Source organism: Gilliamella sp. B2923 (genome assembly GCF_026536565.1).
Lineage (GTDB): Bacteria > Pseudomonadota > Gammaproteobacteria > Enterobacterales > Orbaceae > Gilliamella.
In genome coordinates, this window is the sequence record NZ_JAFNNZ010000002.1 from 173,014 (window position 1) to 230,684 (window position 57,671).

General features: G+C 38.2%; 46 protein-coding genes and 1 other RNA gene (1 of these 47 running past the window's edge). 25 read left to right on the forward strand and 22 right to left on the reverse strand.

Annotation, left to right across the window (positions count from 1 at the left end):
• The 8 genes from J3U42_RS03500 to relA form a co-directional block, all read left to right on the forward strand.
• A protein-coding gene (locus tag J3U42_RS03500) for an MFS transporter (protein ID WP_267328649.1) crosses the window boundary here: on the forward strand, positions 1 to 997 show its 3' portion. 278 nt of this gene lie to the left of the window's left edge; 997 of the gene's 1,275 nt are visible here — the last part of the coding sequence; its start codon lies off the left edge, out of view; its stop codon occupies positions 995 to 997.
• 43 nt (positions 998 to 1,040) lie between these two features.
• Entirely contained in the window at positions 1,041 to 2,057 is a 1,017-nt protein-coding gene (gene galE, locus J3U42_RS03505) for a UDP-glucose 4-epimerase GalE (protein ID WP_267335541.1), read from the forward strand.
• Between the two features lie 49 nt (positions 2,058 to 2,106).
• Positions 2,107 to 3,156 carry a galactose-1-phosphate uridylyltransferase gene (gene galT / locus J3U42_RS03510; RefSeq protein WP_220218951.1) on the forward strand — a complete coding sequence of 350 codons (1,050 nt, stop codon included), beginning with the start codon at positions 2,107 to 2,109 and terminating at the stop codon, positions 3,154 to 3,156.
• Complete coding sequence (galK, locus tag J3U42_RS03515; protein WP_267335543.1) at positions 3,157 to 4,314, forward strand: galactokinase; 1,158 nt, start codon at positions 3,157 to 3,159, stop codon at positions 4,312 to 4,314.
• Complete coding sequence (galM, locus tag J3U42_RS03520; protein WP_267335545.1) at positions 4,305 to 5,303, forward strand: galactose-1-epimerase; 999 nt, start codon at positions 4,305 to 4,307, stop codon at positions 5,301 to 5,303. Before galK ends, galM begins: the two co-directional genes overlap by 10 nt.
• Positions 5,304 to 5,578: 275 nt before the next feature.
• Entirely contained in the window at positions 5,579 to 6,067 is a 489-nt protein-coding gene (gene coaD / locus J3U42_RS03525; RefSeq protein WP_220218948.1) for a pantetheine-phosphate adenylyltransferase, read from the forward strand.
• 11 nt (positions 6,068 to 6,078) lie between these two features.
• Positions 6,079 to 7,416 carry a 23S rRNA (uracil(1939)-C(5))-methyltransferase RlmD gene (rlmD, locus tag J3U42_RS03530; RefSeq protein ID WP_267335547.1) on the forward strand — a complete coding sequence of 446 codons (1,338 nt, stop codon included), beginning with the start codon at positions 6,079 to 6,081 and terminating at the stop codon, positions 7,414 to 7,416.
• Positions 7,417 to 7,418: 2 nt separating this feature from the next.
• Positions 7,419 to 9,674 (forward strand): GTP diphosphokinase, encoded by a 2,256-nt coding sequence (gene relA / locus J3U42_RS03535; protein ID WP_267328653.1) that lies wholly within the window; start codon positions 7,419 to 7,421, stop codon positions 9,672 to 9,674.
• A 47-nt stretch (positions 9,675 to 9,721) separates the two neighbouring features.
• On the opposite strand, the gene folA is transcribed toward relA, so the two are convergent.
• Positions 9,722 to 10,222, reverse strand: a complete 501-nt coding sequence (gene folA / locus J3U42_RS03540) for a type 3 dihydrofolate reductase (RefSeq protein ID WP_416380436.1) — start codon at positions 10,220 to 10,222, stop codon at positions 9,722 to 9,724.
• 10 nt (positions 10,223 to 10,232) lie between these two features.
• Positions 10,233 to 11,300 carry an MJ1255/VC2487 family glycosyltransferase gene (locus tag J3U42_RS03545; protein WP_267328654.1) on the reverse strand — a complete coding sequence of 356 codons (1,068 nt, stop codon included), beginning with the start codon at positions 11,298 to 11,300 and terminating at the stop codon, positions 10,233 to 10,235.
• A 256-nt stretch (positions 11,301 to 11,556) separates the two neighbouring features.
• On the opposite strand from J3U42_RS03545, the gene J3U42_RS03550 reads away from it, so the two are divergent.
• The 5 genes from J3U42_RS03550 (at position 11,557) to mutT (ending at position 17,802) form a co-directional block, all read left to right on the forward strand.
• Positions 11,557 to 11,931, forward strand: coding sequence for a hypothetical protein (locus J3U42_RS03550; RefSeq protein ID WP_267328655.1), 375 nt, complete (start codon positions 11,557 to 11,559; stop codon positions 11,929 to 11,931).
• A 140-nt stretch (positions 11,932 to 12,071) separates the two neighbouring features.
• Positions 12,072 to 13,625 (forward strand): multicopper oxidase family protein, encoded by a 1,554-nt coding sequence (locus J3U42_RS03555; protein WP_220218942.1) that lies wholly within the window; start codon positions 12,072 to 12,074, stop codon positions 13,623 to 13,625.
• 494 nt (positions 13,626 to 14,119) lie between these two features.
• Entirely contained in the window at positions 14,120 to 14,464 is a 345-nt protein-coding gene (locus J3U42_RS03560) for a hypothetical protein (RefSeq protein ID WP_220218941.1), read from the forward strand.
• An 84-nt stretch (positions 14,465 to 14,548) separates the two neighbouring features.
• Positions 14,549 to 17,278: a preprotein translocase subunit SecA gene (gene secA, locus J3U42_RS03565; RefSeq protein ID WP_267335552.1), complete on the forward strand. Its 2,730-nt coding sequence runs from the start codon at positions 14,549 to 14,551 to the stop codon at positions 17,276 to 17,278.
• A gap of 119 nt (positions 17,279 to 17,397) precedes the next feature.
• Positions 17,398 to 17,802 carry an 8-oxo-dGTP diphosphatase MutT gene (gene mutT, locus J3U42_RS03570; protein WP_220218940.1) on the forward strand — a complete coding sequence of 135 codons (405 nt, stop codon included), beginning with the start codon at positions 17,398 to 17,400 and terminating at the stop codon, positions 17,800 to 17,802.
• 389 nt (positions 17,803 to 18,191) lie between these two features.
• On the opposite strand, the gene J3U42_RS03575 is transcribed toward mutT, so the two are convergent.
• Genes J3U42_RS03575 through J3U42_RS03595 form a run of 5 tightly spaced genes read right to left on the reverse strand, consistent with a single transcriptional unit; the run spans position 18,192 to position 20,118 of the window.
• On the reverse strand, positions 18,192 to 18,575 hold the full coding sequence (locus J3U42_RS03575) for an EamA family transporter (protein WP_267335554.1): 384 nt from the start codon (positions 18,573 to 18,575) through the stop codon (positions 18,192 to 18,194).
• A complete protein-coding gene (locus J3U42_RS03580) occupies positions 18,575 to 18,931 on the reverse strand; it encodes an EamA family transporter (RefSeq protein ID WP_267328659.1) in 357 nt (118 codons plus the stop codon). Before J3U42_RS03580 ends, J3U42_RS03575 begins: the two co-directional genes overlap by 1 nt.
• Positions 18,919 to 19,353 (reverse strand): zinc uptake transcriptional repressor Zur, encoded by a 435-nt coding sequence (gene zur, locus J3U42_RS03585; protein ID WP_220218937.1) that lies wholly within the window; start codon positions 19,351 to 19,353, stop codon positions 18,919 to 18,921. Before zur ends, J3U42_RS03580 begins: the two co-directional genes overlap by 13 nt.
• Before the next feature lie 23 nt (positions 19,354 to 19,376).
• Positions 19,377 to 19,655 (reverse strand): RnfH family protein, encoded by a 279-nt coding sequence (locus J3U42_RS03590; protein ID WP_366518654.1) that lies wholly within the window; start codon positions 19,653 to 19,655, stop codon positions 19,377 to 19,379.
• The gene (locus J3U42_RS03595; RefSeq protein ID WP_267335556.1) at positions 19,651 to 20,118 is read right to left on the reverse strand and encodes a type II toxin-antitoxin system RatA family toxin; all 468 of its coding nucleotides are present in this window, start codon (positions 20,116 to 20,118) and stop codon (positions 19,651 to 19,653) included. The genes J3U42_RS03590 and J3U42_RS03595 overlap by 5 nt, the downstream gene beginning before the upstream one ends.
• 33 nt (positions 20,119 to 20,151) lie before the next feature.
• On the opposite strand from J3U42_RS03595, the gene smpB reads away from it, so the two are divergent.
• Positions 20,152 to 20,634: an SsrA-binding protein SmpB gene (gene smpB / locus J3U42_RS03600; protein ID WP_220218934.1), complete on the forward strand. Its 483-nt coding sequence runs from the start codon at positions 20,152 to 20,154 to the stop codon at positions 20,632 to 20,634.
• Between the two features lie 27 nt (positions 20,635 to 20,661).
• Here the strand turns inward: smpB and J3U42_RS03605 are convergent, their stop codons facing one another.
• The 9 genes from J3U42_RS03605 to J3U42_RS03645 form a co-directional block, all read right to left on the reverse strand.
• A complete protein-coding gene (locus tag J3U42_RS03605) occupies positions 20,662 to 21,666 on the reverse strand; it encodes a LacI family DNA-binding transcriptional regulator (protein ID WP_220218933.1) in 1,005 nt (334 codons plus the stop codon).
• A 14-nt stretch (positions 21,667 to 21,680) separates the two neighbouring features.
• Positions 21,681 to 22,799: a glycoside hydrolase family 172 protein gene (locus J3U42_RS03610; RefSeq protein WP_267335559.1), complete on the reverse strand. Its 1,119-nt coding sequence runs from the start codon at positions 22,797 to 22,799 to the stop codon at positions 21,681 to 21,683.
• A 56-nt stretch (positions 22,800 to 22,855) separates the two neighbouring features.
• Entirely contained in the window at positions 22,856 to 24,100 is a 1,245-nt protein-coding gene (locus J3U42_RS03615; RefSeq protein ID WP_220218931.1) for an oligosaccharide MFS transporter, read from the reverse strand.
• A 307-nt stretch (positions 24,101 to 24,407) separates the two neighbouring features.
• The gene (locus J3U42_RS03620) at positions 24,408 to 25,730 is read right to left on the reverse strand and encodes a glycoside hydrolase family 28 protein (protein WP_267335561.1); all 1,323 of its coding nucleotides are present in this window, start codon (positions 25,728 to 25,730) and stop codon (positions 24,408 to 24,410) included.
• A gap of 122 nt (positions 25,731 to 25,852) precedes the next feature.
• Positions 25,853 to 27,355 carry an MFS transporter gene (locus tag J3U42_RS03625; RefSeq protein ID WP_267335563.1) on the reverse strand — a complete coding sequence of 501 codons (1,503 nt, stop codon included), beginning with the start codon at positions 27,353 to 27,355 and terminating at the stop codon, positions 25,853 to 25,855.
• A 94-nt stretch (positions 27,356 to 27,449) separates the two neighbouring features.
• Entirely contained in the window at positions 27,450 to 28,949 is a 1,500-nt protein-coding gene (locus J3U42_RS03630) for a UxaA family hydrolase (protein WP_305054789.1), read from the reverse strand.
• A gap of 13 nt (positions 28,950 to 28,962) precedes the next feature.
• On the reverse strand, positions 28,963 to 30,426 hold the full coding sequence (locus tag J3U42_RS03635; RefSeq protein ID WP_267335565.1) for a tagaturonate reductase: 1,464 nt from the start codon (positions 30,424 to 30,426) through the stop codon (positions 28,963 to 28,965).
• A gap of 48 nt (positions 30,427 to 30,474) precedes the next feature.
• Positions 30,475 to 31,887 (reverse strand): glucuronate isomerase, encoded by a 1,413-nt coding sequence (gene uxaC / locus J3U42_RS03640; RefSeq protein ID WP_220218922.1) that lies wholly within the window; start codon positions 31,885 to 31,887, stop codon positions 30,475 to 30,477.
• A gap of 73 nt (positions 31,888 to 31,960) precedes the next feature.
• Entirely contained in the window at positions 31,961 to 33,223 is a 1,263-nt protein-coding gene (locus J3U42_RS03645) for an MFS transporter (protein ID WP_220218921.1), read from the reverse strand.
• A 239-nt stretch (positions 33,224 to 33,462) separates the two neighbouring features.
• On the opposite strand from J3U42_RS03645, the gene exuR reads away from it, so the two are divergent.
• Positions 33,463 to 34,239: a transcriptional regulator ExuR gene (gene exuR, locus J3U42_RS03650; RefSeq protein WP_267328671.1), complete on the forward strand. Its 777-nt coding sequence runs from the start codon at positions 33,463 to 33,465 to the stop codon at positions 34,237 to 34,239.
• A 135-nt stretch (positions 34,240 to 34,374) separates the two neighbouring features.
• On the opposite strand, the gene lolA is transcribed toward exuR, so the two are convergent.
• Positions 34,375 to 34,968, reverse strand: a complete 594-nt coding sequence (gene lolA / locus J3U42_RS03655; protein WP_267328672.1) for an outer membrane lipoprotein chaperone LolA — start codon at positions 34,966 to 34,968, stop codon at positions 34,375 to 34,377.
• A 178-nt stretch (positions 34,969 to 35,146) separates the two neighbouring features.
• On the opposite strand from lolA, the gene J3U42_RS03660 reads away from it, so the two are divergent.
• From J3U42_RS03660 to J3U42_RS03680, 5 genes are all read left to right on the forward strand, one after another.
• Positions 35,147 to 36,487 (forward strand): replication-associated recombination protein A, encoded by a 1,341-nt coding sequence (locus J3U42_RS03660; protein WP_267328673.1) that lies wholly within the window; start codon positions 35,147 to 35,149, stop codon positions 36,485 to 36,487.
• A 479-nt stretch (positions 36,488 to 36,966) separates the two neighbouring features.
• The gene (gene nrdA, locus J3U42_RS03665; RefSeq protein WP_220218917.1) at positions 36,967 to 39,252 is read left to right on the forward strand and encodes a class 1a ribonucleoside-diphosphate reductase subunit alpha; all 2,286 of its coding nucleotides are present in this window, start codon (positions 36,967 to 36,969) and stop codon (positions 39,250 to 39,252) included.
• A gap of 135 nt (positions 39,253 to 39,387) precedes the next feature.
• Positions 39,388 to 40,518 (forward strand): class Ia ribonucleoside-diphosphate reductase subunit beta, encoded by a 1,131-nt coding sequence (nrdB, locus tag J3U42_RS03670; protein ID WP_366518653.1) that lies wholly within the window; start codon positions 39,388 to 39,390, stop codon positions 40,516 to 40,518.
• A 178-nt stretch (positions 40,519 to 40,696) separates the two neighbouring features.
• On the forward strand, positions 40,697 to 43,351 hold the full coding sequence (gene glnD / locus J3U42_RS03675; RefSeq protein ID WP_267335568.1) for a bifunctional uridylyltransferase/uridylyl-removing protein GlnD: 2,655 nt from the start codon (positions 40,697 to 40,699) through the stop codon (positions 43,349 to 43,351).
• Between the two features lie 22 nt (positions 43,352 to 43,373).
• Positions 43,374 to 44,297: an AEC family transporter gene (locus J3U42_RS03680; RefSeq protein ID WP_267335569.1), complete on the forward strand. Its 924-nt coding sequence runs from the start codon at positions 43,374 to 43,376 to the stop codon at positions 44,295 to 44,297.
• A 46-nt stretch (positions 44,298 to 44,343) separates the two neighbouring features.
• Here the strand turns inward: J3U42_RS03680 and J3U42_RS03685 are convergent, their stop codons facing one another.
• Positions 44,344 to 45,186 (reverse strand): aldo/keto reductase, encoded by an 843-nt coding sequence (locus tag J3U42_RS03685; protein ID WP_220218913.1) that lies wholly within the window; start codon positions 45,184 to 45,186, stop codon positions 44,344 to 44,346.
• An 84-nt stretch (positions 45,187 to 45,270) separates the two neighbouring features.
• Positions 45,271 to 45,951 carry an HD domain-containing protein gene (locus J3U42_RS03690; protein WP_267335571.1) on the reverse strand — a complete coding sequence of 227 codons (681 nt, stop codon included), beginning with the start codon at positions 45,949 to 45,951 and terminating at the stop codon, positions 45,271 to 45,273.
• A 410-nt stretch (positions 45,952 to 46,361) separates the two neighbouring features.
• Between J3U42_RS03690 and mprF the strand changes: the two genes are divergently transcribed.
• The gene (mprF, locus tag J3U42_RS03695) at positions 46,362 to 48,965 is read left to right on the forward strand and encodes a bifunctional lysylphosphatidylglycerol flippase/synthetase MprF (protein ID WP_267335573.1); all 2,604 of its coding nucleotides are present in this window, start codon (positions 46,362 to 46,364) and stop codon (positions 48,963 to 48,965) included.
• 1 nt (position 48,966) lies between these two features.
• A complete protein-coding gene (locus tag J3U42_RS03700) occupies positions 48,967 to 50,250 on the forward strand; it encodes a virulence factor family protein (RefSeq protein ID WP_267335575.1) in 1,284 nt (427 codons plus the stop codon).
• 54 nt (positions 50,251 to 50,304) lie between these two features.
• Here J3U42_RS03700 and J3U42_RS03705 read toward each other — a convergent pair whose 3' ends face one another.
• Positions 50,305 to 51,201, reverse strand: coding sequence for a DMT family transporter (locus J3U42_RS03705; RefSeq protein ID WP_267335578.1), 897 nt, complete (start codon positions 51,199 to 51,201; stop codon positions 50,305 to 50,307).
• A gap of 1,489 nt (positions 51,202 to 52,690) precedes the next feature.
• On the opposite strand from J3U42_RS03705, the gene ssrA reads away from it, so the two are divergent.
• Positions 52,691 to 53,055: a transfer-messenger RNA gene (ssrA, locus tag J3U42_RS03710) on the forward strand.
• Positions 53,056 to 53,310: 255 nt separating this feature from the next.
• On the forward strand, positions 53,311 to 54,267 hold the full coding sequence (locus J3U42_RS03715) for a hypothetical protein (RefSeq protein WP_267335580.1): 957 nt from the start codon (positions 53,311 to 53,313) through the stop codon (positions 54,265 to 54,267).
• A gap of 479 nt (positions 54,268 to 54,746) precedes the next feature.
• On the opposite strand, the gene J3U42_RS03720 is transcribed toward J3U42_RS03715, so the two are convergent.
• Both J3U42_RS03720 and J3U42_RS03725 read right to left on the reverse strand, forming a co-directional pair.
• On the reverse strand, positions 54,747 to 55,484 hold the full coding sequence (locus tag J3U42_RS03720; RefSeq protein WP_220218903.1) for a carbonic anhydrase: 738 nt from the start codon (positions 55,482 to 55,484) through the stop codon (positions 54,747 to 54,749).
• A gap of 314 nt (positions 55,485 to 55,798) precedes the next feature.
• On the reverse strand, positions 55,799 to 56,527 hold the full coding sequence (locus tag J3U42_RS03725; RefSeq protein ID WP_220218902.1) for an outer membrane protein: 729 nt from the start codon (positions 56,525 to 56,527) through the stop codon (positions 55,799 to 55,801).
• A gap of 600 nt (positions 56,528 to 57,127) precedes the next feature.
• Here J3U42_RS03725 and J3U42_RS03730 point away from each other — a divergent pair.
• On the forward strand, positions 57,128 to 57,658 hold the full coding sequence (locus J3U42_RS03730; RefSeq protein ID WP_267335582.1) for a hypothetical protein: 531 nt from the start codon (positions 57,128 to 57,130) through the stop codon (positions 57,656 to 57,658).
• Positions 57,659 to 57,671 lie beyond the last annotated feature (13 nt).

Genomic DNA, 57,671 nt, shown 5'->3' on the forward strand with positions numbered 1-57,671 from the left:
TTTTTTTATTTTCGTACTTGGACCACTTTTAAGATTTAATGTGACACTAGGTGCCATAGCCGGCGGTTTTTATCTTGGTATGGTATTTAGTGGTGGAGCGCCCGCTATTGAAGCATTGGTTGAAAAAATCAGTCGACGCAGTGGATTTGAATTTGGCCGCTGCCGGATGTTTGGCTGTTTTGGTTGGGCTATCTGCGCTTCATTTGTCGGTATAATGATATCGAAAGATGTCAATGCGGTATATTGGTTGTGTTCCGGCTTCGCGCTGATTTTGTTATTTTTAGTCAAAATCGCCGATCCAGCAAAAACGTCAACTACCGATGTGGTTGAACAAATGGGACTAAATAAACCCGAGCCTTTTAACCTGAAATTAGCCGTTGACTTGCTTAGCATGCGAAAAACTTGGTTTTTTATGCTATATATTGTCGGTGTTGCTTGCACTTATGATGTATTTGATCAACAATTTGCTAACTTTTTCACCTCATTTTTTTCAAGTGAACAGATAGGGCGAGAAGCCTTTGGTTATGTCACCACCCTCGGTGAATTTTTAAATGCGACTGTCATGTTTTTTGCGCCGCTTATTGTGATGAAAATTGGTAGCAAAAATACGTTGTTAGTTGCTGGCGCTATTATGTCAATTCGCATAACTGGCTCAGCCTTTGCCAGTAATGCCGTTGAAGTTGTTATTTTAAAGACCTTACATATGTTTGAAGCCCCATTATTGTTAGTTGGTGCATTTAAATATATTACTAAACACTTTCCGATTCGCTTATCGGCAACGGTTTACTTAATTGCATTTTGTTTTGCAAAACAGTTATCGATTATGTTTATGTCCACCTTTGCAGGATTAATGTATGTTAAAATTGGTTTTGAAGGAGCATACTTAGTACTTGGCTTAATTGCTTTTAGCTTTACTATAATTTCATCCTTCACCTTATCTGGACGGGGTCCATGGGATCTTTTTAGAAAACAAAAAAGTGAAGATACACAAGATTAATTGACCTTCGCTTAACTTAACTTGCATAAATAAAGGTTTGAAAATGAAAATATTAGTTACAGGCGGTTGCGGATATATAGGAAGTCACACATGCGTACAATTGATTCAATCGGGCTATACGCCGATTGTGATTGATAATTTGTTTAACAGTAAAGCATCTGTATTAGACAGAATAGAACAAATAACCGGACAGCGTGTTGATTTTTATCAAGGTGATGTGTGTGATGCAGAGCTTTTAGCTAAAATTTTCAACGAGCATAAAATACAAGCGGTTATCCATTTTGCGGGTCTAAAAGCAGTGGGCGAGTCGGTGCATAAACCACTTGAGTATTATCAAAACAATGTTTACGGCAGTATCGTTTTGATGAAAGCAATGCGTGATGCGGGTGTTAAACAGTTAGTTTTTAGTTCATCAGCAACTGTATATGGTGAGCTGGCACCCGTTCCTTACGTTGAAACCTTACCGCAAGGTTTGCCAACCAGCCCTTATGGCAAAAGTAAATTAATGGTTGAACAATGCATCATGGATTTAGCGGTCGCTGAGCCTGATTGGTCATTGACAATCCTACGTTATTTTAACCCGGTTGGGGCGCACCCAAGCGGATTAATGGGCGAAGATCCGCTAGGTATCCCAAACAATCTTATGCCGTATATTACGCAAGTTGCCATAGGTAAACGACAATCGCTAGCCGTATTTGGCAATGACTACCCAACACAAGACGGTACTTGTGTGCGTGACTTTATTCATGTCGTTGATTTAGCTGACGGTCATATTGCCGCCCTTAAAGCAGACCACAATAAAGCCGGTGTACACATTTATAACTTAGGTTCCGGCGTTGGCTACAGTGTATTACAAGTTATTCAAGCTTTTGAAAAAGCATCCGGCAAGCCACTCAATTGGCATTTTGCGCCGAAACGAGCCGGCGATCTGCCTGCTTTTTGGGCTGATGCGAAGAAAGCCGAACAAATATTAGGTTGGAAAACCAAACTCACGCTTGATGACATGGTCAAAGATTCATGGCATTGGCAATCAAAAAACCCACAAGGTTACCCGGATTAATTGGGTGATCTTCAATAAAAAATTAGGCAAAATCAGATAAGAGGTACAAATGGACATTTTTAACCCGGTTGATCATCCTCATCGTCGGTATAACCCGTTGACCAATCAATGGGTACTTGTTTCGCCACATCGAGCAAAACGGCCTTGGCAAGGTCAGCAAGAGACATTAAATCAGGAGCAAAAACCAAGCTACGATCCAAATTGTTTTTTGTGTCCGGGCAATAAGCGTGTCACCGGCGATGTGAACCCTGACTATACCGGAACGTTTGTTTTTACCAATGATTTTGCTGCACTAATGGAAAATACGCCCGATTCGCCGGTAAATGACGATCCCCTCTTTCAAATGCAAAGTGCCAGGGGAACAAGTCGGGTTATCTGTTTTTCACCCGATCACAGTAAAACAATACCCGAACTTGATTTACCTGCGATTGAGGGCGTTATTAAGACATGGATTCGTCAACAACAAGAACTTAGCCAACATTACCCGTGGGTGCAAATATTTGAAAATAAAGGCGCAGCTATGGGTTGCTCAAACCCTCATCCACATGGGCAAATTTGGGCAAATAGCTTTATACCCAATGAAATTGCACGTGAAGATCAGAACATGCGCCATTATTTTCAGAAATACCACCGCAATTTATTGGTTGATTATGTCGAAAAAGAACTTATCGCTCGTGAGCGTATTGTCGTTGAAACAGACTATTGGTTGGCGGTAGTGCCATTTTGGGCGGTATGGCCTTTTGAAACATTACTATTACCGAAAACCCATATTCCACAACTGACTTTATTAACGAATGAACAACAAGTTGATTTAGCTATTGCACTAAAAAAATTAACCTGCCGCTATGATAACTTGTTTAACTGCTCTTTCCCTTATTCAATGGGCTGGCATGGTGCGCCATACGGAGAAAATAACGCGCAATATTGGCAATTACATGCACACTTTTATCCCCCATTGTTACGTTCAGCTACAGTTAAAAAATTCATGGTTGGTTATGAGATGCTCGCTGAAGTACAACGAGATTTAACGCCAGAACAGGCAGCCGAAAGACTGCGTAACGTTAGTGATGTGCACTATAAAGCTCAAAAGGATAAATAGATGAAAGCATTAATCGAAAAAACCACACAAGCTTTTGAAAGTCAATTTGGATACCAACCCGATACGGTTGTGCAAGCTCCCGGACGAGTCAATTTAATTGGTGAACATACCGACTACAACGACGGCTATGTGTTACCGTGTGCGATTAATTATCAAACTGTAATCAGTTGCCACAAACGTTCAGATAATATTATACGAGTCATCGCACTAGATTATCATCATCAACAAGATGAGTTTTCGTTAGACAAGCCAATCGAAAAGCACCCAAACTATCAATGGGCGAATTATGTACGGGGCGTAGTGAAACATTTAAAAAAATATGCCAACAATATTCATGGCGCAGACTTTGTTATCAGCGGTAATGTGCCACAAGGTGCTGGCTTAAGCTCCTCAGCATCACTTGAGGTGGCGGTGGGTAAAATGTTTCAAGTGCTTTATCAACTGCCGTTAGATGGCACTAAACTTGCCTTAATCGGGCAAGAAGCCGAAAATCAGTTTGTGGGTTGTAACTGTGGCATTATGGATCAACTGATATCGGCATTAGGAGAAGCACAACATGCATTATTGATTGATTGCCGCACATTAGGGACTCATCCGGTCAGTATTCCTGACGATCTCGCTGTAGTGATTATCAATTCCAACATCAAACGGGGCTTAGTCGATAGCCAATACAACACCCGCCGTGAACAATGCGAAGCTGCCGCCGAAGCATTAGGCGTCAGGGCATTGCGCGATGCATCACTTGCTGAGTTGGAAGTCATTGAGTCAACACTTGATCCGGTGGTATTTAAACGGGCTCGCCATGTGATTACTGAAAATGAGCGTACCTTATTAGCATCACATGCGCTGGAAGTGAGGGATTACAAACTTTTATCACTACTTATGGCACAAAGCCACAAATCGATGCGTGATGATTTTGAAATCACCGTTCCGGCAATTGATTACTTGGTTGAAATTGTCCACAAAGTCATCGGCGATGAAGGTGGCGTGCGTATGACCGGCGGCGGTTTTGGCGGTTGCGTGGTTGCTTTGGTACCTAAAGATAAAGTGGACGACGTCAAAGCGGTGGTGCATAACCATTATCAGCAAAAGTTTGGCATTAAAGAAACATGCTATGTTTGCCAGCCAAGTGAAGGAGCCAGTGCAATATGTCAGTAATGCAGATTATTACTCTTACAAATAAACAAGGTATGCAAGTTAAAGTCTCGAATTGGGGCGCAACTTGGCTATCTTGTTTAGTGCCAATTAATGCCGGAGAACACCGCGAAGTATTACTTGGCTGTAAAACCTTTGAACAATATCAACAGCAAGATGCCTATTTAGGGGCAACAATTGGGCGTTATGCAAACCGAATTGCAGGCGCTGCCATTGATATAGCTGGCACCCACTATCGACTTGTTGCCAATCAAGGGGAAAACCAACTTCATGGCGGCAAGCTAGGTTTTGATAAATTGTTATGGGATATCAAAAATCAATCGGCACAAAAAGTGACTTTTAGTTTAATATCACCTGACGGCGATCAAGGCTTTCCCGGTGAACTTAACGTCACAGTCAGTTATCATTTAACCGATGAAAATCAAGTTGTGATCGAGTTTCAAGCCACCACCAACAAAACAACACCGGTAAATTTAACCAACCATGCTTACTTTAATCTCGATGGCGAAAGCAGTAAAAATATTCTTTCCCACACATTAAAAGTCAATGCTAACTTATACTTACCGGTTGATAAACAGGGCATTCCTTGCGGTGATTTAACCGATGTCACTCAAGCAGATATGGATTTACGCCAACCAAGATTGTTATCGGATAGATTGCTTGAGAGTGAAGAAAGGCAAAAAACCGGCGGTTATGACCATGCATATCTATTAGATAAGACACAACCTATTGCTGCACAGCTCATATCCGGTGATAAAAAAATTGTGATGAATATGACCACAACTCAGCCGGCGCTACAGGTCTACACAGGCAATTTTTTGCAACATACTCCTAATCGTCACAATGGTGAGTATGACAATTTTGCTGGCGTCGCATTAGAAGCCGAATGCTTACCGGATAGTCCACATCATCCGGAGTGGGCGCAAGCTAGCTGTTTTTTGCAACCAGATCAGGCTTATCATCACCAAACAACTTTTCATTTTTTCACTTAGTAGTCGGTACCTTAATGTCACTGTGACACAAATTATGGTGGAAGTGACCGCTTCTTCCATAATTTGCTTTTTTTATTTTTTAACCTATCAATCGCCCATGCTCGCCTTATGATCTAATCGGTGTTATCACTTTCTTATGCGCCGTTTTGTCAAGAACTTTCAGAAAATATATACGTTTTAGTATAAAAATAAAAAGAAATTTACCTTACTTAACTAACAATCCTAAATAAAATTAGGTATGATATCCCCACATTTAATAATGGATAATATGACTGATGAAAAGTAAAACCTTGACCGCCGTTTTTCCCGGAACGTTCGATCCTATCACTAATGGACATATCGATCTGATAACACGAGCCTCAAAACTATTTCCTCGTCTTATTGTTGCCATTGCCCAAAGCCCCAACAAAAAAACCCTATTTACGCTAGATGAGCGGGTCAATTTAGCCTCTACAGCAAGTGAACATTTACTTAATGTTGAGGTAATTGGTTTTGAAACGTTAATGGCAAAGTTTGCTCACGAACATAATGCAACGGTCATTGTCCGAGGCGTCAGAACTACACACGATTTTGAATACGAAAGGCAACTGGCCGAAATGAACCGAGCACTTAAAGCTGATCTCGATACCCTATTTTTAATGCCGTCAATAGCGATGGGCTTTATTTCATCAACAATTGTTAAAGAAGTCGCCTACCATGGCGGGGATGTGACAAATTTAGTCCCTTTACATGTCAAAACGGCATTACTTGAACGGTTAACATAATTGTAGTTAAAATGGTCAAATTCTATACCCCAACGAAAAAAAAACTCACAGCGCAAAAACTGACAGTCACAGTTGAAAATTTAGATGCCTTCGGTCAAGGTGTAGCCAATGACAAAGGTAAAACTCTATTTGTAAAATCGGCTCTACCGGGCGAAACTGTTGATATTGTATTGACAGAAGATAAAAAAAATTACGCTAAAGCAAAAGTTATCAAATATCACAATCAAAGCAACGAGCGGGTCACACCTCAGTGTCAATATTATCAGCGCTGTGGCGGGTGCGAACTGCAACATATTTCGTCGCAATTACAGCAGCATGCTAAATATCAAGCTTTGATAAAACTATTACAAAAAGAGAGTCAGGCATCATTAACATCAGTGTTAGCGCAAGCACCGCTTATTATTGCCGATCAGCCATACGGATACCGTCGGCGGGCAAGGCTATCAATTAATTTGGTTAAAGGTGAGTTGTTGGTAGGCTTCAGGCAGGCAGAATCTAATCAGATTATTAATATTCAAAACTGCCCAATTTTAGTTCCTGAGTTAGATGCGCTCATTGCTCCATTACAGATCTGCTTAAAAAGTATTAAACAGCAAAAAGCACTGGGACATGTTGAATTAATTGCCCTCGACAGTGGAATTATCATGGTACTAAGACATACCATGCCAATGACTGAAAAAGAGACTAATATATTAAAACAATTTGCCGATACTAATAATATTTCACTCTATTTACATGGCAAACAATTAGTGCACATAACCGGTAACACCGAACATTATTACCTTGTTAATCATTTAAAATTAACGGTTAGTCCACTCGATTTTATCCAAGTAAATAGTAAAATTAATCAAAAAATGGTTAATCAAGCGCTACAGTGGCTGGCCTTAGAACCCTCAGATAATGTACTGGATCTGTTCTGTGGTATGGGTAATTTTTCGTTGCCAATGGCAAAGTTATGCAAATCTGTTACTGGTGTAGAAGGTGTTGAGGCGCTGGTTGAAAAAGCCAAATTCAACACCATATTAAATAAGAATGACATTTGTGCCCAAACACATTTTATAACAGGAAATTTAGAGGATACAGCACAATTTGCAATCTGGAGTGAATCACAATTTAGTAAAGTATTGCTCGATCCTGCCCGTGCAGGTGCTTTGAATGCTTCAGCTGAAATTGTGAAACTTGCACCATCTAAAATTGTTTATATTTCGTGTAATCCGGCGACGTTAGCAAGAGACACCAAACAATTTATTGATGCAGGATACCAAATTTCTCAAGTTGCGATATTAGATATGTTTCCTCAAACCAAGCACATTGAATCAATGTTATTGTTAACAAAGTTAGGACCGTAATTATGGTATCAATTAGAGGAGCGCACCAACAGCATGAAGAGCATTACTCTCTTGCTCAATTTGATGTTGAACTGTGGGCTAAACACGAGCTGTTATTGACCAATCAAGAATCCTATCAGAAGTTTAAAGATATTTGGGATTTCTGTTTTGAAAATAGTGCCGGATCGGCTGAGCAAACATATTGTTTTCAAAATGCGATTGAAATGGTCGAAATTTTGTCAACCTTAAATATGGATATCAATAGCCTGTGTGCCGCCCTACTGCTTCCTTTCCTTGATGCCAAAGTTATCCGCCGGGAAGATATCCCCGAAGATTTCGATCGTGAAATCATTCATATTCTTTCCAGCATTATCAAAATGAAAGATATTCGCCAATTGCGGGCGATTCGTAATGGTAATGCAACCAATGAACAAATCGATAGCATCAGACGTATGTTATTGGCAATGGTCAACGATTTCCGCAGTGTTGTTATCAAAATTGCCGAACGCATCACCTACTTACGTACGTTAATGCATGCGCCTCAAGAAGAGCAATTTCTTGCCGCTAAAGAGTGCTTTAATATTTATGCGCCACTTGCCAATCGGTTAGGTATTGGGCAACTAAAATGGGAATTAGAAGATTTTTGTTTCCGTTATTTATATCCCGATCAATATCGCTTTATCGCCTCACAATTACAAGAAAAACGCTTAGATCGTGAGCAATATATCAATCAGTTTGTTAAAAATCTTCAAGATATGATGAATCAAGACCATATTCGGGCAGAGGTTTACGGGCGACCAAAACACATCTACAGCATATGGCGAAAAATGGAACGCAAACATCTACAGTTCGACGAGCTTTACGATATCAGAGCGGTACGTATCATCTGCGATCGGATTGAAGACTGTTATAATGCATTAGGTATTGTGCATAGTCACTATAAACACATTGCCAAAGAGTTTGACGATTATGTCGCTAACCCCAAACCAAACGGGTACCAATCGATTCATACCGTAGTATATGGTCCTGAAGAAAAAACCATAGAAATTCAAATCCGAACGGAACAAATGCATAATGATGCCGAATTAGGCGTTGCGGCACATTGGAAGTACAAAGAAGGCAGTACCGATAAAATGACCGCTTACGATCAACGGATTTCTTGGTTACGTAAGCTACTCACATGGCAACAAGAGATGTCAGAAAGTGGCGAGATACAAGAAGCGGTCAGAAGCCAAATTTTTGATGATCGCGTTTACGTCTTCACCCCTAAAGGCGATGTGGTTGATTTGCCTGCTGGCTCAACCCCGCTTGATTTTGCTTACCATATTCATAGTGATGTTGGACATCGCTGTATTGGCGCCAAAGTTGGCGGACGCATTGTGCCATTTACCTACAACCTCAAAATCGGTGATCAAGTCGAAATCATCACCCAAAAACAGCCTAACCCTAGCCGTGACTGGTTAAATCCCAATACCGGTTTTGTTAACAGCAGTCGAGCCAGAGCAAAAATTCTTGCCTGGTTTAAAAAGCAAGATCGTGATAAAAATATTGCTACAGGTGAACAGATCTTATCCAATGAACTTGAGCCTTTAAATATCAGTTTAAAAAGTGTTGAAAAGATCCTCATCAATAAATATAACGCACATTCATTTAATGAAGTGCTTGCCGGTATTGGTAGTGGCGATGTTAGAATTAATCAATTAGTGAATTTTATCAATGCCCAATTTAACAAACCAACGGCGGAAGAAGAAGATGAAGCGGCTTTAAAACAGATCACCCAAAAATCGACGACGCAAGCCAAAAACATTACTAAAACTGCAAGTAAATGTGGCGAAATTATTATCGAAGGTGTGGATAATTTAATGTACACCATTGCTAACTGCTGCCGCCCGATACCCGGTGATCCGATAGTGGGATTTGTCACTCAAGGTCGAGGCATCTCCATTCACCGTGCTGATTGTGAACAACTACAAGAATTAAAAAATCATGCGCCGGAGCGGATCACCAGTGCGCAATGGAGCGGTAATCACAATTCAAGTTACACCATGATTGTCAGAATTATTGCCAATGACAGAAGTGGCTTATTGCGGGATATCACCACCATATTAGCCAACGAAAAAGTTAATGTGCTAAGTGTTACCAGCCGCATTGAAATGAAACAGCAACTTGCAACCATTGATATGGATATGCAGATATTTAATCAAGATTCGCTTAATCGAGTATTAACTAAAATTAAGCAGTTACCGGATGTGGTTGAAGCAAAACGATTACAGGGCTAAAACCTGTTTATTTGCCACAGCTTAACGTTGTGGCAACGTATTGACCTTTAACTTCTGGCTAAAATTTCAAACTGGTAATCATAAGGATTTTTATCATCGGCATGATGATTTTCACAATAAACTTGCTGCCAGTTTTCCGGCTGATAATCCGGAAAATAGGTATCGCCCTTTAAATCCGCTTGAATATGGGTTAAGTACAGACGATCAACTAAAGATAGCGACTGATTATAAATATTGCCGCCACCAATAATAAATGCCTCTTCGACCTGCTGCGTTTTAGCCAATGCAATAGCTTCATCAATCGATCCAACCCAACTGATATTTTCCTCATTAGCTTGGCTTTTCTCTGCCTGTCGACTAATAATGATATTATGGCGATGAGGCAAGGGTCGACCGATTGATTCAAACGTTTTACGTCCCATAATCACAGGTTTATTTAGCGTATTTTTTTTAAACCATGCTAAATCAGCAGGTAAATGCCATGGCATTTGATTATTTAAACCAATCACACGATTATCCGCCATGGCAACAATAATACTTAAAATCATACTATTTCCTTTATACACAATACCCTAAAGATTTAATACGTTTTTGCACATTTTCCGAAAACACCGTTGCACGCCATAATCGTTGGCTTAACGATAGTAAAGACTCTTTTTGCCCTGAAACAATCCAATTTGCTAATTCCGTTGCAACATCCGGATAGATCGTTGGTTGAGGTGATGCAAGATTTAACCAATGTTTAAGTTTAGCATGATTTAAATTTTCCATTACCGTTGCCATATCTAAAGTTTGCAAGCACTGAGCATTATAAATTTGTTCAAATTGACCAGAAACCGGCTTAGTTAGAATTTTTTTACCCAACGCTAACGCTTCTGATATTAGAGCAAAACCCGTATTAGAAATAATACCCGAACAGCTTAATAACGCATGCGTAAAATTATCCCGACTGAGCGTATGCATGGTGATATTACCTTGATTTGATGATTGTTTAACATCCGGATGAAAACAGATAAATTGATACTCTTTATACGGCGTTAAAAACTGGGTAATTTCATCTAACCCTTCAAACGGTAAATAAACAACGATTGTTCCGTTCTCAGTTGGTGCAACATCAAATGAATCAATCATTGGTGGAATCAGTTTATGCCCAAAATGAAACCAATGCAGTCCAATAGGTTGAGTCACAGGTGCATAATATTTCATAATCACATTGGCAATCATGCCATACTCTTTCGGTTTAAGGTATTGGCAAACGGCCTGATTACTGATCCCTAAACACTCCCGATGTTGATTGTGAGCAGCCCAAGCACTAACTGGCTCAAAATCGCTAATAATACAGTCATAATTTGAAAGATCCAGCTCACGGACATCTTTAATCAGCCGAAAAGCTCGAATTCGTTGGATTGTTTTACGAAAATTAATCTTACCATTAAGCGTTGCAAAAGAGAGACCACAAAAGGTTTTATAGTTACCAAATGCTTCCATATCAAAATAATCTTTAGCATCGCGACCACTAAAAATATAATCAACATCAGCGCCAACCTTTTTCAATGCTTTAGCTAATGTTCTACAACGACTAATATGGCCATTTCCTGTGCCTTGAACACCAAAAAGAATTTTCATACCGTTATATTTCACATTTTTTTGTTATACAAATATAATAACAGAACAGTTAGTATTTATCTTACATATTTTATCTAAATATCGTTGATATTTAGCTTATTTTTTACTCAGCAAAAGACAACCAGCGTTATTATTGTCACTATGCGAAAAAATCAATTCAATCATTTAACCTTAAAGTTCCTAAAAAAAGTACAAATTTCGCGCTTTTTTCGGTAAAATAAGCGCATATTTTGTTAGATGAATAGTGAGATTTACTATGTCATTAAGAATCAACAATAACGCTTATAATATTATTGCCCTATTGGCAATAGTATTATTTTTGCTGAGTGTTTCTGTATGGCATTTATCTAAAAATAATTTTCAATCCCCTGCTCGTTGTCATTTGGCACATCAAACGGCTGTAAAAATAAATCAAATCGAAAGCCACTTAACTACCAGTAAATCTAATCCTAAATCAGTATTCCCAAACACCTGTCAATTAGCCAATCACTGCTTAACATGTGGTTCGCTAATAACTGACTACGTTATCTCCTTTGATTATGCCACTGAAAGCGAACAGTACCGACCAATAAAATTTATACCCGTGTATAAAGCATTTATTCCTGAGTTAAAACCACCAAAAATTGCTTAAAACGTTTTTATCTACACATAAATAAGAAGTAAGTAATTCACTATCAATAACGCAATAAAAGGCACCGCTTGTCTGGCTTTTTATTATGGTGTTTTGAAGAGAAGGTTATTGTTTAACTAAATGTATTTTAAAGGAATATTATGAAACGTCGAAATTTTATCATCAGTTTTACCGCAGCCCTAGGCGGATTAATTGCCACTAAAGCTATCGCCAAAATGAATCACTCATCGATGTCCGAAAACGTTTGTGATGTTAAATCTGATAACTGTAATACGGAGGGGGATATGCACGACCATATGAACATGAATATGAATATGAACATGAATAACAACATGCCACAAAAACTGTTATCGACTACAGCGCTACCACACGGTAAAAATTTACCCGAGTTAACTAATTTAAAAAATACCAGTACCCAAGCTGGCGTATTTGAAGCAACACTACATTTAAAACCGGTCAAAATAGCCTTAACACCGGAAATTACCACCGAATTTTGGGCATATAATGGCATGATACCTGGTCCGAAAATCGAAGTATTTGAAGGCGATCATGTTAAAATAACCGTTAAAAATGATCTCTCACAACCGACAACCGTTCACTGGCATGGTTTGCTTATTCCTTCAGATCAAGACGGAAATCCACAAGATGCTATTCCGGCAGGTGGCAGCCGGGTTTATGAATTTACCATACCGGAAGGCACAGCTGGGACATATTGGTATCATCCACATGGGCATAATACAGTTGCAGAACAAGTCTTTCGTGGGTTAGCCGGTACCTTTATTGTACGCAGTAAAAATGATCCGCTCGCTTCGCTACCGGAGCAACATTGGTTCTTTTCCGACTTAAAATTAACTGAAAACGGCGAAATCGCCGAAAACTCCATGACTGACTGGATGAATGGTCGGGAAGGACAATTTGTGTTAATCAATGGTGCTTACCAACCCAATATAAAAGTAGAAGGAGCAACCCGAGTCAGAATCTGGAATGCGTGTTCTGGCCGATATTTAAACCTATCAATACCGGATTGTGATGTCTTTTTAGTTGCTACCGACGGCGGTTTCATTGCCGAGCCGCATCAACTCAACAAACCGCTATTACTTACTCCGGCAGAACGGGCTGAAGTAGTTATCGTTCCGAAAAAAACCGCCAGCCTTTATTTGCAAAACATTGGCTACGATCGTGGCAAAATGGGGAATGTACCGCCAGAACAAAACATCATTCTTTCACAGCTCCAGTTAACTCAAACGGCCAGTACCGTTCTACCGACTCATCTAAAACAAGTACCAACTTTAGGTGAAGCCGTCGCCAAAAAATCACTTGAATATACCGAAGTAATGGATAAAAGTGAGCCTCGAGGTGGTATGCTGTTTTTAATTAATGGCAAACGGCATGATATGTCACGAATCGACTTAGAAAGTAAACTTCACGATGTTGAAGAGTGGACAATTGTTAACAACTCACATATGGATCACAATTTCCATATACATGGTGCGCAATTTATTGTGCAATCTCGTGAATTAAATGGCACGAAAACTACACCCGAGTTTGTTGCCTTGAAAGATACCACTAACTTACGCCCGCACGAAACGCTTGTTATTAAAATTCAACAAAATATGCCGGGATTACGCATGTATCATTGTCATATCGTTGAACATGAAACATTAGGCATGATGGGGCAATTAATGGTGAAATAACCATCTTTCATCTTTTCTATTCAATGCCACAACGTGAATAAAAAAGATGAAAATAAAAACCAATATTCAATACAGACCGCAATGGGGGATGACAATGATAAATATTGCCATCTCCCATTTTCTTAATGAGAATGATTATGTCGCCTTCATCCTAAAGCTTAACTACCTTAAAAAAAGACTACTTTGCTCATTGCACCTTCTGCATCAGACGAGGCAAATACGGCTAATCAACTCGCGAAATTAGCATTAAAGCATGGTAGTGAGCTGGCGTTGATATTTGCATCAGCCTATTTAACACCTGCAAAAACCCGAATATGATTGGGCAAGTGGATAATATCTTATTGAATAAACGAAATTTTACTAACTTAACCTTCAACTGGCTAACGACTCAATCATAGACATTAATCGATTTCTCTTCTGCCATTAAAAGGACTCAATGACAATGCTGTAATAATTGTTTTAATTTTGGTAAAAAATGCTAGAATGTTGCCACTATGACTGTGATTAGCTATTGTAAACAACTCCACAAACGCTTAATTATTAAAACTGCATTATCGCACTTATTATTAGGTGTGATTGCTGCTGGATTTGGTTTGTACCAGCAACCGGGTTTACCTGCGCAGTCATCAATCTCACATGTTGATATTATTGCGATTGCCGCAATTGTGCAAGATCATCAAGCACCAAGTAAATCAGCATCTCAAACACTCCCCCTATCGGCAAAACGACATGCTTATGTGCAAATCAATTCGCCTATTTATGATGATTTGTCACTGAGTAAAGCGGTCCGCTTATCGCCCGACAATGCGATAAGAGCAGGTCCTATAACTACCGTTTAGCGAGTTTGAAACTCAAATAAATACTATTTTCGCAAAAAGGCGTATGCCTTATTACACCTATTAAAAAAGAATAAGAGAAAGTTTATGTTATTAAAATTATTAACAAAAGTGTTCGGTAGTCGTAATGAGCGTATCTTAAAAATGATGCGCAAACGTGTCGAAAGAATTAACGCATTAGAACCTGCAATGGAAGCGTTAACTGATGATGAGCTGAAAGCAAAAACCAATAAATTTAAACAAAAAATCGCTGACGGCACCAAATTAGATGATATTTTAGAAGAAGCCTTTGCTGTTGTTCGTGAAGCCAGTAAACGGGTATTTGGTATGCGCCATTTTGATGTCCAGCTTATTGGGGGCATGGTGCTTAATGAGCGCTGTATTGCCGAAATGCGCACCGGTGAAGGTAAAACATTAACAGCAACCTTACCCGCTTACTTAAATGCCTTAACCGGCAAAGGCGTACATGTTGTTACAGTCAATGATTACTTAGCGCAACGTGATGCGGAAAACAACCGCCCATTATTTGAATTTTTAGGCTTAAGTGTTGGTATCAACCTGCCTAATCTTCCGCCACACCTAAAGCGTGAAGCCTATGATGCCGATATTACTTATGGTACCAATAACGAATATGGTTTTGACTACCTACGTGACAATATGGTGTTTAGCAAAAATGCTCGAGTTCAACGCCCATTACATTATGCGTTAGTGGATGAAGTTGACTCAATCTTAATTGATGAAGCCCGAACACCTCTCATTATCTCCGGACAGGCGGAAGATAGCTCTGATCGTTATGTCAGTGTTGATAAAATCATTCCAAGCTTAATCAGACAAGAAAAAGAAGATTCAGATCAATTCCAAGGCGACGGTGACTTTTCAATCGATGAAAAATCTCGTCAAGTCAACTTAACTGAACGTGGTTTAATTAAAGTTGAAGAGCTGCTGATCAAACAAGGTATTATGAAAAGTGATGAATCACTTTACTCACCGAGTAACATCGTGCTAATGCATCATGTCAACGCCGCCCTACGAGCACATCATTTATTTCATCGTGATGTTGATTATATTGTTAGAGATAACGAAATTATCATTGTCGATGAACATACCGGCCGAACAATGGACGGTCGCCGTTGGTCTGACGGTTTACATCAAGCGGTTGAAGCTAAAGAGCATGTAAAAATTAATAATGAAAACCAAACATTAGCGTCAATCACTTTCCAAAATTACTTCCGCCTCTATCAAAAATTAGCAGGTATGACCGGTACTGCTGATACAGAAGCGTTCGAATTTAACCAAATTTATGGTTTAGATACGATTGTTATACCAACCAATCGCCCAATGGTACGTAAAGATTATCCTGATCTGGTCTTTATGAGCGAAAAAGAAAAAATTGATGCGATTGTTGCCGATGTAAAAGCCTGTATCGAACGTGGTCAACCCGTGTTAGTGGGTACAGCTTCAATTGAAAAATCTGAGTTAGTGTCTAACGCATTTAAAAAAGCAGGTATCAAACATAATGTGTTAAATGCTAAATTCCATGCTCAAGAAGCTGAGATTATTGCCAATGCCGGTAGTAAAGGTGCTGTGACTATCGCAACCAATATGGCTGGTCGTGGTACGGATATCATGTTAGGTGGTAACTGGCAAAGTGATCTCGCTCATATTGAAAACCCAACACCGGAAGATATCGAAAAAGCCAAACAAGCATGGCAAGCAAAACATGAAGAAGTTATTGCTTTAGGCGGACTTTATATTTTAGGTACAGAGCGCCATGAATCTCGTCGTATTGATAACCAGTTACGAGGCCGTGCTGGACGTCAAGGTGATCCGGGTGCTTCACGTTTTTATCTATCGCTTGAAGATCCATTAATGAGAATCTTTGCTTCTGAGCGTGTGGGTAATATGATGCGTAAACTGGGGATGAAAGAAGGCGAAGCTATCGAACATCCGTGGGTCACTAAAGCAATCGCTAACGCGCAGAAAAAGGTTGAAAGTCGTAACTTTGATATTCGTAAGCAATTACTTGAATATGATGATGTTGCAAATGACCAACGTAAAGCTATCTATCGCCAGCGAAACGAACTGTTAGACAATTCTGATATTAAAGAGACAATTGATTCAATTCGTGGTGATGTGTTTAATGCGGTTATTGATCAGTATATTCCACCACAATCGATTGAAGAGATGTGGGATGTACCTGGACTTGAAAATGCCTTAAAAACCGATTTTGATCTTGAACTACCTATCAGTAAGTGGCTCGATGAAGAGCAAAATCTTCATGAGGAAACATTGCGTGAACGCATTATGCAAATTGCCACTGACCGATATATCGAAAAAGAGAATATCGCCGGTTCTGAAGCGCTCAGAGACTTTGAAAAGAGTGTTATGTTACAAACGCTTGATACTTTGTGGAAAGAGCACTTAGCGGCAATGGATTATCTGCGTCAAGGTATCCATTTACGTGGTTATGCACAAAAAGACCCGAAACAGGAGTATAAACGTGAATCATTTAACATGTTTGCTAACATGTTAGAATCGTTAAAATATGATGTCATTGGTTATATAAGCCGGGTGCAAATTCGTTCTCAACAAGAAGTGGATGAAGCAGAGCGTCAACGTCAAGCAGAAATGGAAAGACTTATGGCAAAACAGCATGCCAACCATGAGTCTATCGGTGGTTTTAACGGTGAAGATCAAGAGCAATCACCAAGCTCACCACAACCAATTGTACGAACAGAAGCGAAAGTTGGTCGTAACGATCCTTGTCCGTGTGGCTCAGGTAAAAAATACAAACATTGTCACGGCGCTGTACAATAATTGACAAAAATTTAGTATCATCAAGCAATAATGATGTTAAAATAGTCAATTAAGTTGACAACAAAATCGAAAGGGAAAGGTTAACTTTCCCCTTTGGTTTTATTCAGACCAATAGGATTATGAAAAAACATACTGAAATTGCTATAGGTATTATTCGTTCACAAAATTGTCAAATCTTTATCACGCAACGTGGTGAAGACTCTCATCTTGCTGGTTTTTGGGAATTTCCGGGTGGAAAAATTGAAGCTGGCGAAACACCCTATCAAACATTACAACGTGAAATAGCGGAAGAAGTCGATATTCAGATACACAACGCTCAATTTTTAAAAGTCGTCAAACACAGTTATGATGATCGTGATATCACCATTCATGCTTATCTTGTTGAAGAGTGGGACGGCGTACCCTTTGCCAAAGAGGGACAACCGAGCCGCTGGGTTGATCAAGAAGAGTTAATCGCCGATGAATTTCCTGACGCTAACCGCACCATTATTGAGATGCTAAAAAACGGGGATAAACAGATATAATTCATTCTAAACTCTGAATGCTATTATATTTTTAACCCTTTTCACGGCAATTGGCTTTTATAGCTTGCTTTTCAAGCTAGAGGTGAGCTGTTTTATTTTTTAAGACAATCTTATTTTCTTCTACAATATAGTTCATTCTAAACTTTGAATGCTATTATTTTTAACCCTTTTCACGGCAATTGTCTTTTATAGCTTGCTTTTCAAGCTAGGGGGGGCTGTTTTATTTTTTAAGACAATCTTATTTTCATTTACAATATAGTTCATTCTAAACTCTGAATGCTATTATTTTTAACCTTTTTCACGGCAATTGGCTTTTATAGCTTGCTTTTCAAGCTAGGGGGAGCTGTTTTATTATTTAAGATAATCTTATTTACATCTAACGTAAATAATTAAGATGATCGATGTAATCTTTGTTCCGCTAACGCCAGAAAAACAATACCGATAATAATAAATAATGCACCGACTAAGCGTATACAGGTGATTTGTTCATCAAATACCACAACCGATACCAGCATCACGGTCACCACTTGCAGATGCGAAGCGGCAAAAGCAGGACCAACCGGGGCTTTTTTTAACAACACCATCCACGTCATAAATGCGCCTGTGTAACCAAGCATTACCACATATGCCCAGCCGTTGGTAAATATTCGCACTAACCAATCAAAACTTATTTCAAATGGCAGTGCAGCAATTGCCGTTAATTTAAAACTGGTTTGACCAAAAGTATCAAAGAAAAGCAATAAAATAAAACCGATGATATAAAATTTCTTCATTAATTAAGTCCAACTAATACCACTCCGGTTGTGATAAAAAATATACCAATAAGTCGAAAGGCGGTTAAGTGCTCTTTGAATAGTATACGCCCGGCCAGCATTACCGTAATCATATTAAAGGAACCTAATAATATACCTTGAGATAAAGGAACTTCACTCAAGAAAGCCAGCCAAAAAATAAAACCGATAAAATAGCAACCAAACCCAAGCCATAGCCAATAGTTACAAAACAGCCGATGCCAATAACCAATCCCTTGCTTATGTTTAGAGGTCATTGCCGCATATTTAAAAGCAATTTGACCTACAGTATCACAGGCGAGATTAATCAACCAAAGGGCAATAATTAATGTTGACACGATTGACAGATTCCATGAATTTCAAGCACACTGTGTTTAATTAAAAAGTGGCTTTGTTGGGCTAATTGTTTAAGTTGCTTCTCGATATCCTCGGAGTGTTTTTCAATAATTTGTTGGCATTTATCACAAATAAATAAAATTGAAATATGCTCAGGATCATGAAAATGGGGGCAAATAATATAGCTATTTGATGATTCAACTTTATGAATAAATCCGTGTTCTAATAAAAACTCAAGCGCACGATAGATAGTGGGGGGTTTTGCTTGTGGTTCACTGACTTTTAAAAGATCCAACAAATCATATGCACTCATTGCTTTATTTGCGCTTAACATGATATCTAAAACTGTTCGACGTTGCGTTGTCAGCTTAATACCACGTTTTTTGCACAAAGTTTCAATCTTTTCAATTAGCAGATTATGCATTGGGTTCCCTTCACTTCAAATCATTATTTTTTTAGTGCTGCTCTTGCTCGTCTTATCTCTTTAGGATCATTAATGAGCGTGCGATAGATTTCAATACGGTCACCGTCGTTAAGCTGATCAGTCAGCTGACAACGTTTTCCATAAATACCGACTAAATTCTCATCCAATTTTATCCCACAGATAGATAAGATATTGGATTTTGTTATCGCTTGCAAGACATTAGTTTGTTTATCAACCGTACATTTAATGATTGTCGGATTATTTGGTAAAGCATAAACAACTTCAATCGTTATCATTTTAATATATCTGCCTTGCTCTTTGTGAAAACGCATTGACCATATTAGTCATCACCTCTTTAAAAACCGGGGTAAAGGTCAAATCTAACAACTTATTTTTAAATTCAAAATCCAAGCGAAAACTGATTTTACTCCTGTTTTGCTCAATAGAGGTAAATAGCCATTGTCCCGTCAAGTGCTTAAATGGCCCTTCTAACAGTGTAATATCTATCGAATTAGGTTCATTGAGCTGATTTAGAGTAGTAAACGATTTTTTAAAACCAAACTTTTCAACTTCAATAAATGCAGCAATAATATTATCTTGTTTTTTAATAATACCCGATGCGATACAATCAGGAACAAATTCGGGGTATTTAGCAATATCATTAACCAAAGCGAACATCTGCTCGACAGAGTAAGGCTCGACCACCTCGTAAAAAACTTGCGCCATAATAATAAAATTCAAATTTAAAATTAAAATTAGTGACATATAGTATCACGTAACTTTATAATAACGCACACTATGACAAAGAAAAAATCACATAAGCCGGGTTCGGCAACAATTGCATTAAACAAACGCGCACGCCATGAGTACTTTATTGAAGAGGAAATTGAGGCGGGGTTATCCCTGCAAGGCTGGGAAGTGAAATCACTACGTGCTGGCAAAGCTAACATTAGTGACAGTTACGTCCTACTTAAAGACGGCGAAGCGTGGTTATTTGGTGCAACCATTACACCTCTTAATGTGGCATCTACCCATGTAGTTTGTGAGCCAATGCGCACTCGAAAACTACTGTTAAATCAACGGGAGTTAAACGCTTTATTTGGGAAAATCAATCGTCAAGGCTACACTGTTGTCGCCCTGTCTTTATATTGGAAAAATGCTTGGGCTAAAGTAAAAATTGGCGTGGCTAAAGGTAAGAAAGAGTACGACAAACGCACCGATATCAAAGAGCGTCAATGGCAAGTTGATAAAGCACGTATTATGAAAAATGCCAATCGCTAATCGCATGATTGCCGTATTGGTTATTGTTTAATTCTTACGATAACGTATTATTTTCGGTTTAATAAACATAGCGTTATCTTTTAACTCGTTAAAATTCAATAACCGATTAACGACATTAACACAAGTATTAACCATCGATTCAAAATCTTGCGCAATCGCATCAATCGGATAATACGAATAATCAAGATAAAGATTATAGTCGTAAGAACATAAACAGATCTGCTTAGGATCAGCTTTTACCGCAACCAAATAATTAAGCACCTCTTGCAGTAAATTACCCGACGGCGTAAATATCGCTTTTGGCAAACGCCCTAATTTTTGATGAACACATTTGAGCAGCTCATAACCTTTATTAGGACAATAATCATCACTTACAATCCAATCAGGCTTAACCGATAATCCGGCACGTTCAAGCCCTAGCTTAAACCCGGCAAGCCTAGCTTGAATTGAGGTAAGTTGAATGTCACAACCGATAAAATAAAATTCATCTAACTGTTTGGCATAAGGCTCAATCAAATGTGCAACTGACTGTAAAGCTTCACTGGTGATAAACGGTATTTTAGTGTTATAAAGATATCTGTCAAAAAACAGAACGGGCGTATTTTGGTTGATATCAACATAAAACTCATCACTATCTAAAGAGGTCACCACAATCATCGCATCAACTCTGCGCTCAACTAAATTTTGAGCTACTTTGATTTCAACTTCTTTATTATAGTGACTACAGGTAATAAGTAACTGGATATTTTTTTGCCGAAATGCCGCTTCCAGATGATGCAAAAACATGGAGAAGAAGGAATTGGACATATCCGGCACAATTACCCCAACGGTATTGGTACTATTAGCTTTAATTAAATATTGACGGATATGAGATTGATTACTGTACTGCTCAGCAATCGATAACACCCGTTGTCGGGTTTGCGGAGAGATTCGATATTTTTTATCCCGTTTATTAAAAATATGACTGACGGTCGTTGCCGACACGCCAGCCAAACGAGCAATATCATTGATCTTTAATTTATTACTCGCCATACATCACCTTCAAATTAGCGTGGAGTACGTTGTTGCTTATTCAAAAATGGGGGATTGTGATTTGCTGACGGATTTTGATACCAATAAGCAACACTAGCAATATCATCACATCGTTCATACAATCTTATATCATCATTACCTATTTGTTGAAAAGCTAACTTAATGTTTTTATGAAATGCAATCGGATCGGGCAGATGCCAGCGATATAAACCATGTGAAGGTAAGCCATCATCACCAAAACCATGCACCGGATTTGAATCACCGGTTTGGAAAAAGTCACGAGTTGCATCCCGATTAGTTTGATATGGATAGCCCATAAACAGTGTTTGGAAACACTTCGCTTTAGGTCTACCTTGACTATCACGATTATGAAAAGCCCAAGCACCACCAAAATAGTCCTCTGAGCCAGTAGAGTGTTGAGTCGGATAATCGCTATCATCATCCAGATAGAATTTAAACTCACCTTCACCCCACCAATAACGCTCAAGTGCAGTTAAAGCAAGGTAAGTGCCGACATAATAACCATGTCCTTGAACGTTATCGAGTATTACGTAATCTTGCGCATAATTGGTGATGCGTTGACGGCGCCACTGGGCATGAAAATACAACGGTTGTTCAAACGGTTTAGGCATTAAAGCGTAATTGACGGTAAAAAAGAAATGTTGCAGATCAGCTTCATGCTCATTTTGAATTTCAATTCTGGCTTTCTTATTAAATGGCATTCTAAAATAGCTGTTAAATCCACCGGTTGGATTTACCACGATTGGCAAGGAGTTAATATCACATCTTGCGCCAAAACCATTACAGAAAAAATCGCCTATCGGGCTTTCAACCGACGGCACTTTTTCATCATCCCAATAAATTCGAATCACCACATCACGTAACACAAAACTACCCCGATGTGTTCTATCCGTTAGGGTAAACCACATGTGGCGGATTTCACCCGGACCGTTAATCTCGGCAATTGTCACGGTTTGACCGGCAGGAATTGAAATGAACCCTTGCCCTTTACGGCTAGGGCCTAAAGCGCTGGCTTTCATGCAGGATTTACCTTTTTCACCCGTCATGTTTTCCGGTGAAATTGTTCGGGTTTGTTCAAAGTTAAATTGGGTTACTGAATTAAATATGTTCATTTTGCATCCTTAATATGTTTTATCAAATACTATTGATTAAATTACAAATTTTTTGCTTAATTACTTTCGTTTTCAATTTTGTCTGATTTTCTATCACGACTTAAAAATGCCATAGCAAACAGCATGAAGCCTAAAACCACTAAACCTAAATAGTTAAATGTTGTCGCTGCGCCCTCTGTGTCATAAAAATTACCCACAAAGGTAGAAAATAGTATTACGCCTACTGATCCGGCTACTTGATAACCAATTAAGAACACGGTAGCTGACAAGCGAGCATTAAAATTATTATCAATATATTTAAACACTGAGACTAAAATGGTTGAGATCTCTAAACAGTGCATAAGTTTTATGATTGAAATAATGGCAATACTTTCCACATGACCCGTTAAAAATATTCGCGTAGCCGAAATAAATGCCGCAAAGATTAAGGCATTTTTAGCACCCACTTTGTTCACAACAAATGGCACACAAAACATTACCGCTGCTTCTAAAAAGACTTGAAATGAATTTAACATACCGTATAAACGATAACCATCGTTGACATCGGTAAATTGCTGAGTAAAAAAGACCGGGAATAATTGTTGGTCATAAATGTTGTACAAGCTGTAAGTGCCCAGTACATAAATAACAAATATCCAAAACTTTTTGAGTCCAAATACTGAAACAATTTCATTAAAACTTAATTTATCTTTCTTCTGGAATACGGCTGCCGATGATTTGCTTAAATCTGGTTTGAAATTCAGATTGAGTATCATAAAACAGATACCCACTGCTGAAGCTGCCCAAAAGTTAAGATGAGGATTAATACTAATTAATATACCGGCGATAAAGGTACCCACCGCATAGGCAATACACCCCCAAGTGCGGCATTGTCCAAATTCAAAATTAAAAGCACGGCTGATTTTTTCACAGTAAGAATCGATTAAGCCCATACCGGCAACCCAACCAAAACCTAAGAAGAAACTACCAAAGATAACACCAACATAAAAATTGTGTCTTAATAGCGGTTCATAAACATAGATCAATGCAGGTGCGGCACAAGTTATGATGATACTTTGAAACCAAATCAGATGTTTTTTTAAGACTAATTTATCTTGATAGACACCATAAATAATCATGATAATCAACGAGATAAAATAGTTAAAAGAATAGATAATACCCGTCTGTTTTGCCGTTAAACCAATCTCTTTACTAAGCCATATTGCATAAAAGGAAAAAACAAAACTACCTGCTGCGTAATACATAATGCTATAAAACGAAGCAAACCAATAAGTCGGTTTTTTATAAAATGCACTTGTCATAATTTATCCTTAAAAGAGTGAACCATTACAAACGAGTATGAAGAGCTAAAAATTTAGCTTTAAAAGATTTATTGGATAAATGTGATCAACATCAAAGTTATTTTGATTTCTTCAAAAATGGAGAGAATAAAAAAGAAATAAAAACTATAGGATTCAGAAGGTTAGCAAAAAAATTAATAATAACCCTATTAAAAATAATGATTATTCGTCAAACTAATAACCGAATAACACAGCTCGATTAGACCTGTTCAGGTTAAGCGCACAACCCAAAAAACCGCCCAAAGGCGGTTTCTGCTACGTTGAAAGATTAAGCTTTAAGGCTAATTAACTGCCCATTTTGTTTGACAAATGATTGATTAACATGCACATCAGTACAATTTTTTACATAGAGTGGATCGCAAACCACATTATCAATAATGACATTATTCAATAAAACAGAGTTGGCATTTTCAATAAAAAAGCCCTTGCCTGCCTCCGGTTTAACATCTTTAAACATATCAACTTCGCCGGCTTGTGCATCTATTTGCATTGAAATGCGGATATTATCAAACGAGATATTAGCAATTGGCGATTCGGGAATCCCATATAAAAAGCCGGCATACGCCCGAACATTTTTAGCGATAATATTAGAAAAACTGATGTTATGACACGCCGGCGTATCTGCACTTACCGGTAATGGCTGTTTATTCCAGACAATCGGATCGTTGCCTTTTGGACCACAATAATAGTAGTAGTTCATCACAAACGGCGATAACACTTCGTCCATTACAATATTACTAAATGTGATATCGGAAATAGTACCACCACGACCACGGCGAGTTTTAAACCTAACGCCACGATCGGTTTTTTGAAAGACACAGTTACTAATAGTGATATTACGAATAGAGCCACTCATTTCACTGCCTAACACCACCGCACCATGACCATGAATCATATTACAATTGGTAATTAAAATGTTTTCACATGGGCTTTTATCCGCTGTCTGCTCTGTACCGGCTTTAATAGCAATACAATCATCGCCAACATCGATATAACAATTGGAAATTCTCACATTACGGCATGATTCGGGATTAATGCCGTCGGTATTAGGTGAATCAGCCGGATTAAGGATCGAAATATTATCCACCACCACATTATTTGATTCCATTGGATGCACTGTCCAGCTAGGTGATTGCGTTAAAAATAGTTTTTCAATCGTTATGCGCTGGCAAAAATCAAACCCAATCAAATACGGTCTTGGATAACGAAGATTTTCTCGCTGTTGACGAAAAACCTGCCACCATTTTTGCCCGTTACCATCTATCTTACCGCCACCGGTTAAGGTGACATTTTCAATACTGTGTCCATAAATACAAGGCATATAGACATCTTGCTTCACCCCTTCCCAACGTGAATTGACAATTGGATAATCGTTCACATCATCAGAAAAGCGTAATGTTGCGCCTTGCTCAATATGTAAGGTGAGATGACTACAAAGTTTAATTGCTCCAGTGTAATAGGTGCCCACTGGCACAACAATGGTTCCCCCACCCTGCTTTTCAATATGTGCGATTGCTTTTTCAAAAGCGTGGGTATTTAATGATTTTCCGTCGCCAATCGCGCCAAAATCTGTCACTGATACTCTCGTCATTATTCTGTCCTTCCTACTGTCGGTTTATAAACGACAAATTAAAAACTTAATTGCCGCTTAGCACTTATTTTATTCATAACAGGATCGGCGTTAACCAATCCCGATAACTGCTATAATCGTTATTAATGTGATTGTTTATAACCAATATTGTTATGACCAAAACATTTTTCATAAGCAATCCCGGTTAGATCTTCTACCACTTTTTTGGTTTCTGGCGTGACATCTGCCATTTTGCCGCCATTACGAACTCGAGCAACTTCGTTAATAATAATCGAATGGGTCGCATGATCGAGTTTCATTTTCCAAGCGAAGCACGCACCAATTAAAGCCATACCAATTACACCATAAAGAATAATGCCATTTATTGCCGCAATGGCGCTTTGTGGTTGAACATGTGATTTAGATTCAAAGCCATATGCACTCAAAATAACGCCGAGGACAAATACAATAGAGGCTCGAACTAATTTACCGGCCATGGTCATGGCACCGGCATAAACGCCTTCACGGCGGCGATCGGTTACCACTTCATCAACATCAGCCAAAAAGACATAAACGCTCCATGGAATATAATATACGCCCCCTGTTCCTAATCCAAACCAGATAGTAATACCAACTACTATCCATGTGATATGCGGTAAGTTGAGATAATAGATACCCACATAACCAATCATCGACGAAATAACGATAAGCAGCGCAATGATAAATGGTTTTTTAAAGCCTTTTTTAGCGCAATACATCATAAAAAATGCTGTTGAGACCAACTGACAAATACTACTTAATGAATTCATCTCCGCCACAAATGAGCGTGGCTCACCGAGACTAAATACAATAAAATAGGTAAAGACGGCAGTAAATAACCACTCAGCCCCAAAACCAAATAGATACATACCTAAATGCGTTCTAAAGGTCTTAATTCGAAAGGTTGATAAAATGTCGATGAAAAGTTTTTTAATGGCTTGCAAAAAGCTATGTACCGATTCATCTTTGACTTGATCTTTAGGCTTTTCCCAACTATTACAATAAAGCAAAATTAACGCCGACATCATGATAAGCGCATAAGTGATACCGGTTAATAAAAAAGGGGTTGCCGATTCTTTACTGTAAAAATAGAAATAGATGCCTGGTATCGCAGCACCTAAAAAGTTAGCTACTTTACCAAACATGGCTTTAGAACCGGTTAGGTAAGTCCGTTGTGAAAAGTTTGACGTCATCTCTACAGGCAAAGTATTAAATGGAATCATGATGCTGGTATAGATGATCTCAAATAAAATATAGGTGACTAAGTAGTACCAAAAACCCATACCCTCAATCCATAACATGGGGTAAATGGTCATTAAAGGTATACCAATTAAAATAAAGAAACGACGCCGCCCAAAGCGCTGCCCGATTTTAGTTTGATAAAAATTGTCTGTGATAAAACCCATTAATGGATTAAGTATCACATCCAAATAAGTGGCAATTGAAAATATTAAGGCTGCTTGCACAACACTTAACCCACAAAAAGTGGTGTAAAAGTAGAGTAGCCATGCGCCACTTATTGCCAGCGCGCCGCTACCGATTAAATTACCACTGCCGTAAGAGAATCTTACTAACCATGTAATTTTTTTCTCTTTTTTGTCATTCATAAATGATCCCTATAGTATTTAAAAAAAACAGTGCCCCCCATCAAGTCCCGAAGGACTTAATGTCACTATTAACTAACAAACAATTAATTTATGTTTAGAGGGTTACGCCACTTTTTAAAATGGCTAAATTTTTAAAGTTATTTATTTCATTGCGTGTTTTATTTCCGTTAGCAATTTGAACAATATGCTCGATAAATTCTGTTAATAAATTTTGCATTGAAACGCCTTGAATCAGTTTTCCGGCGTTAAAATCGATCCAATTGGCTTTCTTTTCGGCTAATTGGGTATTGGTGGCAATTTTGACAGTCGGCACAATGCCGCCATAAGGTGTGCCTCGCCCCGTGGTAAACAGTACCATATGACAACCCGCCGCCGATAAAGCCCCGGTCGCCACCGCATCATTACCCGGTGCACTAAGTAAATTTAGACCGGTTTTGGTTAAACGTTGCCCATATTTGAGCACATCGATAACTTCACTACCGCCCGCTTTTTGGGTGCAGCCAAGCGATTTTTCTTCAAGCGTGGTTATACCACCCGCTTTATTACCCGGAGAAGGGTTTTCATAGATAGGTTGATTGTTGGTAATAAAATATTGTTTAAAATCATTAATCATGTGCACGGTTTTATCAAAAGTCGATTCGTCAACACAGTGCGACATCAAGATATTTTCAGCGCCAAACATTTCCGGAACTTCGGTCAGCACACTTGTCCCACCATGCGCAATCACATAATCAGAAAACAGCCCAAGCATAGGATTGGCCGTAATGCCGGAAAAACCGTCTGAGCCACCACACTCTAAACCGAATTTCAGCTCGCTTAAACGCCCTGCTTCTCGCTTATCTTGCTTCATTATGGCGTAAAGTTCGGTTAAATGGACAAGCGCCGCTTCAATCTCATCGCTTTCTTGCTGCGCAATTAGAAATCGGACACGTGAAGAGTCATACTCGCCTAGATCTGCTTTAAATTCGGCAACCTGATTATTTTCGCATCCCAGCCCAATCACCAGCACCGCACCAGCGTTAGGGTGTTTGACTAAATCTTGTAAAATGATTTTGGTATTTTGATGATCTTGCCCTAATTGAGAACAGCCATAAGGGTGTTCAAGCACAGTAATGCCGTCAATGTCTAACTGATGATTCAACTGCTCACAAAACTGACTGACAATTTGCTGAGCAATACCATTAATGCAAGTAACTGTTGGGATGATCCAAAGTTCATTGCGGATACCCACTTCACCATTTTTGCGCCGATAAATTTGCACTTCTCGATCGGCAATGGCATGTAAGTTATCGCTTTTTGCTAAACTGGGTTGATATTTGTAATCATCAATATCACTCAAGTTGGTTTTTAAATTGTGGGAATGAATATGCTCACCCGCTTTAATCGGGCTGGTTGCATGCCCGATTGGTAAACCATATTTAATAATGTTTTCACCTAAGCCAATATCGTTAAGTGCAAATTTATGCCCTTGCTTTATCGGCTGTTTTAAATCGATATGATGCCCGTCGATAACAATATCTTGCTCATGCGCTTGCAAATCGGATAATGCCACAGCGACATTATCCATATTATTTATTTTTATAAATTTAATCATGATATTGCTCATTTTATTTGCTATCAGTCACACATTTTTCGATTGCCTTGCGCATACCTTGTCCGGTTATTACCGTTAAATATTGTGTTAGGGTTGATGCTAATTGAGCAATAGCCAATAAATCCTGCTCCCAATGTGCACGATCACTTAAGACTTGTTCTACTAACTGGGCTAATGTTGCTTTACCTTCTGCTACATCTTGCCAAGCTGTACTAAAGCGTGTTAGCCAAAGCGCATCATCTTGTAATGGATAGTGCTGGTTATCTCTCACACCTCGATAAAAGGCGATTAATGCGGCAAACGAGAACACCAAATGCACAGGCAATTGCCCTTTGTGTTTTTGATAGGCGATTAATTGCGGCAAGATACGGGTTTTAAATTTTGTCATGCTGTTTAAAGCAATTGACATTAGTTGATGCTCAATAAAAGGATTTTTAAATCGACTAATCACTGAATTAGCAAAATCGACCAACTCTTGATGTGGTAAATCTAACACCGGAATAATCTCATCAAAAATCGTTGCTTTGATATAAGATAAGATTTGCGGATCATTCATTGATTCACCCACCGTATCAAGACCGGCTAAGTAAGCGACCGGCACTAAAGCGGTATGTGCGCCATTTAAAATAGCCACTTTTCGCTCTTTATAAGGCTTGATATCATCCACGATTTTAATGTTCATGTTACATTGATCTAACCGTAGCGCTTGAGCCAACCACTGCGGACCTTGAATCACAAACAGATAAAAATACTCTGCCGAATCGATAAAGTCGTCTTGATAACCTAATTCTTGCTCAAGTTCATTGATTTGAGCTTTTGGGTAGCCGGGCACAATGCGATCAACTAATGTTGAGCAAAATAGATTGTCATTTTCCAGCCATGCAATAAAGTTGTCTGACAAATTCCACTGTTTAGCATATTTTAAGACTAATTTTTTCAGCGCCTCACCGTTATAATCGATTAGCTCACAAGGAATAATAATCAAGCCACTGTCTTTACTGCCGGCAAAGTGAACAAATCTTTCATATAAAAATGCGGTTAATTTAGCCGGAAAACTGCTAGCCGGTCTGTCGGTCAATTGATCGCTTTCCACATAACTAATACCGGCTTCGGTAGTATTTGAAAAGATAAACTTAATATTGGGATCTTTAGCTAATTGAAGATACTCATCATATTGAGTATAGACATTGATTTCGTTATTGACTGAACGAATCATTCTAAACGCTTTTACCGCCTGATTATGTTCATTTAAGCCACGGATTAACGTGGTATATAAACCATCTTGCGTATTTAACGAAGGTGGAAAGTCGGTATTTAATGGGCGCACAACAACCACGCCAGCGTCAAGATCGGTATTTTCGTTCAGTATATCTAATTGCCAATCTAAAAAGGCACGTAAAAAATTACCCTCGCCAAACTGAACGACTCGGGTGGTATATTTTGCGCCGGGAAAAGCATTTCTATTTAATTTTTTCATTACTATTATTGCTCTTATTTTAATTTCACTCGTTTGGATGATCGTTTGTTAATTGAGCTCGATACCAAAATAGTTTTTGGCATTATCAAAGCTAATGTTTTTCACCATTTGACCTAATAACTCGATATCACGAGGTGCTTCGCCGTCTTCGACCCAACGACCAACCATACGACACAAAATACGTCTAAAATATTCATGACGAGTATAAGAAAGGAAACTACGACTATCGGTTAACATACCAACAAAACGACTTAATAAGCCTAGCTGGGCTAATTGAGTCATTTGACGAATCATGCCGTCTTTCTGATCGTTGAACCACCAACCGGAACCAAATTGCATCTTGCCGGCAACGCCTTCACCTTGAAAATTACCAATCATGGTGCCAAGAACTTCGTTATCAGAAGGGTTTAAACAATATAAAATCGTTTTCGGTAATGCATTTTCTTTTGCTTGTGCATCCAATAATCGAGAAAGCGGCTGGGCGACAGGGGAATCATTGATTGAATCAAAGCCGATATCGGCGCCCATTAAGTTAAACATGCGAGTATTGTTATTGCGCAATGCGCCGATATGGTACTGTTGTACCCACTCACGCTTGTTATATTCAAAACCTAAAAAGATAAGCACAGCGGTTTTAAATTGTGCGACCTCTTTTGCACTTAACTCACCACCGGCAAGACGCTTAGTTAAAATCGCATCGAGCTCTGTTTCGCTCGCTTGCTCATAAACCACCGTATCAAGGGCATGATCGGATACTTTACAGCCGTGAGCGGCAAAATGGTCCATACGTTTTGAGAGCGCTTGGCAAAGTGATTGGAAGCTTGAAATAGCCACATCGGCCACGGCGGATAGTTTTTCCATATAAGCAGCAAAAAATGGCGAATCGATATTAAACGCTTTGTCCGGACGCCAGCTCGGTAACACTTTAATGGTAAACGAACTATCTTGCGCAATTGTTTTATGGTGGGCTAAATCATCGATAGGATCATCAGTTGTGCCAACCATTTTAACGTTCATTTTTTCCATAATGCCACGTGCGGAAAATGCTTTTGTTTCAAGCATGGCATTACATTGATTCCAAATTGTTTCAGCCGTTGCAGGGGAAAGTAAGAGGTTATCAATGCCAAACGGACGTCGAAGCTCTAAATGTGTCCAGTGGTATAACGGATTACCAATGGTATGTGGCACAGTTTGCGCCCACGCTTTAAATTTTTCAAAATCGCTAACATCACTGCCGGTACAATATTTTTCAGCAACACCATTAGTGCGCATTGCTCGCCATTTATAATGATCGCCTTTCAACCAGATGTCATACAAGTTTTTGAATTGATAATTTTGAGCGATCTGCTCCGGTGGTAAATGGCAATGATAGTCAAAAATAGGTTGATCAGCGGCATAATCATGATAAAGCTGACGAGAAAACTCAGTATCCAGTAAAAAATCTTCGGTTAAAAAGCGCATATTCATCTCCAAAAACAGTGTTTAGCAATTCGATTGCCAATCGATTAAATGATTGGCAGTCTGATTTAATTAGTTATTGATTGGTTGTTGGGGCTTTTAAAATTGTCCACACCGCTACCGCAGCTAAAAGATCAAGACAAGTTAAAATCACAAACAACGGACTAAAACCGACCGTGTCGGCAAGTGCCCCAACAATCAAAGCAAAAATCGTACTGGCAAGCCATGCTGCCATACCGGTAAATCCATTAGCGGTGGCAACTTCGTTCCGACCGAAAACATCTGATGACAGGGTAATTAGGGCACCGGATAAAGTTTGGTGAGCAAAGCCGCCAATACAAAATAAAATGATAGCGATATAAGGATCGGAAAACAGCCCCATAAGGCCTGGCGCAATCATCAATACAGCGCCGACAGTGACCACACATTTACGTGAATTCACTAAGCTGACATTAAAATGTTTTTGAAAAAACGGCGACATATACCCGCCTAAAATACAGCCTAAATCGGCAAATAACATTGGCAACCAAGTAAAAATCGCAATCTGTTTTAAATCAAAATGATAAACGGTGTACATAAATAAAGGGATCCATGCATTAAATGTTCCCCATGCCGGTTCGGCTAAAAAACGAGGTAAGGCAATCCCCCAAAAGCGGCTGGTTGTGAGAATTTTTTTAGCAGGTAACTTTTCTTTATTGGATGTTTGGTGACCAGCTTCTTGACCGGATAATATATATTTTTGCTCTTCAGCAGATAGATATTTTTGTTCGGTTGGGTGTCGATAAAGAGCAAACCAAAATAGCCCCCAAATAAAACTTAATAAACCACAAATAATAAAGGCTAACTGCCAACTGTGTAAGAAAATTGCGCCGGCAACCAATGGTGGGGCTATCATTGCCCCGACGGATGAACCTAAATTAAACCAGCCAACGGCAATCGATCTTTCTTTAGCCGGAAACCATTCACTTGTCGCTTTTAAGCCGGCTGGAATCATTGCCGCTTCAGCAGCACCGACAGCGCCACGTGTTATAGCCAGCCCAAGCCATCCGGTTGAAAAGGCGGTGCTGATGCAAAATACCGACCATAATAAGGCAAAAACCGCATAACCAACGCGTGTCCCTAACAAATCCAAAACATATCCGGCAACCGGTTGCATTACCGTATAGCAAGCTGAATATGCAGCAACAACATACGAATATTGTTGGGTGGTTAACCCCATAACATCTTTAAGAACTGGAGCGGCAACCGCAATCGAGTTTCGAGTTAAATAGCCAAGTATAGTTCCAATCGTAACTAAAGCTATCATATACCAACGCAGATTTTTTATGGTTTTTAACATCTTTACTACTCCTAAATCGACAAACATTCTGGCGCATATTAACATGTATGACAACTAAAAAAGTTGACATACATCACAGATTTTAATGATAACCTTAATATTTAAACGGTTATTTTTTTATTAAAATCGTTCAACAACATACTGTTTATTCGAAAAAATTCAGGCAATATTATTTAACTCTAACCGATTAGATGTTATTTTAAGATCCTTGATAACTTAAACCTTTTAGCAAGATAATTATGACCCAAGAACAAAACGAACATCAGCGGCTCTATCAAGTTATTGCCAGCGAGCTTAAAAAGCGAATAATCAATGGTGATTACCCTGTCGGCAGCAAACTGCCGTCGGAAAGATTGATATGTGAAGAGCTTAAAGTAAGTCGTTCAGTTGTGCGAGAAGCAATTATCATGTTGGAAGTGGAAGGTTATGTCGATGCACGTAAAGGGTCTGGCATACATGTAATAGCCAACACAGTACAAACCGATATGTTACCCCCGTCACAAGGGTTAAACTTCTCAACCACAGGTCCCTTTGAACTGTTGCAAGCTCGTCAACTGATAGAGAGTAATATTGCTGAATTTGCCGCAACGCAGATCACCAAAGATGATATTGTTAAGCTGTTAGAAATCCAGCACAATGCGAAAAAAGAAGATCACTATCGTGACTCCAACTGGGATTTAAAATTTCACACCCAAATCGCCATGATAACGCGCAATACTGCTTTGATAACCATTGTTGAAGAGGCATGGCGGCAACGGATGTTAAATCCGTTATGGAAAAAGCTACATGAACATGTACAACAACAAGATATTGATAGCTGGTGGGATGAACATGATAAGATTTTAGAAGCACTGATTAACCGTGATCCTAAAGCGGCCAAATTAGCCATGTGGCAACATCTGGAGAACACCAAAAAAATGTTATTTGATGCAGCAAGTGAGGATTTTGAAACCAAACGAGATCACTATCTGTTTTCCGATAACCCTGTTGTGAGTATTAATGAAAAAGATCATTAAACGGTGACAGTGAGTGTATCAAATAGCCATTTTAATTGATTAAATGAATAAAACATCATTTAGCTTTAAGTTGGGGCTGTTTGTTAGCACTCGCCCCAAATGTTTAATTTAGTCAGCATTAGCTAGTTATTACCATTAACGCTGATCATCAACTGTGACACCGCCAGGCACAACAAGTTTAAATTTATCCGCATTAACTATCCCTAAAGTTTGGTTAGATAAATCATAAAAACTGCGTTGTCCGTCTTCTTCAATAACGGTGAAGTCAGAAACCATACCGGTCGGCAATACCGAAATAATAAAATCTTTTTTTGAACCATCGATTGCTTTTAAGGTAAATGAATTTTGCTTGCGTTTCACTTGATAGGAATCCCAAATCGCATTATGGCTATCGGTAAGAAGTAACATTAAACGATTATCGACCGAATTTTTTAAATTTAACAAGGTAACTTGTTGGACTGCAGGAGTATATATCCACATATTTTTACCGTCGGAAATAACGATTGTTTCATCCGGTTCTGTCATTGTCCAATTGAAATAATAAGGTCTGTTTACCCATAATTCACCTTTACCGTCTTGTACCGGTTTATTATCGGCGGTTGTCACCTTTTGCGTAAATCGGGCAGAAAATCCGTCAATCTTATTTAACCGTTGTTGTAATAATTCCTTATCGCCTGCAAATGCCGACACACTAACGAATAACCCTATTAAGAATAAAAACTTTTTCATAAACAATCCTTCTATTTTCGATCCGGTATCAATGGTTAACTCATAAACAACTGCTGAATAAGCTCAAAATATTACCGTTTTTCTGTCAGTGGGGAAAGATATTTTCTTTTCTTTTTTCACTTATCTAATAACAGGTATATAATAGTTTTCATTTAACCAATTGGGATCACTCTTTGCCATGCCTAGTATGTCTTTTGAATTTACTCACGATGAATTTCAGCCATTAGCGGCTCGAATGCGTCCACGTAATTTATCTGAATATATTGGTCAAACTCAGCTGTTAGGCAAGGATAAGCCATTGCGTCAAGCGATTGAAGCCGGGCATTTGCACTCAATGATCCTTTGGGGACCACCGGGCACCGGTAAAACGACACTGGCAGAGATTATTGCTCACCATGCCAATGCTAAAGTAGAACGCATTTCAGCGGTGACATCGGGAATTAAAGATATCCGTGAAGCGATCTCACGAGCCCAAATTAACCAGCAAGCAGGCATACGCACGATTTTATTTGTGGATGAAGTTCACCGTTTTAATAAAAGTCAGCAAGATGCCTTTTTACCTTATGTTGAAAATGGCACTGTTACTTTTATTGGGGCAACAACAGAAAATCCGTCATTTGAATTAAATTCAGCACTCTTATCACGAGCAAGAGTGTACTTACTCAAATCGTTGACCAATGAAGATATCGAACAGATTTTACAACAAGCGATGGATGATCCTGAGCGTGGCTATGGCAATCGTCAAATTGTTTTACCGCAAGAGACTAAACAGCAAATTGCTGAATTTGTCGGCGGTGATGCAAGGCGAGCACTTAATACGTTAGAACTATTGGTTGATATGTCTAACGGTCAAGCGCTCACCACCGATTTGCTCAAACAAGTTATTGGCGAACGTAGCGCCAGATTTGATAATCAAGGCGATCGTTATTATGATTTGATATCGGCAGTACACAAATCCATTCGAGGCTCATCGCCCGATGCTGCGCTTTATTGGTATGCCAGAATCATTTCAGCAGGCGGTGACCCGCTGTATGTTGCACGTCGCCTATTAGCGATAGCCTCAGAAGATGTCGGAAATGCCGATCCTAGGGCGATGCAAGTTGCCCTTGCCGCTTGGGACTGCTTTACCCGTGTTGGACCAGCGGAGGGCGAACGTGCTATAGCGCAAGCGATTGTCTATTTAGCCTGTGCCCCAAAAAGTAATGCGGTATACCTGGCGTTTAAACAGGCAATGCAAGATGCGCAATCGAAACCCGATTATGATGTGCCGGAACATTTACGTAATGCACCAACAAAATTAATGAAAGAGTTAGGTTATGGCGATCAATATCGCTATGCTCATGACGAACCAAATGCTTTCGCTGCCGGTGAGAATTACTTTCCACCCGAACTTGCCGATCGTAAATATTATCACCCCACAACTCGAGGGGCAGAAAAGAGTTATACAGAAAAACTGGCATGGTTAGATGCCCAAAATCAAGCTAGCTTAAATCAACGGTATAAATCATCTAAAAAGTAATCACCGTGTTTTTAATATAAAGTTAACGCCGGTAATAATAACCGGTGTTATATTGTTTAAAACCACGAAAATAAACAGTCGAATACTAAAAGTCAGTCTGAACAATAAACATTAACAACAGCACGATATTGAACTTATTGCCAAACACGATAAGCCAGTTGTTTATCAAAAAAGAATCAACAAACGGCAACAAGTTTAAATGATAAAATGACCGTTTGCTATTCATAGGTATTTCTTATCAATATAGTTTTCGAATTTTTACTGTGCCAACCTAACTTTGTTATTTAATTGAATAATAAACAACATTGGAGCACGGTTAGCGCTAAAGCCTTTTTTTAATTAAAAAACGGTACGTTATTGATGAATATATACACTATATATAGTAATTAAATGATTAATAGGCACTATATATTGTATATTTTGATAATTATCAACTATTATAACCCATACAAAAATTTCACAATCAAACTGGATGGAAAATGAACAAATCAATACTTGTCACTAAGCGGGATGGCCAAAAAGAACCTATCAATCTGGATAAAATTCATAAAGTGATTACCTGGGCGGCTGAAGGATTAGATAATGTGTCGGTTTCTCAAGTCGAATTGCGTTCCCATATTCAATTTTATGACGGCATTAGGACTTCTGATATTCATGAAACCATTATCCGAGCCGCTGCTGATTTGATTTCACAAGATGCGCCGGATTATCAATATTTAGCTGCTCGCTTAGCCATTTTTCATCTACGTAAAAAAGCGTATAACCAATTCACACCACCGCCACTTTATGAGCACGTCAAAAAACTGGTTGCCAGCGAACGTTACGACAAACACTTACTGGAAGATTATAGCCAAGAAGAGTTTGAACAAATGGATAAGATCATCGACCATTGGCGTGATATGACCTTCTCTTATGCCGCTGTAAAACAGTTAGAAGGTAAATACTTAGTTCAAAATCGGGTAACCGGTGAAATTTATGAAAGTGCCCAGTTTTTATATATTTTAGTGGCGGCCTGTTTATTTGCTAATTACCCTAAAGAAACCCGCCTTAGTTACATTCAACGTTTTTATGATGCGGTTTCAACATTTAAAATCTCGCTCCCTACTCCGATTATGGCAGGAGTACGTACCCCAACCCGTCAATTTAGTTCGTGTGTTTTAATTGAGTGTGATGATAGTTTAGATTCCATTAATGCGACCGCCAGCGCCATTGTAAAATATGTGTCTCAGCGTGCCGGAATTGGCATTAATGCCGGGCGCATTCGTGCGTTAGGCAGTTCAATTCGTGGTGGTGAAGCTTTCCACACCGGTTGTATTCCTTTTTATAAATATTTCCAAACCGCAGTGAAATCTTGTTCACAAGGCGGCGTACGTGGTGGCGCAGCGACGGTGTTTTACCCTATCTGGCATTTAGAAGTTGAAAGTTTACTGGTTTTACGTAACAACCGTGGCGTTGAAGAAAACCGTGTTCGTCATTTAGATTATGGCGTGCAAATTAATAAACTGATGTATCAGCGTTTAATCAAAAACGAAAATATCACGCTGTTTAGCCCGTCTGATGTGCCGGGTCTGTATGATGCATTTTTTGCCGATCAAGCAAAATTTGAAACGCTTTATCATCAATATGAACAAGATGTCAATATTCGCAAGCGAGTAGTAAAAGCGGTCGAGCTGTTTGCTTTATTAATGCAAGAACGTGCTTCAACCGGGCGAATTTATATCCAAAATGTCGACCATTGTAATACGCACAGCCCGTTCAATGCACAACTGGCGCCAGTTCATCAATCAAATTTATGTATGGAAATTGCGTTGCCAACCAAACCGCTGAATAATGTCAACGATGAAAATGGTGAAATTGCCCTATGTACACTATCCGCCTTTAATCTGGGTAAAATTGATTCGCTTGATGACTTTGAAGAGCTCGCTGATTTAGCGGTGCGTGCCCTTGATTCATTACTTGATTATCAAGATTACCCTGTTCCTGCGGCGAAAAACTCCTCCCTTAACCGTCGCACTTTAGGCATCGGTGTCATTAACTATGCTTACTATCTGGCTAAACATGGTGTTAAGTATTCTGACGGCAGCGCCAATAATTTAACGCACCGCACCTTTGAAGCGATGCAGTACTATCTACTTAAAGCGTCGAATAACTTAGCTAAAGAGAAGGGAGCCTGCCCGTTATTTAATCAGACTACTTATTCACAAGGTATTTTACCTATTGATACTTATAAACAAGATTTAGATACCTTAACCAAAGAGCCATTACATTATGATTGGGAGTCACTGCGTGAATCAATAAAAACCCACGGTTTACGCAACTCAACCCTATCGGCTTTAATGCCTTCGGAAACCTCGTCACAAATTTCCAATGCGACCAACGGCATTGAGCCGCCACGAGGTTTTGTCAGCATAAAAGCCTCAAAAGACGGGATTTTAAAACAGGTTGTGCCTGACTATAAAGATCTGCAAAACTTTTATGAATTACTCTGGCAAATTCCAAATAATACCGGTTATTTACAGTTAGTGGGCATTATGCAGAAATTTATCGATCAATCGATTTCAGCTAATACTAACTACGATCCGACTAAATTCCCGAATGATAAAGTACCGATGAAACAGCTGTTAGCTGATTTATTGACGGCTTATAAATACGGCGTAAAAACACTTTACTATCACAACACCCGTGACGGTGCTGAAGATGTTCAAGGTGATATTGCACTTACTGAAAGTGATGACGGTTGTGCTGGTGGCGCCTGTAAGATTTAGTCTAACGCTATAAAAAATAGCCATTTAATCATTGTATTGGGGAAACGGATACTTTCCCCTAATGTTGCCCTCTTTTCACTGTCGAAAGGTGGCGGTAAAAATAACTAAAAATCAGTTAGGAGTTTTGTTATGAGTATGAATTACAGTACCTTTTCGCATGTGCATAATGATCAACTTAAAGAACCGATGTTTCTTGGACAACCGGTTAATGTTGCACGTTACGATCAACAAAAATATGAGATGTTCGAAAAACTTATCGAAAAACAACTTTCATTCTTTTGGCGACCGGAGGAAGTCGACATTTCGCAAGATCGTATCGACTATGCGGCGCTACCGGAACATGAAAAACATATTTTTATCAGTAATTTAAAATATCAAACCTTACTTGATTCCATTCAAGGCCGTAGCCCGAATGTGGCTTTATTGCCCCTTATCTCGATCCCCGAACTTGAAACATGGGTTGAGACATGGTCATTTTCTGAAACGATCCACTCTCGCTCTTACACGCATATTATTCGTAATATTGTCAACGATCCGTCAGTGGTATTTGACGATATTGTGACGAATAAAGAGATTCAAAAACGTGCCGGCGACATTGCAGGATATTATGATGATTTAATTAGCTATGCCAGCTATTACAACTTATTTGGTGAAGGCAAGCACACAATTAACAATCGCACGGTAACAATCGACCTACGTGAACTTAAACGTCGACTATACCTGTGCTTAATGAGCGTCAATGCCCTTGAAGCGATTCGCTTTTATGTCAGCTTTGCTTGCTCATTTGCATTTGCTGAACGGGAATTAATGGAAGGTAATGCCAAAATTATCAAACTTATCGCCCGTGACGAAGCACTACACTTAACCGGCACCCAATTTATGATTAACACCTTACGCAGTGGCGAAGACGATCCAGAAATGGCGGAAATTGCCAAAGAGTGTGAACAAGATTGTTATGATCTCTTCTTACAAGCCGCCAATCAAGAAAAAGAGTGGGCATCGTATCTCTTCGAAGGTGGCTCAATGATTGGATTAAACAAAGATATCTTATGCCAGTATGTCGAGTATATCACCAATATCCGCATGCAAGCAGTCGGATTAAAATTACCGTACGAAGTAAAATCCAACCCGATTCCATGGATCAACAACTGGCTAGTATCAGACAATGTCCAAGTTGCCCCACAAGAAGCTGAAATGAGCTCGTACTTAGTGGGTCAAATTGATTCTGAAATCAATGAAGATGATTTAAGCGATTTCAAATTATAGTTTTATACTCAAACGTGGGCATTTTCTGAAACTTCTGGACAAAAGGAACAAAAAATTGTTCCTTTTTTATCATCTATACAGATTTATTGAGGTCATTTTTACCCTAACGGTAGCTTGACAGTTATTAAAAATCAGGTAACGTTATCATCATCCCATTGTCTTGATCAATTTGACAACTATGACTGATGCCCATTTGAACTACCCGATTTCTCCGCTCGATTTTACTGATGAGCAGATAAATATTAACTATCTTAAACAGCAACTCGATGACTTTCAGCAATGGTCTGTTGATCAGTTTAAACAACAAGTTGATATCGATGACTTAGTGCATTTACGCAGTGCATTTATTGATAAGCTGCTTGAACGTTTATGGCGATATTATCAAATCCCCGAACAAACTCCTTCACTGTTTAAAAAAAATCGCATTGCATTAATTGCGGTTGGTGGTTATGGCCGCTCTGAGCTACATCCGCTATCTGACATTGATATTTTAATCTTAAGTGACCAAGCACTAAGTAAAGAGCTGGAAAACCAAATAGGTCATTTAGTGCGTTTACTTTGGGATCTGCATTTAGATATCGGGCATAGCGTCAGAACGTTAAAAACCTGCCTGCAAGAAGCGAAAAACGATATCACAATTATGACCAACTTAATCGAATCAAGATTAATTGTCGGTAGTCAATCGCTATCAGATGAGCTAAGCGCACAGATTTTTAGCGATAAAATCTGGCCTTCGGCGGCGTTTTATCGGGCAAAAGTTGCCGAACAAAAAGAGCGTCATAAACAGTATCACAGCACCACCTATAATCTTGAACCGGATTTAAAAAATAGCCCGGGCGGTTTGCGTGATATGCAAATTATTCAATGGATAGCAATTCGCCATTATGGTGATCAGTTTTTGCAGAAAGTGGCTAACTTTGACTACTTAACGCCCGAAGATATCGAAGAGTTTAAAACGTGCCGTAAATTTTTATGGCGAATGCGTTTTGCGTTGCATAGCGTGATAAATCGTTATGATAACCGCCTGCTGTTTGACCGCCAACTGAGCATTGCTAATTTGCTAGGTTATAAAGGCGAAGGCAATACACCGGTTGAAAAGATGATGCACGACTACTATCGTGTAGCGCATAATATTACCGAATTAAATCAAATGCTGTTACAGCTTTTTGATGAATCGATTTTAGCCCAACACGCCAACAATAAACCTTATGATATCGATGACTATTTTCAAGTTCGGGAGAATTTAATCGACGTCAAAAATGATAATATTTTCAACGACGATCCGGTCATGATTATGCAACTGTTTTATACCATGTTGCTTAATCCACAAGTTACCGGACTTTATTCAAACACCATTAGACAATTACGCTCAGCCAGACGGCACTTAACTTCGCTACTTTGTGAAGAGGCAAAAGCTAGAGCGCTGTTTATGCAAATAATTAAACACCCCGATGCCATTAAAAAGGCGATATTGCCCATGCACCAATATGGCATATTAACGGTTTATATACCGGGTTGGAAACACATTGCCGGTATGATGCAATTTGATCTGTTTCATGCCTATACGGTGGATGAACATACGATTCGCCTGTTACTGGAGCTTGATAGCTTCAAAACACAAGCCGGTCAACTCAAGCACCCCAATAGTTCAGCCGTGCTAGCCAAATTATCCAAACCGGAACTGTTAATCATTACCGGTTTATTTCACGATATTGGTAAAGGGCACCATGGCGATCATTCAGAGATCGGCGCCAAACTGGTAGAAAAATTCTGCCATTTACATCAATTAGAGGCAAAAGATACCGATCTGATTATCTGGCTGGTGCGTTACCACTTATTAATGTCTGTCACCGCACAAAATCGAGACTTACAAGACCCCGATGTTATCCGTGCTTTTGTGCAATTGGTGAAAAGCAAACGCCGTTTGCAATACCTACTTTGCTTAACGGTTGCCGATGTGTGTGCCACCAATGAAACGCTATGGAATAGCTGGAAACAGAGCCTACTACGTGAACTGTATTTAACCGCTAAACGCTCGTTTGATACCGGCATTCACCAAATACCTCAGCAACGTAGTATTGCAAGGCAACATAAGCAAGATGCATTAACCATGCTGCTTGAGCAACACTTTTCTGAGCCGGCAATCAATGATCTTTGGCAAGATTATCGGGTCGACTACTTTTTGCGTTACAGTACCGAACAGATCGTGTGGCACGCGCAAATTTTGTTAAACCATGATTTAAACCAAACCTTGGTATCAATCAATCCGGCGCCTTATCATGGCGGAACTGAAATTATTATCTATTCACCTGATAGACCTTATCTGTTTGCAACCGCTTGCAATACGCTCAGTAAACTTAACTTAAATATTCATGATGCCTTAATTATCACCAACAAAAAAGGCTTTGCCCTCGACACCTTTATCGTCTTAGAGCCGAACGGGCAAACGGTACAAAAAAATCGGCATCAAGATATCATCACCGCACTTGAAAAGGCATTACAACAACCGGTTTATAAAGGGGTAAGGATCAAACCACCAAAACAAAGATTACGATCGTTTTCAATCCCAACGCAAGTTAACTTTTTATCAGCGTTTAATGATAGCCAAACCTATATGGAGCTGATCGCCCTTGATAAACCCGGCTTGCTTGCTTGTGTCGGTGAAGTGTTTGCCAATTTAGATTTGTCATTAAGTAGTGCTAAAATTGCCACCATTGGTGAACATATCGAAGATCTGTTTATCTTAACCGATAAACACAATAAAGCGCTTGATGATAAAACTTGCCATGATTTACGTGAATCTATCATCAATGCGATTGATTCAATAAGCTAGTTAACAAATAAAGATATTATTTATGCAATTTTTTATCATTTTATTCCCTATTTTTTGTATTTTTATTGTCGGCTTTATCGCCCAAAAAATCTTAAAATTTGATGTGGCTAATCTGTCTAAAATGTCACTGTATGTGCTTTCGCCTTTTTTGGCATTTAAAACTTTCTACACCCATACCCTCACCACTGATTATCTATTTTATGTGATGTATATCTTTGGGCTTTGCCTGTCATTAGTGGCGATTGTCTCGATTTGGTCGGTGATAATGAAATATTCGACCAAAGAGCGATGCGCAATGATTTTAAGTTCATGTTTTATGAATAATGGCAATTATGGTACGCCGGTACTATTGGTCTTTTTTGGTGCGGTTGGCTTTGATTTGGGCGTGATTATGATGGTGTTACAACAATTTGTGATGAGCACCGTGGGTATCTATTATGCCGCTAAAGGTAGTTCTCGTAGCGATATCGTCAGTCAAAAAGATGTGATTAATAAAGTTATCCGCATGCCAGTGGCTTATGGAGCACTTTTGGGGATTATGTTTCAGCTGTGTCATATTCCATTATCCAAATCGATTATGACCTCAATTAATATGATTGGTGATTCATCCATTGTGGTGATTATGATTATTTTAGGTATGCAGCTTGCTAAGATACACATTAAACAACTCGATTATCCTAAACTGTCGTTTTCGTTAATCACCCGTATGGTCATTTCACCGATTGTGGCAAGCATAATGGTCTATTATTTACCGATTTTACCGGTTTATAAGCAAGTATTAGTGGTATTAGCCGCTATGCCAAGTGCCGCCAATACCACTTTAATGTCAGTACAATTTGATACGCACCCTGAGTTAGTTTCCAGTGCGACGCTGGTCAGCACGTTATTGAGCTTAATTACACTGCCGATTGTGTTATCGTTAGTGGGGGCGCCAGTTCCGGTATAGTAAAAGTGCGCTTAACTAAAAGTCCGTTAAGCGCATCGGCGTCATTTTAAAAGCCATTTTTAGTATACACATCATCGGGATTTGGGCCAGTGCGGTAATTTTGATTTAAACAGTTGATTTTACGCATCTCATCAGCCGTTAACTCAAAATCATAAATATTAGCATTTTCAGCAATCCGATCGGGGTGTGATGATTTTGGAATGACGATATAGCCATTTTGTAAATGCCAGCGTAAAGTGACTTGCGACACCGATTTATTATACCGATCGCCAATATTCACCAAAAGCGGATCACTCAATACTTTATTGCGAGCTAAAGGTGACCAAGCTTCAATGGCGATATCATGCTGGTGCAAATAGCGGACTAAATCAATTTGCGTTAAATAAGGATGGATCTCAATTTGATTAATCATAGGTTTGATATTGGCTTGACTGGCTAAAAGTTCTAAATGCGAAATATGAAAATTACAGACACCAATTGCCCTGACACGCTTTTCTTCATAAAGTTTTTCAAACGCTCGCCACGTTTCAAAAAAGGTACTATTAAGTGGCCAGTGCACTAAAAACAGATCAAGATAATCAAGTTGGAGATCTTTCAACGTTTGTTCATAACCAGCTAAGGTTTTTTCATATCCTTGATTTTGATTGCTGATTTTGGAGGTGATAAATAAATCTTTTCGGTCAACACCACATTGCTTAATCGCCTGCCCAAGCTGTTTTTCATTTTGATAAAGCTCAGCAGTATCGAATGAACGGTACCCAACCTTAGTGGCAGTGTTTACCGCCTTTATTACCTGATCTAAATCGGTTAATTTATAGGTACCAAAACCAAGCTGCTGCATGGCAACATTGTTGCCCAAATCTATTTTAGTATTGATAGATAAATTCATTGCCCGCTCCTTTACCCATTATTTTATAACTTCATTAATTATAACGACATGATAGATATATTCAATGAATTAAACTTAATAGCGCTATGCTTCCCCTCGCCACTCTTTTTCAAACTGGTTAACGAACTGAAGCATAAACTCATGCCGCTGTTTTGCTAGCTGTTTCGCTGTGGTTGTATTGAGCATATCTTTCAGTAAAAAAAGCTTTTCATAAAAATGATTGATGACCGTGTTAGGTTGTTTGTAGTTATCTTCGTTAAGTTGCGTTCGGGGTGATATGGCAGGATTGTGCATAATATTATGTCTGTTACCGCCATAATAAAAAGTTCGACCAATACCAATTGCGCCAATGGCGTCTAAACGATCAGCATCTTGAACAATCTGCCCTTCGAGCGATAATTTTTTTACTGAACTTAAGTTTTTCCGATAAGACATATTTTCGATAATATCGAAAATCTGATTGATTTGTGTTTGTGTTAAGTTTAGCGAAAATAAATAATCCCGCAATTCACTCACCGCTTGATTAACATCAGCAACCACTTTTTCGTCAATCACATCATGTAAATAGGCGCTCAATATCACGATAAAAGCATCGGCGTTAGCTTCGTTAATCAATATTGCCTGTGCCAAGCTAACCACTCGCTCAATATGCGCAATATCATGCCCGGAAAAATCATGGGCTAACTTTTGCGCAACATAGGATTGCACCGCTAATATCACAGATTGTTGTTGGTCGTTTATTCGGGCAGCTAATTTTGTATTCATAAGTTTATAAAAATGATAACGGTTAAATATTCGGTTGGATTAACTTTATAAAAGCAACAAATCGTGAGTGATAAATGAAGGAAATTATCGCATTGTTGACTCAACAGACACCATTTACAGTTTATTAAATAAATTTAAGCAAATTATAGCAAACTGTAACCTATCGCTAAAAGCCTTATCATTGAATAATATTAAGCTAATAATAGGCGAATTGGACAAATGAAAATAATACGTAAAATTCAGATTCAACAATAAATCCGCACAATAAATAAACAATAACCATTAAAAACCGACAGTAATTAATGTTTTTTTTATATTTTCTTTAATTTTCCCTTGATTGTTTTCATCAATAGCGAGCGTTAGAATGCCAAACCTAAATTTCATCGAAGCAGATTTTTGGAGTTGATTAAGTGAAAATTTCAGCGCGTAAAGTTTTGCCATGGCAATTGATAGAAGACTTCACTCGCTATCGTCAATTTTTAGCTTTACTTCTAGCCTTATCTATTTTTTTTGTTGCGTTAATCGTTTGTTGGGAACTGTTAAAAACAATTAATCTGCAAGATATCAAAAATGCTTTTGATAAGCTTTCATTTCGTGCGGTGCTGTTTGCCTGTCTGTCAGCGATGGGGAGTTATATTATGCTGATATGCTATGAATGGTCAGCCGCTCGTTATGCCGGCGTGGATTTGAAACGATCAACTATTGCAGTCGGTGGCATTTGTGCATCAGCCATAGGTAATGCCGTTGGGTTATCGGCGTTATCCGGCGGTGCAATCCGTTGCCGGCTCTATTTTAAGTATGGTTTAACCACCATTGATGTTGCCAGAATGTCAATTTTCGTCACTTTGTCGTTAGGTTTTACCTTACCACTGCTCGCCGCCGTTGCAGCATTAATTCACCCCCACGACACCATGTTAGCTTTGCATTTGTCGGCGGGACAGGTTTGGCTTATTGCTGGTGGCGTTGTTGGGCTTTATGCCGGGCTGTTACTCTATTTATATTGTCATCGACTAACCCAAAGACCAAATCCAGATAGTCAATTATTTCAATTTTTACACTGGTCAATCCGCCTGCCTAACTTAAAGCTGGCAAGTTGTCAGTTTCTCATCACATTATTTGATGTCCTATTAGCCGGAGCCATTCTCTACTTTCTTATCCCCAATCAGCCCAACTTTATCACCTTTATTATGATCTATATTATTGCATTAGTCGCTGGGGTATTAAGTCATGTTCCCGGTGGTGTTGGGATATTTGAAGCCATTATGTTAGCGGCATTTTCATCGCAAATTGGCGCAGCGCAATTAACCGTTGCACTCATCATTTATCGAATCATTTATATCCTTTTACCACTGATTCCGGCCAGTATTTTGTTGTTAATCAACGAAGGCAAACAATTTTTAACTGCTCCGCAAGTTGACGAAAACGAAACCGGCATTGCCGCAGCCATTATGGCGGTTTTAGTCTTTGTTGCCGGCGTGGTGATGATGTTTTCCAGCATCATCCCCGGGTACAATCATCCATTTGTCACCACTATCATACCAAATAAAGTGGTCAGCCTTGCCCACTTAAGCGCCAGTTTAATTGGTGTACTGTGTTTACTGCTGGCAATGGGGCTACGTCGCAGACTATATAGCGCTTGGAACGTGTCGATTATTTTATTGGTTTTAGGTAGCTGTTGCTCGCTGTTAAGTGGACTGCATTGGATTGAAACCAGTTTTTTATCCGCTATAACCTTATTATTGATTAAGTTTAGAACGACCTTTTATCGTAAAAGCCGATTGCGAGTTTTACCTTATTCATTGAAATCCTTTGCAATCTGTTTTTGTTTGATTGCTCTGTTGGTTTGGTTGACACTATTTATCTACCAAAACGCGCCTTACAACCAATCTTTGTGGTGGCAATTTGAGTTAGATAGTCAAGCACCTCGAGGATTAAAAATGGCGTTAGCAAGCTTTATTTTACTCACTTGTATTATGCTCTATTGGCTATTTCGACCTTCGTTACCGGTTATCAATCTGCCGAAGCAAGAGGAGTTAAATAAAGCTTATCAAATCATCCTCAATTCCAAACAGCCGGAAGGTTTGCTTGCCATGAATGCCGATAAATCGCTGTTATTTAACCAAACACAAACCGCTTTTATCATGTATGCCAAACGTAGACGAAGCATGGTTGCCCTTTACGATCCTATTGGTGATAGTGGTGAGCGAGCTGAGTTAATTTGGGCTTTTCGGGATTTATGCGATCAACATCATTTACGGCCGGTATTTTACCACGTTAAAGCGGCCAACTTACCTTTTTATATGGATATCGGCTTGCAAGCGATTAAACTGGGGGAAGAGGCTTTAGTTAATTTAGCTGAATTTGACTTAACCTCAAAAGGCTATAAAGATCTGCGTTACACATGGAATCGTGGTCAGCGTGACGGGCTGAGTCTTAAATTTTATGCGCCGGGTACTGCTCCGTTAGATGAGTTAAAAACCGTGTCGGATGCCTGGCTGAGCAATAAGCATACCAAAGAGAAAAAATTCTCGTTAGGCTCTTTTTCTAAACAATATTTAGATCGTTTCACCATTGCCACCATTGAGTATCAAGGGCGCATTATTGCCTTTGTAAACTTACTTGAAACTGACCAACATTACTCAGCAAGCATCGATTTAATGCGAGTTGTGCAAGATATTCCAAAACTGACTATGGAATTTTTAATGGTTGGCTTGATTTTGCATTATCAACAAAAAGGATTTAAATATTTTAGTTTAGGCATGGTACCGCTGGCCGGAATGCAACGGCGCCGAGGCGCACCGATAATCCAACGATTAGGCGCATTAGTCTTTCGCCGTGGTGGACGCTTTTATAACTTTCAAGGATTAAGGCGATTCAAAGATAAGTTTGCCACACATTGGGAGCCACGTTATATGGCTGTTCCGACCGGGCTCGATCCTTTAGTTGCCCTTATTGATACCACCATACTGATTTCAGGTGGTATTACCGGATTAAAAAAAGGTAAGAAGTCATAATATGAAAAAGACATTACGCTATATTTTACTGTTTTTGATGCTGGTGCTCATTACGTTACTTGTCTTTGCTGGTCTGTATTATTATAAAAAACGGCAAAGCGCTGCAGTCAATACGATAACCATTGACTCGAATTTTTCAGTATTATCAGCAACACCGAAAACATCAGCGGAAGCCGCTGCTATCATTGTTGCTACCGAAGAAAACCATTTCAGCGCTCAACAACTGCTTAATTTATCTAAAAGCACGGGGGCAAAACTGGTACAATTTGAATTAAAACCAAATGCCAGTTGCCTTGAGCAGCAAAACCGCTTTGATCAAGCTAAAAAAATCCTTAACGAGAGCCACTATGTGGTCGCCGGTATGCAAGAAGGCGCAGCGTTTGCCTATCGGTGGTTAACTGAGCAACAAAGTGATAATGCCAAAGCGCTATCAATTGAGTTCACACTAGACCATAAAGATTGTGATGCCCCATTACCCTCTCAAGCCAGCCATGGCAGTTGGCAGGTTATTTGGAACAACCCACCCGATGAAGCTGTGGCTGTGTTTCCTCGTGAACAAAAAAAGATTAATGTCACAACGTCTATTGGTGAGTATCAGGCCTCGCCGGTTGAGTTATTAAGTTTACATTTATCATCGATTTTATATGGCGAGCATGAACAATTACCGGTCATTGAATTGCCCGCTAAAGATAAACAAGCTCACCCGGAAACCGTCACTTTCTACTATTCCGGTGACGGTGGTTGGCGGGATTTAGACAAAGTATCCGCCGAATATATGGCGTCAAATGGTTATTCGGTGGTTGGCGTAGATGCATTAAAACTATTTTGGCAACATCGTTCAGTCGAGCGCAGTAGCAAAGATTTAGCCTATTTAATGCAACAATACCGTGATAAATGGGGCACAAAGCGCTTTGTACTGGCTGGCTATTCGTTCGGCGGTGATATCTTACCGGCACTTTATAATCGCTTATCCCCACAAGATCAACAAGCCGTACAAGCTTTGGTATTGATCGCCTTTTCCAAAGATGCTAACTTCGAAATTGAGATCAGCGGCTGGCTAGGACAATCCGGTCAAGAGATGAAAACAGCACCGGAAGTCGACAAAATTCCAACTAATAAACTCTTTTGCATCTATGGCGAGGAAGAACAAGACGAAACCGGATGTCTGCAACCACAAATGAAAGGCGAAACGGTCGAACTCCCCGGCGGTCACCATTTTGATAATAATTACCCCCACCTCGGGCAAATCATTATGGATGCTATCGATAAACGCATAACCCCTTAACATACAGTAAAAAGGGGCACAAGCCCCTTGTAGTCACTTATTTGATTGATTAGATCAATGCTTAGTGAATCTGAATTTTCCTTCCGATAACAACACCCCAATAAGGGTTGATAACGTACCGATAGCGGCTATCCATGTGAAAGGCTCATTTAACATCACAACTGCGGCAATAATGGTCAAAATTGGCACTAAATACAGGTAGATACTAATTTTTACCGCACCAACTAATTTCACTGCATAATTCCAGGAAGCAAAACAGATCGCCGAAGCCCCTACGCCTAAAAATAGGATATTAAAAAGATTAGCTGAGTGCGTGAAGCGATCAAGTCCCCATTTAAAATCAAACAGATATAACGCCGGGAGCATCATCACTAAACCATAGAAAAAGAATCGTCGTGTTAATAAAATTGTATTGTATCCATAATGACTGCATTTTTTGGTTAAGATTGAATAACATGCCCAAAACAAACAGGCACCGACCGCAAGCAGATCACCCAAAGGATTAAGCGACAACACATATTTACCATTCAAGCTGATTAAGCCAACACCAAAAATAGCAAATAAACACCCGATATAAAATCGCTTCGCTGGCCGTTCAGTTCTTAAAAAGAAGATCGATAAAAGTGCGGTAAACACGGGCGCTAATGTTGTGATCACTCCGACGTTTGAAGCGGTGGTATAAGTTAAGGCAATATTCTCACATAAAAAATAACAAGTTACACCACAAAACCCGGCGCACAAAAACATCAGTTCTTGCTTAAATCCTTGCCAAGCAAATATCCGTGGCGCCAAAACCCAAAGCATTAAGTAACCCAACCCAAACCGGTAAAATAAAATTTCAATGGGTTTAAAATCGATCAACAGTACTTTTGTGGCAATAAAGGTAGTTCCCCAAAGAAACACGGTCATCAAAGCAATTAGATGTCCTTTGGTTTGGCTGGAAAATAACATAGAAATTCTCTTAACTTACAGTCGATATGGCGGGCAAGCGCTTATTCTAATCATTAACATTAAAATTTTTTCAAGCCCTTGATAAAAATAACAATGATACTACTTTATTCATAGCTGTCAAAATTGGACAGATAGTGTTAGTTATCAAGCTATGGCACAAGATGCAAAGCCTTAAAAGATTAAAACTTAAAGCGAAAATAGCAACGTTGATTAAAAAGAGCATGGACGCCTAAAGGCAAACGACAGGCAAAAAAAATCCACTCAAAATTGAGTGGAGGGCAAAAAAATGAATTAACGTAATCTGATAATATAGACAACGGTAATAACAAAAAGTTCCAACTTATTTTAAAAAATTTATAATATTTATTAAAAAATATTATAAACCCTTGATTTATAATGATTATTATTTTTTTAATTTTTTTAAAAAAATAAAATTTCTTTAGCTATTTAACAAAAAACCCGGCTTAAACTGTCATACAAAAAAATAAATAATTAAATCCCGACATCAACAAATATTAAGCTTTTTACTAAAACGTAGGGTATTTCTGAAACTTCTTGACAAGATTGGGGCTTGCTTAATTCTTAATGCGCTATATTCGGATTCGGTATTGCACATTTAATCACCGAAAACTTTAAGCAACGGTAATCATTTAAAAAAAATCTCGAAACTTTTATTTATTATCTCCTATTAAAAGATTTTATGTTCTTCTCTATTTTAAATGATGATTTTTATACTAAAACATAGGGTTTTTCTGAAACTTCTTGACAAGATTGGGGCTAGCTTAATTATCAATGCGTTATATTCGGATTCGGTATTGCACACTTAATCACCGAAAACTATAAACAACGGTAATCATTCTTTTAAAAGAAAAACCTCCAAACTTTTATTCATTATCTCCTATTAAAAGATTTTATGTTCTTATCTATTTTAAATGATGATTTTTATACTAAAACGTAGGGTATTTATGAAACTTCTTGACAGGATTGGGGCTAGCTTAATTATCAATGCGTTATATTCGGATTCGGTATTGCACACTTAATCACCGAAAACTATAAACAATGGTAATCATTCTTTTAAAAGAAAACCTCCAAACTTTTATTTATTATCTCCTATTAAAAGATTTTATGTTCTTCTCTATTTTAAATGATGATTTTTATACTAAAACGTAGGGTATTTCTGAAACTTCTTGACAAGATTGGGGGCTAGCTTTATTTGAAATAGTAGGTTTCTGTCCTGATAGAATGTCAATGTTTATCAATGCACCGTCTTTAATTTAAAGCTTATTGGATTGGTGCCCAACTTATATTAACGCAGTGCAGGTGACAACCTTAATACTGTCACTAAAAGTGTGGTAGATAAGATTTTTAGCACAGCAAAAGACGAAAAACCAACTGAAAACGGGGCTTATCTAAATTTAGGTTAACTTGTATTCCCCCTTGAATTGACCTATAATGCCCCGATATTGTTAGTTAATAACAAATCACAATTGGGGCTGATTCTGGATTCGACGGGATTTGCGAAACCCAAGGTGCATGCCGAGGTGCGGTAGGCCTCGTAAATAAACCGCAAAAAAATAGTCGCAAACGACGAAAACTACGCACTAGCAGCTTAATAACCTGCATAGAGCCTTCTCTCCCTAGCCTCCGCTCGTAGGACGGGGATAAAGAGGAGTCAAACCCAAACGAGATCGTGTGGAAGCCTTGCTTGGGGCGGAAGCATTAAACTTAATCAAGCTAGTCTATCGGTAGCGTGTTTGTCCGCAGCAGGTAGGCGAAATTTAAAGACAAACTACGCATGTAGTACCAAGGATGTAGAGATTTCGGACGCGGGTTCAACTCCCGCCAGCTCCACCAATTCACTATTTCGTAAGATTCTTTTAACCCCACTAAAACACAAAAAATACAGTAATATCAAGCCTTAAAGGCTATTTCAGTATTCCGTAAGTACCAACAAGATACATTTATCCGTGTAGCAAACTAAAATTATTTTTACTGACAAATATCAAGATAAATTAATGTATATTGAAAGTGTATGATTATGTAATAAGTATATTACTATCCTGAGATTGGTTAAGAAATAAATTGTAATACTTTATTGGAGCTATACTTATGCGGAAAGAATTTTATGAGTATGATCGATATGTAACCATTTTTCACTATAATAAATGGGATAAATTTTTTACACATAAAGAAGATAATTACTATCAACAAAAAGGAATTGGACTTCCTGCAAACTCAACTGATATAGAATTACCAAGTCAAAAATTACCAAAAGGACAGATATATGTTTTTGAAAATGATCAATGGATTGTAAAAGAGGATATATTCCCCAGAACTAATTTGATTGAAGAAAATTATATTTACAATAAGGAATGTTCAATAAAACAATTTCAAATTGAATCATATAGTTTTCTTCAAATGCCAAAATATGAAGAAATAGAAAGATTTACCAATCCAGAATTGCAGTCTTTAATGATTGTTAATAAGCATTTATTAATTCAACACGAATTTATAGATATTGTAAAATTTCATGAAGAAAATATAAAGAATTTACAAAATCCATATCAACTAATGCAACAAGAACAAAATCCATTTATTCTTTATAGGTTAAAAACAGAAGGGTTAATACTTTCCATTAGAAGCTTATTTGATGAGCTGGTTCAATTGACATATGTTACTTGTTATAAAAGTATTTTCAAGACAAGAAACAAAATTGAAGTGGATTGTATAGGAGATTTATTTTCAACTAAAAAAAATAGCACTTATCCGCTTTGTAAACAGATTCTCATTGGTAATGGTATTGATTATTATGAAGATAATACTGAGTTTTTAAAAACCATTAATAATCTTTTTAATTCAATTAAGCATAGTGTTCTTCATTATGAGGCAATGTTATTATATTCAGATGTTCCTAATGTTGTTTCTTATTATAAAAAAAGTAATTATTTCTCAAAAAATGATGTTCTATTTTTTAATCACTCCTTATCTCAAATAATGTTTGGATTTCAAAGTAATTTTAGAAGAATCATTAACAATCAAAAAAAGTACTTGCTAAGTATAAAATAATTAAATGTATATAACTGTATATTAAAGTATTATTTGCGTCTAGGCTGATCCCCGAACATTCGCAACCTTAGCGAACTGGCGCAAATATCTATTAGGGGCGTGAGGAATGTAAATGGTTAGTTTTGCTAAGATGAGAGTATTCGAGTAAGTTGAAAATTACCGATAATCGAGACAAAAGAGCTTGCTTTATTATTACGTGATTTAGAACCATATATGAAAATAAAAGACATACCTGCAGAATAACCTAGTTAGTTGTTATCATTTGTTATCTTATAAACCGCTTAATGAAGTGACCCCCAAGTAATTGGTTGTCCAACTATTGGGGGTCACTTCACAACTGCGGTTTTTTTCAAAATTTAACGAACAAGCATTTTTTTGTTATAAAAACAAACTTTTATTTATTTTATAAGCAACTATCTTGCACAGATATATTTTAAAGAAGCTTTAGTGATCGCTTTCACCAAAACCCCTATCTTATTTTAATCAACAATAATCCGTCCATGTAATGGCTGAATTGGGCGATTATTATTATGGTGCATAATCGAATGGAATTTTTCGATTTGTTCTTCTGAGGCATGGCTTTGTTGTTCTAACACGATCCACCTTACCCCTTCTGTACATGGTGGTGTTGTTAATGATCCGCTAAAACGGTAATAACTTAATTCTTTTGGGAATAACGCCTTAATATCAACTGCGTTGGCTAAAACGGCTGTATTTCCTGATTCTGTCGGCATTTGTTGCCATGCTTTTGCTAATTCTGAATTGGCTTCACCTTTATTAAACATTAATGCAATTACTGCCAATTCATCATCTTGGTTTTTATAAACAAAGTGTGCTGCCATTGGAAAATATTTGCCTTTAATGGTGTTTTCACTCGGCGTATGGAAATGAAATTGTTGTAATGTGAAAATTTCATCGTCTAGTTCTAATTGGTTATTTCCGGAAACATCGATCTCAATAGTATGGCCGTTATTAATGATATTTTGCTGGCCGGCTTCAAAAGTAAGTTTGAGTTCGCTATGCTCTGTTTTTAAAACATGATCGATATTGATTGGCGATTGATTTTTACCATTTTCACAAGTTGAATATTCCGGTGAGAGTTTTCCCCAGTTTTCTGGTTTTTCCTGCCCTTCATACCCCCAGTGAGGATGATGTTCGGCTGCGGCGCAAGATAAGCTTGTTGCCATAAACATTGCGATAATTGCGTTATATTTCATGCTACACTTCAAAGAGAATAATAATTTAGTGTATAAATTGTATACCTCATCGATGAAAATGTCTTGATGAATTATATATTTTTTGCCTCTTTACCTAAATAACACAACTTGAACTTATATTTAGTACTATTTTCGTCTATTTGCAATGATTTAACTATGATTGATAGTTTATAGATGATTGTTTTATTTAATAGATATGAACAAATCTTATCGGGATATCAAATTTGAAAAGCTTTTTTATTTAAAGTAGTGGTCTAAAAAAGTGATAAAAAAGGGCTATTAAGCCCTTTTTATTTTGTATAAATCATAAACAATTAGAAGTTATAACGTATACCCGCTAATAAATCAACAGAACTTAGCTTTCCACTAGCTTTGAAATGAAAATCATCATAACTACGTTTTAAAGTAAGTTTACCCGCATCGACATAACGAGCAGTGAAGTCGATATCTAAATTATCTGAGACTTTATAAGCAACACCAGCAGCAACATTCCATGCAAATTTAGTTTTTGATCTAGAGAATTGTATGTAATCTGCTTCATCATCAAATTCATATCTTTCATCATATCTATGTTCTAATTTTGCAAAAGCAAGACCAATACCCGCTCCCACAAATGGCGTAAATGATGTGCCTGTTTCAATATCATAATAACCATTAAGCATTAAAGTATTCATGCGAGCTTTAGTTCTTTGGGTTGTATGATATAAATCATCGTCTTCATCATAATAACTTTTATGTTTTTTATCATCTAAGTTACCACGTAAAGTAAATGATAACTCTGCTCTGAAAGGAAGATCAAAAGCTGGTTTGAAGTTATAACCAATATTTAATGAGCCAGCGAGTTTGCCATCACTAATTGAACCGATTTTATAACTTTCGCTCCAGTAGTCATATCCATCATCATAGCTATAGCTATCTTTTAGGCTACTAGCTTTTAAAATACTTGAACCTAATTGACCACCTACATAAAAACCAGATGTTTGAGCATGAGCAAAACTTGAGAAGCAAGCGATTGCCGTTAAGGCGATGAGTGTTTTTTTCATATTAAATTTCCTTTTTTAAGTTGTTGCACTTATCCATTGAAACAAAAGTTTAACTAAGTAGTGACAAAAACACAATAAATTAATCATTAATGTTATTTATTTAACTTAATCTTTTTAGCTATTTTACTTATATATACCAGGAAAACACCGCTCAGAAAACGCACAAAAAAAACACTATAACTCAAACAATTCGAATAAAGAAACTCAAATTTATTATTTTATAAGTTCATTTATACTAAATTGGGCACAAAGGACACTATATTTATGTAAAAACCAATAAACCCTCGTTTATTTCCATAATTAAATTCTTATAAAAATCATCGAATTGTTTATAAAAATAATTCAATAAAATGAGATGGAATGAGTGTAAAATTTAATCAATAATGTTATATTTGCCTAAAATTTGATAATGATTGAATTGAGGAGTTTAGCTTAGTCAATCATGTCCGTTAGTTGTTCCTTGTTAATAAAATAAAAGGTTGTATTGTAAATGCTGAGAATATAACTCAGAAGGTGTCGCTGGCAAAAGAAATACCTATTTTTCATCAGATGCCAGATATAAAAATATATGGTATCCCAAATAAGAAAATCTAAAAGAAAATGAAAAAAATAGCCCTCAGTTTACTTATTCCCTTTATCGCTAATTGCAGCGGAGGAAATGTGTCTAACGCCATTAAAAAAAATATAGAATCAGAAGAAGTAATCTTTATTCTTAGTAATTCCCTCACCCTAATAAATGGTAAAAAAATCTCATTATCAAATATATATGCTATACCTGACAGTATAGATTCTATACAAGTGGATAATGTGCAATTTGAAGCAACATTATCTGATTATTGTGGGAAAGGAAATTATATATATGATGAAGAAAAAATGGATGGTTTTTTACCTAAAAAACTCGAATTTATTCTTTATTATCAATATAAAAAGAATAATACAGAACCCACTGCATTTAACTTTAAACAAGATAATGCAAATCTTTACTTAACCGTTGCTAACAATAAAATAATTACAAAATATTGTAGTAAAACAAATATACGAACACGAAATACCGCATTTTTATTAAAGGTTTATTCAAACGGAGCTAGATATAATTTACTGGCTATTAATGATGTAAAAACTATCGAATAAATATTAAAACAAG

Excerpts from the sequence above, each read along its gene's own strand:
- galE (WP_267335541.1), top strand. The coding sequence starts at position 1,041 with ATGAAAATATTAGTTACAGGCGGTTGCGGATATATAGGAAGTCACACA.
- galT (WP_220218951.1), top strand. The coding sequence starts at position 2,107 with ATGGACATTTTTAACCCGGTTGATCATCCTCATCGTCGGTATAACCCG.
- galK (WP_267335543.1), top strand. The coding sequence starts at position 3,157 with ATGAAAGCATTAATCGAAAAAACCACACAAGCTTTTGAAAGTCAATTT.
- galM (WP_267335545.1), top strand. The coding sequence starts at position 4,305 with ATGTCAGTAATGCAGATTATTACTCTTACAAATAAACAAGGTATGCAA.
- coaD (WP_220218948.1), top strand. The coding sequence starts at position 5,579 with ATGAAAAGTAAAACCTTGACCGCCGTTTTTCCCGGAACGTTCGATCCT.
- rlmD (WP_267335547.1), top strand. The coding sequence starts at position 6,079 with ATGGTCAAATTCTATACCCCAACGAAAAAAAAACTCACAGCGCAAAAA.
- relA (WP_267328653.1), top strand. The coding sequence starts at position 7,419 with ATGGTATCAATTAGAGGAGCGCACCAACAGCATGAAGAGCATTACTCT.
- folA (WP_416380436.1), bottom strand. The coding sequence starts at position 10,222 with ATGATTTTAAGTATTATTGTTGCCATGGCGGATAATCGTGTGATTGGT.
- J3U42_RS03545 (WP_267328654.1), bottom strand. The coding sequence starts at position 11,300 with ATGAAAATTCTTTTTGGTGTTCAAGGCACAGGAAATGGCCATATTAGT.
- J3U42_RS03550 (WP_267328655.1), top strand. The coding sequence starts at position 11,557 with ATGTCATTAAGAATCAACAATAACGCTTATAATATTATTGCCCTATTG.
- J3U42_RS03555 (WP_220218942.1), top strand. The coding sequence starts at position 12,072 with ATGAAACGTCGAAATTTTATCATCAGTTTTACCGCAGCCCTAGGCGGA.
- J3U42_RS03560 (WP_220218941.1), top strand. The coding sequence starts at position 14,120 with ATGACTGTGATTAGCTATTGTAAACAACTCCACAAACGCTTAATTATT.
- secA (WP_267335552.1), top strand. The coding sequence starts at position 14,549 with ATGTTATTAAAATTATTAACAAAAGTGTTCGGTAGTCGTAATGAGCGT.
- mutT (WP_220218940.1), top strand. The coding sequence starts at position 17,398 with ATGAAAAAACATACTGAAATTGCTATAGGTATTATTCGTTCACAAAAT.
- J3U42_RS03575 (WP_267335554.1), bottom strand. The coding sequence starts at position 18,575 with ATGAAGAAATTTTATATCATCGGTTTTATTTTATTGCTTTTCTTTGAT.
- zur (WP_220218937.1), bottom strand. The coding sequence starts at position 19,353 with ATGCATAATCTGCTAATTGAAAAGATTGAAACTTTGTGCAAAAAACGT.
- J3U42_RS03595 (WP_267335556.1), bottom strand. The coding sequence starts at position 20,118 with ATGTCACTAATTTTAATTTTAAATTTGAATTTTATTATTATGGCGCAA.
- smpB (WP_220218934.1), top strand. The coding sequence starts at position 20,152 with ATGACAAAGAAAAAATCACATAAGCCGGGTTCGGCAACAATTGCATTA.
- J3U42_RS03605 (WP_220218933.1), bottom strand. The coding sequence starts at position 21,666 with ATGGCGAGTAATAAATTAAAGATCAATGATATTGCTCGTTTGGCTGGC.
- J3U42_RS03610 (WP_267335559.1), bottom strand. The coding sequence starts at position 22,799 with ATGAACATATTTAATTCAGTAACCCAATTTAACTTTGAACAAACCCGA.
- J3U42_RS03615 (WP_220218931.1), bottom strand. The coding sequence starts at position 24,100 with ATGACAAGTGCATTTTATAAAAAACCGACTTATTGGTTTGCTTCGTTT.
- J3U42_RS03620 (WP_267335561.1), bottom strand. The coding sequence starts at position 25,730 with ATGACGAGAGTATCAGTGACAGATTTTGGCGCGATTGGCGACGGAAAA.
- J3U42_RS03625 (WP_267335563.1), bottom strand. The coding sequence starts at position 27,355 with ATGAATGACAAAAAAGAGAAAAAAATTACATGGTTAGTAAGATTCTCT.
- J3U42_RS03630 (WP_305054789.1), bottom strand. The coding sequence starts at position 28,949 with ATGATTAAATTTATAAAAATAAATAATATGGATAATGTCGCTGTGGCA.
- J3U42_RS03635 (WP_267335565.1), bottom strand. The coding sequence starts at position 30,426 with ATGAAAAAATTAAATAGAAATGCTTTTCCCGGCGCAAAATATACCACC.
- uxaC (WP_220218922.1), bottom strand. The coding sequence starts at position 31,887 with ATGCGCTTTTTAACCGAAGATTTTTTACTGGATACTGAGTTTTCTCGT.
- J3U42_RS03645 (WP_220218921.1), bottom strand. The coding sequence starts at position 33,223 with ATGTTAAAAACCATAAAAAATCTGCGTTGGTATATGATAGCTTTAGTT.
- exuR (WP_267328671.1), top strand. The coding sequence starts at position 33,463 with ATGACCCAAGAACAAAACGAACATCAGCGGCTCTATCAAGTTATTGCC.
- lolA (WP_267328672.1), bottom strand. The coding sequence starts at position 34,968 with ATGAAAAAGTTTTTATTCTTAATAGGGTTATTCGTTAGTGTGTCGGCA.
- J3U42_RS03660 (WP_267328673.1), top strand. The coding sequence starts at position 35,147 with ATGCCTAGTATGTCTTTTGAATTTACTCACGATGAATTTCAGCCATTA.
- nrdA (WP_220218917.1), top strand. The coding sequence starts at position 36,967 with ATGAACAAATCAATACTTGTCACTAAGCGGGATGGCCAAAAAGAACCT.
- nrdB (WP_366518653.1), top strand. The coding sequence starts at position 39,388 with ATGAATTACAGTACCTTTTCGCATGTGCATAATGATCAACTTAAAGAA.
- glnD (WP_267335568.1), top strand. The coding sequence starts at position 40,697 with ATGACTGATGCCCATTTGAACTACCCGATTTCTCCGCTCGATTTTACT.
- J3U42_RS03680 (WP_267335569.1), top strand. The coding sequence starts at position 43,374 with ATGCAATTTTTTATCATTTTATTCCCTATTTTTTGTATTTTTATTGTC.
- J3U42_RS03685 (WP_220218913.1), bottom strand. The coding sequence starts at position 45,186 with ATGAATTTATCTATCAATACTAAAATAGATTTGGGCAACAATGTTGCC.
- J3U42_RS03690 (WP_267335571.1), bottom strand. The coding sequence starts at position 45,951 with ATGAATACAAAATTAGCTGCCCGAATAAACGACCAACAACAATCTGTG.
- J3U42_RS03700 (WP_267335575.1), top strand. The coding sequence starts at position 48,967 with ATGAAAAAGACATTACGCTATATTTTACTGTTTTTGATGCTGGTGCTC.
- J3U42_RS03705 (WP_267335578.1), bottom strand. The coding sequence starts at position 51,201 with ATGTTATTTTCCAGCCAAACCAAAGGACATCTAATTGCTTTGATGACC.
- J3U42_RS03715 (WP_267335580.1), top strand. The coding sequence starts at position 53,311 with ATGCGGAAAGAATTTTATGAGTATGATCGATATGTAACCATTTTTCAC.
- J3U42_RS03720 (WP_220218903.1), bottom strand. The coding sequence starts at position 55,484 with ATGAAATATAACGCAATTATCGCAATGTTTATGGCAACAAGCTTATCT.
- J3U42_RS03725 (WP_220218902.1), bottom strand. The coding sequence starts at position 56,527 with ATGAAAAAAACACTCATCGCCTTAACGGCAATCGCTTGCTTCTCAAGT.
- J3U42_RS03730 (WP_267335582.1), top strand. The coding sequence starts at position 57,128 with ATGAAAAAAATAGCCCTCAGTTTACTTATTCCCTTTATCGCTAATTGC.